The sequence below is a fragment of the Anabaena sp. TISTR 8404 genome (assembly GCF_056847745.1).
The window spans coordinates 3,287,037-3,344,707 of sequence record NZ_CP180578.1 but is presented as its reverse complement, the minus strand read 5'-3'; the positions used below and the strand labels follow the sequence as shown (position 1 = coordinate 3,344,707).

Below are 57,671 nucleotides of genomic sequence, written 5' to 3'. Positions count from 1 at the left end.
TCATATTTTTATTCACAGCGCGGTAAACATAAGTGCTTACCCAACCAATCAAGCCAATCACTAAGACAACTTGGCTCCATATCCCAGCTTGTTGACCATCTAAGCCAAAAAGCTGTAATCCCACATAAGCCAAGCCACCAGCAATAAAAATACCTAAACCAATTCCAAGAGCGTCGATGCGTCGCATGAGAGTTATGACCTACCAATCTCGTTAGACTTCAATTTTTCGCGGTTGTGGTCGCAGATTCACAAACGGCGACAGAACCAATAAACCGGGAAAGAAGAAGAAAACCAAAAAGTACATAAAAGTACGCTCAATAGAGGTGGCTACATACCACCGCTGCTTGAGGTAAAACAGTACAGCCACAGGGAAGACTAATAAATAAGCTCCAGCCAAAATCAGATACAGCAGGGCTACGATCATAGGTTTTTTCTCTTTGTAGACAAGGCCATTCAGTGCATCTGTTTCTCATCATAGGCTGAACGCGTAGCTTCAGGAAAGTCAAACAATTTTAGATTTGAGATTTTGGATTTTGGATTGACTCTACAGCAACAATGGGGGTTTGGGCATTTGAGATTTTGGATTTTTAGATAAGTTGCCAAAAATTCCGCACTTTTACCTGGACAAAATTCAGGAAGGTGCTACAATAGCAAAGCCAGTGTCTAAAAAGTGTACTTGTAAAGTCCAGTTTAAGATGCTTGTCTAAGGTTACAGATAGCAAAAATTCATGCGATCGCCTAACCTAAACAAAATTTCTTAAACCTAGTTGCGCAAAATGCACATTGATGGTGGAATAGATGAGGAGGTGTTTGTTGCCTCCACAAAATAAGTGACTCCTAAGTAAATTTGGGGGTGTGGCGGAATGGCAGACGCTACGGACTTAGCGAACTGAGCCTTGAAGAAGAAATTCTTCAAGTGTAAGCTCTCAAACTCAGGGAAACCTAAATCTGTTTACAGACAAGGCAATCCTGAGCCAAGCCAAAATTAGTACTGAGTTAAAAGTGCTGAGTGCTGAGCAAATTTAAAGCTTGTACTCTCAAATTTTAACCAACAGTTTTTGGAAGGTGCAGAGACTCGACGGGAGCTACCCTAACGTCAAGGCGAGGGTAAAGGGAGAGTCCAATTCTCAAAACCTGAATCAGGTAGTAGTGAAAACTGCAAGAGAATGAAAATCCGTTGACCTTAAACGGTCGTGAGGGTTCAAGTCCCTCCACCCCCACTAAAAAACAAATTCAATAAAGCCTGCTTAGAAATACTAAGCAGGCTTAACTGTTTTAAACATTAACACAGTGTTGCTTATCCGTACTTTTTCTGAATAATTGAGTTCGGAAAATTTAATCTTGACAAAGACTTCAGTAAATTCATCAAAACTCATTCAAAAAATTACTGTATCTTTGAAAAATTGATTGATGCTGGTGACTGTCAAAGTTAATCTAATAAATAACAGATTTATCCACTTTATTATTGGTCTTGAGCAATTCCATGACCACTTATAGTTTATTTCCTGATTTAGAAGAACCAAATTTTGTTAAACCCCATCTTCAGCCATTAAATTTACAACTTGGGCAAGAAAAGATATATAACTTCTTCATGGAAATTGTTAATCAAAAGCCTCCAGAAGAAGTCTTGCGAGAATTTAAACGATTATTTTTTGATTTTTTAGAATCAGGCAGTTTAAATACTGTACCTGTAATTCGGAAAATGCTGTTAGCTAATAACGAGCAGGAATTTCATCATACTATCAAGCGCTGTTGCTACATTATAGTAAATAACTGGGCATCTAAAAGAAAATATGAATATATTCAAGAATTAATTAACTTATTAGCTAATTATGATGTCCGCTGTAAAAAAAACACTTATACTAGCTTGCATATTTATAAAGGTTGGCTTGAAAATTTTGTAAATAGTGACGACTATCAAGAATTAAAATTATTTGCCAATAAACACGATAGTAAAAGCAAAGTTCACTGGGCTAATCGCTATGCAGCTTATTTATTCGCTGCGCAATCTTTTGATATTAATAATCCTAAAGAGCAACAAGAAGCAGCCAGCCAACTTGCTCAACAGAGGAAGGACAAATTTAAGTTTGAATTAGCAATGTATATTGCACGTTCTCAGTCCTCTGCTTCAAGTAACACACGCTATGTAAATCCTAGTAATTTGGGTGATAACGTTTTGCGTTTAATCAAAATGATTATCCTTAAAAAAGGGTTATTTAGTTATGAAAATCTAGCCAATATATTTATCAAACAAACTCAGAATCAAAGTTTTAAGGAATTTAAAACAAGCATCCGTAAATACTTATTTTTTTCTGTTAAAAATATAGGCTTAGTCAAAATTTTAAATCAGCAGCTAACAGAAAAATTATCTAATTGGAAGCCTGACTATGATGATGAAATATTAGATAAAAAATTATTCCTCAGAAGTTGTAATCGTCTAATTGATTGTCTAACCACAGAAAATGGTCGAGAACCTTCGGCATTATTTGTTTTACTACTTTCTCAAGGTCATCTATTAACTTTAGTAATTTTATTGTTGAAAATTATTTTAATTTGTCAAAATTCTCGTAGTCATTTAGAAATTAGAATTGCTCATTTAATTCGCTACTACGAAAAGTTACCAAAAGATGAATGCAAACGGGTAATTAATTTCCTGGAAATTTTTAATATAACCTTTGCTATTTATGCAGAAAATATTGAATATAACTTGATTAAAGTGCAAGAAAATGAGCAGAATTATCCCAGAAAATCAAATATTGATTCTTACCATATTTTCTCACAATTAAGGGAAAACATTTATGAATAAGTATCAAGTTAACTAGTGAAGGTCGTTATTCGTCATTGCTACTGCGATAAATAAGTCGGTAAGTAGGTCGGCGTAAATAATTATTATTGGAATAAGGCAGGAACCAGGGGGAGAAAGAATTTGAGCTTTCTTTACTTTTCTTCACATAGTTCGGTTTTATTCCACCGATTTACTTATCCATAACAGTTGGGCATATTTAGTTCGTCAGTTTAGTGAGAAAACATAGCGATCGCAGGTAAAAGCTGATATGATTCACTTTTAATGAGGATAGAGCATCCTAAGTAGATTAATACTAAAGGAAAGACTTTGCGACCATAGCGCGTCAGCAGAGGAGCTATGAGAGGATTACGGGTTAAATTGTAAGATAAAAAGCACCATAACCCCACGGTCAGATAACAGACACAGAGAATCACTCCTAAACTTGGCAGATTACTACTAGCAAACAGTGGTACATAAATCCCGATGTTATTGCCTCCATTCGCAATGGTAACTGCGGAAACGCGATAAGTTTGAGGGTCGCGCAGAGTTGCCCATAGAGATTTCTTGTGGTGCTTGGTTGTAGTTGAAGAGGCAAAATCAACTGATACAGCTTGTACTGTTTCTTCTTGTTGTTCCCGTGTTAATAAATGATTAATCCCAATAGCTATTGGTAAAAAACCTAGCAAGCCAACCCAAGCTGCGGGTAAAATTAAACCACCTAAAAAACCAGGAAGACTGGCAAGTATTAATACGGTAAACCCGACAAATTCCCCAAGAATAATATTTTGCGGACGAAAATGACGATTAACTTTGCCAAAGAAGGCGGTCAAATATAAATTGTCGTCAAAAGTAGTTGCAAAAGCAGCAGAGATGCCAATAATTAATGTACTAGTTAACCAATTCATGATTGTTGCGTAAGGTAAGATAAGTCTCCAAAATCTGGAGGATTTATTAGCAATTTGCATCAATAAAATTGATGTGTTGTTTCAGCTAGGTACCTTAGCCTTGTATGTCATAAATATTATGGTTAACAACTAAATAGAAGCAAATATTCTTTTTTCTTAAATTGATAAATAAAGTTTATTAATTTGCACTATGAACTTGTTGCTGGAGAGGAACCTGAATGATGAACTCATAAATGATATTCTTCCTTCTGATCTAAAACCGTGTTTGATACTCAATTACTGCACGACTGTCGTCTTCTAAGTTAGTAGAAGCACGCACCCGCAGTTCATCGTTGATGCGGTAATTAATCCCCCATTGAAAAGGATCATTGGCAGTTAAAATTTTAATGCTGGAAATCGAAAACTTTGTAGAAATATCAATCCCAGCTTCTGCCGCTAATTCTAATGTGGAACTGCTTCTTCCCGCTTCGGGATTATCAGAAATCACAGTCGGAAAGATGCGGAATTCACTTAAGCCAAAAGCATTAGCAATTTGATTAAATGTTGTTTGAAAGTTATTAAATACGGCTGAACCGGCAATATTAATTAAACCTAATGTGCTATCAGCACGTCCTTGAGTATCGACAAATCCCCCGCCTAACAAAGCGACAATTTCTGTCTGACTACGTGACGGACTGCTGGTGAGTTCCAGATTTTCGTTGAGTTTACTAGCAGGCCCTTGAACTCTAGCTTCGACTCGCACACTTTCTAAAGAACCTAATCCTCCCGTAGAACTTGTTCTGGTGAACTCAGAAGTTTGGACTGCATCAAGTACCTTGGCAAATAACTGCACATCTAAGATGGGATCGCGCGGTTGGTCAGCCCGAAATGTGGCTGTATTTTTATAGCCACGCACTAAATTAAACTGAGTGGTAAATAAATTCACACCACCCTTTTGTAGACGGATTGTGCCATCGGGGATAGGTGCATTCAAAGCACCGTTCACTGTCAGCTTACCTGTGGCTTGGAAGCTGAGAATAGGCTGACGGGTAATTTGGATATTGTTACCTAAGGTTAATTCAAGGTTATTTAATCTTGCTGTGTTATTTCTCGCCTCAGTTTTATCTTGCTTGTTGGCTTTGACAGGATTGCTAGTGGTAGATGGACTGGTGTTAGTAGATTCTGCTAATAAAACTTGACCATCAGATAAACGAATTTGACCACCAATGAGAGGATTTAAAGCTGAACCAGTAATTTGTAAATTGCCAGTAGCACCACCTTTATACAATCCTTTGAGATTCAAATTTAGCTGATCAAGGTCTACGGTTAAGGGAGTACTTGCAACTACGCCATTATTAAATACAGGAATTTCGCCCGCTGCCATGACTTGACCCCGGCTAAATCTGCCTTGCAGACTTTCGACTAATATGCGGTCAAAGTTAAAATTTATCTTGCCCGTTACCCGTCTAATCTTACCTGGTAAAGCTGAAGCAGCAAAAGTGGCATCTTTAACAGTGGCAATTCCTGTTAACTCTGGCCGCTGTCTGGTTCCACGTACTGTGAGGTCAATTTCGCCTTCACCTTTTTCAAAAGCGACCTGATCTGTCAGCAGATTTAACAGTGCTAGACCTTCATTTCTGACTTTGACATCCAAGCTAATTTCATTGCTGGCTGGTGCGGTAGTAGCAAAGGGTAACTGATAGGGTATGCTGCCATTAATGTTAACTGGTTCTGGCCCAGCAACAGAGACGATACTACCAAAGTTCAAACGACCATTGGTATAACTGAAGCTGGCTGTAGCTGACTCGACAGGCTTTTGATTGAGGGTTCCGTCGGTAATTTCTAATTCGCCTTGGGCTTGAGGGTTGGCAATACCGCCTGCTAAAGCTGCGGTGGCGTTGAGATTACCTGTGATGTCAACTGGGAGTTTGACAAAGTTATTGATTAAGGCGATGGGAAAATTAGTAACTCGCAACTGACCTGATTGGTCTTTACCGCCGATGTTACCTGTAAAGGCCAGCAAACTATTGTCTAACTCGATGCGTAACGGTCGCAACTGCAACACGCCATTTTCAAAGCTACCTTGGGCAATGATTTGTTTTGCATTATAGTAGCGATCGCTTTCTGTTTCTTTACCCCAGGTAAAGTTCTGTCCGTTCAAGCTAAATTGCACTGATAAACCATTAGCTGTGGCAGTATCTAAAGCTACTTCTCCGTTGAAGTTTCCTTGTAAATCTGCTAGTTCTGGTAACAGTGTCGAGTCCCGTCGTTGTTGCTGTTGCTGTGCTATTTCTGCCTCAATTTCGTAAAACCGCCGCAGTTGATCAAATAAAGGTTGATTGGGTAAGCCACGTGCATAGGTAGTCAAATCGGCTGCTGTGCCGTAAGCTGGCTCTGATGTACCACGTTGGAAGTCTTGGATGTCAAATATCTGCGCTGCGGCTAAGACATCTTGGATATTACCTTGACTCACGTTCAGTTTGCCTTGGAGTTGTGGCCCTCTCGGAGTTTGACCAAAACTACCAGCAAAGGCGTAAATACTATTACCTTTGACAAATTCGCTACTGGTGAGAGTGGCTTTACCATTAGCGTAGCTAAATTGCGCCGTTAACCGATCGCCTTGTATCCTTCCGATTTTAGGCTGGGCGATCGCTAAATTACCATTCGCGGCAAATGTTTGTTGATTTACTTGCAAGTCGCCAGTAATTAACCCAGCTACCTTACCAGTTCCTAAACGTAGCGCTGGTGGTACAGATACATTCAAGATTTGTAAGGGAAAGTTCTGTACATTGAGTGCAACATTACTGCCTTGAAATTGACCTGTAGCTAAGGCATTTTGCCACTGTACTAAAAAGGATTGGGGACGATTATTAGCATCTAAATTGAAGGCGATGCGGTCTCTACTTCCAATCAAATCTAAGTTCAAGCCGCGTCCTTGGGCTGATTCAATATTACCTGTTAACAATGGCTCAAAAGCAATGTCTTGCACTACCAAGTTTCGCAAGGCAATTTGGCCTGTGACGTTTGGTAATGGTAATTTACCTGTTACTTTACCGTTAAAATCTACCTTGCCTTTCACAGCGACTTGATTGGGCAAATTAATCGGTAACTGTTGCAAATTATAGTCCTGAGCTTGGACATTCAGATTTAAAGCGGTAATTTCTGGTATGCCTGCTTTTTTGGCGTTGGCTACGATGTCACCACTAACATTTAAACCAGGGGCAGTGAGTTGGTTAATTGCTAGTTTCTCACCATTCCAAGCGATCGCAGCTGTTAATGGTCGTTCTAATCCAGGTAAACCTTGAGATAACTGCACGTTACCAGAGGCATTCACGTTAGCCAACGTAGCCGAACCCAACGCCCCAGCTACTTGTAACCTACCACCCAATTGCCCCCGTAACTGCTGATTTAACTTAGTTAATTGCACACCAGCCGCATCGACTACAGCTTGATAGCGACCATCAGCTACGCGAATATTCGAGGCGGTGATTGTCCCCCCTGCCAAATTCAAACGCCCTTGACCACTAGCTTGGATAGTTTGTGGTTGGAAAGATGCAACGGAACCAGCAACGTTTAATTGTCCTGTTAATGCACCTTGGAATTGTGGCGGTACGGCTGCCAACTTTTGTAACGGCACATTATTAGCTTGGACTTGCGCTTGATAACGACCATCAGCCACACGAATATTCGAGGCGGTGATTGTCCCACCTGCCACATTCAGCTTTGCTTGACCATTGGCTTGGATGGTTTGTGGTTGAAAGGATGTTACCGAACCAGCAACATTTAATTGACCAGTTAAATCTCCTTGGAACTGTGGTGGTACTTTTGTCAAGCGTTGCACTGGCACATTGTTAGCTTGCAGTTGCGCTTGATAACGACCGTTATTAACTTTGATGTTTGAGGCGATAATTGTGCCACCACTCACAGTCAACTTGGCTTGACCATTGGCTTGGATAAATTGTGGTTGAAAGGATTCCGCAGAACCCGCCACATTAAACTGACCAACTAATCTGCCGCGAAGTTGTTGTGTATTGGGTGTGAGTTCTTGCACATCTAGATTATTGGCTATTAACTGTGCTTGATACAAGCCGTTTGCCAGTTGAATGTTTGTGGCTGTGACTGTACCGCCAGCGACGCTGAGGTTAGCTTTACCAGTACCACGAAGAGTTTTCAGACTGAGGTTATCTCTATTGCCAGCGATTTGAAATGTCCCTGCTAACCGCCCTTGTAAAGCTGGGGGAGCTTTTTTGAGGATACGTCCTAACCGCACATTATTGGCAACTAATTGAGCCGCAAAGTTTTGGTCTTGGAGTTGAACACTAGCAATGGCGATCGCACCACCAGCAATTTGCACTGCTGCGCCTTGAGTGCGAATCGAGGAAATTTGAAATGGCCCGCTAGTCCCAGCTAGAAGCAACCGACCGTTAAATTCTGCACCATCCAAGGAAATATTTTGCAGTTGATTTTTGTTAACAAACGGTTCTAACTGTACGCCATCACCTGTAACATCTGCTTGCCAACGTTCATTAGCATATCTGCCCACCGCCCGCACGACACCACCACCAACTCTCAGGGCAACATTTTGGAAATAGAGAGTGCGATCGCTGGTGATGATGGTTTCACCTCTACCAGGGTAAGTGGCTTGGGGTACTTGCCACTGTACGAAAGTTCTGACGTTGTTAGGATTACCAGTGACTTGGGCTGTAGCGGCGACTTTACCAATTTGGAAAGTCGGGCTGGAGTTGTAGATTTTAGCGATCGCATCTCCAGCAAAATTCTTGGCAACAAAATTTAAATTCAGCAGTGGGGTTTTTCCGAGAGCGATTTTGCCACCCCCTATAATTTCTCCACCAACAGTGGTTTCACCTTGAATGTCTCTCAAGGTTAACAAGGCTGCATTCGGAGAAAATTCAAACTTACTAGTAATACTTTTAAAATTCAGTTTATCAATCCGGGCAGTGTTAATTGTGGCTACTGCACCAGAAAGAATCGGGTTAGTTGCCTTCCCAGTGATTTGTAAGTCTGCTTTTAATTGCCCAGCTACAGGTACAGGTAGTTTTAGTTTGAGTGTTGTTTGGGCATTAGCGACACTTACTGTTTTTACACGTCCTGTTAACTTATAACCTGCTTGACTATCAATAGTTCCGTTAGCAACTAAGGGAATTTTGCCGTAGTTGGTAGTCAAACTGTCAAGACGTATTTCTGTGCCTTTGAAGTAAATATCACCTTCGGTACTGCTTAAAAGTTGAGGTACGCGGGGAATTTGCAGCGTCACTTTTTGTAAATCTGCGCTGCCATATAATAACGGAGTTTGCTCTGGCGCTAGTTTAATTTGCAAGTCGCCATTCACTCTACCTGCTTGTAAGTTCAGCGGTAACTTCACCAGATTAGTAACAGTAGAGGCGAGTAAATCTTGTCCACTCAACTGAATGTCAGCTATTAAAGTTTTCGGGCGCACATCTCCTTGAATTGCTACATTCCCACCAGTTTCTGCCTGCCCCTTCACATCAAACTTAATTAGTTGATTATTCTCCAACAGTTGGGCAGAACCGTTAAGTTGAGCAAATGTTACAGGTGTGACGAGTACCCCAGCTTTCTTCTGACCTAATAGTACAAGTTTGCCATTACGTAGCCGCAGATTATCTAAATCAGTTTTGATTAATCCGCTTTTACCTGGTGGCGCGATGGTAGTAGTAATCCAACGTCCTTGTTCGTCTTGGGCAATGTAAACATCGGCGTTAACTAAGGTAACATCAAGCTTTAGTTGACGATGAAAAACTAATTGCCAAGGATTAAAACCAACTTCTACAGCCGCCACCACTGCTTTATCTGGATCTGTAGGTGTTGCGGGAATTTCCGAAGCCCCAAACTGCACTCCTGTCAGGGAAAAACTGGTCACTTTCCCCAGTTTCACTGGACGGTTAATAGTATTAGTGAGGCTTTGTTCTGCTAACGGCGCTAACTCTTTTTGGACAAAACTTTGTAACCGCCAAATGCCTAAGATTATTCCCACTAACAAGATGCCTAACAAAGGAATGCCAGCACGACTTAAAATCAGCAACCACATACGCACACGGGTGCGGGATTTAGATTGACGTTCTTGATTGCGAGAGTTAGTCATGTGGTTTCACTCTATACTTGCTGAACGTAGTGGGAACATTAAGTAGAACTAACGATATGTTTTTTCACTATGCCAATTCCAGGAGCCAAATCAATTTTACTCCTGGAAATTTGCATGACCTTGGTCAACTCATTTTTTTCAGGGAGTTGGGGGTATATTCAATTAAATTTCGTAGAATCGGGAAATTGTGGATTAATCAACAAGTTCATAGTGTCAGGGGATATACATAGGAAGAAGTTGCAAAATGCAAACAACTCAAAATGCTCATCCCCACAGTCTATGATTCTAGCTCAAGCTCCTAGTAAATTTTAGGTAACTCAAAATACATTTAATTAAGTAACTTTACGATGGCAAATTTAATTTTTTTAGAGATAAACGGAAAAATATCAAATAATGCCTGATACTATTTATACTATATTTTTAGCGTTTCATAAAGATGAAGTAAAGACTTGCCAGGTAATGTTCTGATGGCCAGCCGCTATGCTACCCCAGCCAGCGACAGGCCGCACAAAGTGCATATACAGTAATATCGTGTCCGGTAAAAGACTTATCATAAAGACCGCAGGGGGCAGGGTGCAGGGTGCAGGGGGAGAAAGGGTTTTGTCTTTCTGCACAGATATGCTGAATCATAACTGATTTGCCGGACATGATATAACGCCTTCGGTAAAGGAAAAGACTGACGCTATTAATGTCACTAACGCTAACAGCAACGCGTCTACACTCACCTGCAATCTTGTATCTTCATAAAATACCTTCTGATTCCGCGAATTTTCGCAAGCGTGGCAAACATTGACGTTGATAAAAGCTACTCAAGGTAGGAATAGGTAAGCCAAATTCCTCGGATAGTTCTTTCCAGCTAACTTCTGGTGGTAAGCGTCTGAGAATCAATACCTGACAATTCACATCTGGACGACCTTTAATGTGAGTACTGCATAATTCTCCGTCTGCATCTGTTGTTGCCCATGTTTCCAAGTTTTCGAGAATTGGCGGTGCTTGTGGCGTAGCCTGTAAGTTGTCAGTTAGATCAATGGTGTCTCTATTTCCACTCGACCCGTACTGGCGTACCTGTAGCGGCAATGTTAAGGCTTGTTCCCGATGATGGTTGAGGTAAAAGTCTTGGAGTCTGCGTTTAAGATAAGCATTCAACCAAGTGATCACAGTACCATAAGCGGGATCATAGGTCTGACCAGTTAAACCATCACAAACATTACGACAGAAATACAACCAAGTTTGTTGCAGTGCATCTTGATAGTAGGGAGTATTTTCTCGCCAAAGTCTGCCTGAAGTTAAACGGATGATTTTGGTAAGTAGCTTTTGACGTTGCGGGCTTCCAGGAGGATAGCTGCAAGCTTGAGTAACTAAGTTGCGTAACTCTTCATCGAGTTGCATCATGGCAATTTTGACAAAAAAATAGCAAGAATATTCTAAGTATTGCTGACAACGACACTCCAGATATTAACCATATGTTATGGTTAGACAATTTTCTTGGCTAGAATATTCAGGATTTATTTGGCACCCTAAATCAAGGTTAGGGTTGTTAAGATCGTAATCTGATTTGATTACTGAAAATCCTTGTGTAGGGAACAGGGAACGCTGAACAGATAACAGGAATGTTAAATGTGTACTGTGTTTTTTTCAAAAATCAAATATGATTCCCATAGTCAATAATCAATAGTTTGTCGCTGGGCTGCTTAAAAAGGCAATCATTTCGTCAGACCAAGCTAACCATCCTCTCTCGTAGTGAATTCCGCGTCGTCAGGTGACATAGTTAAAGTGTGGGGATTTGGCATAAAACCTACATCATCGAACCAAGACACCACGAAGTTATCTACAACCCGTACACCTCATACCCTTACACCCTCACACCCAATCTCAACAACTAACCTTGGCACGTAAGCCTTGGGGTGCAAAAAGTCATCAATTCCAGTGAAATCTCCTGAAAAGGTTCTGAAAGCACAAACTTTTATCTGCTTTTGCACAATTATGGCGACAGATGGAATCTAGGAGCCTAAATCTATGACTACTTTTCGCTCAGAAGATGTGCAGCAGATTCTTCAGCGAGCAATGGCTGAGAAACAACAAGAAAATTTTTCAGAACAGCAGTTACAAGAAATGGCAGCAGAACTTGGTATTTCATTTGTAACTCTGCAAAATGCTCAACAAGCATGGCAACAGGAAAAAGAAATCATAAAAAGGCGGCAAGCATCTAAATCTTACCGCCTACAAAAAATCAAGCCACATTTAATTAGCTATCTTGTGGTAAATATCTTTTTAATTGTGTTGAATTTGGTCACTAGCCCTGGGTACTTTTGGGCAATTTACCCTCTCTTGGGTTGGGGATTGGGTCTTGCTCTACACATCTTGAGTATTTACCTGCAAAAAGATTTGAAATAAGCTTTACATCCCCAGCCAGGATAATAAATTTTCCCACCAAGAAGAAGTCAGATTACCCACACTCAACTTCATTTTGCGGCGAATATCTTGGATATTCCAGTTAGTTAGCTTGGCCAAAGTTTGGGCTTCTTGTTCAAACCGCTTGGCTAAAGACCGCTTATATTCTCTACCAGCTTGACATTTAAGTTCGCCTGTAAACGGATGCTGCAAAATGTATCGTCCTTGAAAAGACTCGCGGTTGGAGGTAGCTTGAAACATGGGGTCTTCTGGGAATTTGTCGCGGGTGTAGCGAATATGCAATCGGGTGATGAATACGCTACTACTAGGAAACGGACGACGGAAATTCGGTGGCGCTGGCACGTAATCAGAGGAATTATTATCTAGCCAAAATACACCTGCTTGCTTGAGTTCTTCTTGGTTGAGGGGTTCTGCTGAACAAGGATCACAATTACTCATATCCCAGGCATATTCCAAGAAAGCTACTTTTCTGTCTTCTTTGAGGTATGCAGTCTGGAACATGGATTTGTAGAAATCACTAAATTCATTTTTGACAAACACAGGAATGTTGGCATCGGAGGGAACTTTGACTGTGCGGTAGTTAGTGAGTTCTACTTGTCCTTGGGGTGAGAGGACATACACAATTAAATCTTGGGCAGCGTTGGCATTAATCATACCCAAACGAATGGGCAGCATGAATTTGGGTGATTGGTAGGAAATTTGTAGCGGACGGAGAAACTGATAGCCAGATTGCTCAAATTTATCGAGGTTGACTTTCGCAACAAAGAATTTCATTCCAGAGCGAATATATGGTTTTAATAGCTGTTTCGCACCTCTGGGAATTTTGTAGCCATTGCGATTTAGCCAAGTTTCGAGTCCGCCTGATTCTTTGGCACTCAAAATCACAATGTTATATTCACCAACGTTGAATCGTGCTTCGACTGTCACACCCAAGTTAGCATCGCCGCCTCTGGTTGCACCTGCGGCAGGTCTAGCTAATGGTGCTGGCGCTGATTCATATACCCGATCATTGAAATCACAGGGATCAGAGTCGAAATACTCTACCAAGCGCGGCGCACTGAAAGCATCTAAACGTTCAATGATTTTGGGTTGGGCAATGCGTACTTGCTCTTTTTTTAAGACGGTTGGCACAGGTACAACCATTGCAAAATCTTTGACTTCGCCTTGGAAGTCATTAGCCATTGTTAAAACTGTGCGATCGCCATCCCGCGCCAGCACTACTTGAGATGCTTGGTTGTATAATTTGCTATCAGCTTTGGCTACATAAAATCCACAAAATGCCCAAGCTGTTGGTGCAAAGCACAGCACACCTATGAATATTACAAATAATGAAAATATCAGTCGAAATCGTTTCATTTTATACCTCTTTTTAAAGTGCTGAGTGCTGAGTGCTGAGTGCTGAGTTTCGAGTTATGTCTTCTTCCTCTACTTCCTTGTGCCAAGAAAATCTGGGGGATGACCAAAGCCAATCAATCACAATGGTTAAGGGTGCGAGGGCGAACAGTGACCAGAAAACTGCTGTGGAAACATAGAAATAATTTCGCAGGATAAAAGTTAAGCTGGCGATGCAGATAGCCCAAACTACACGCCCGATTTTGGCGTTGGGAATTGAGCGGGGATCAGTGACCATAAATAAGGCAAACAGCAGTAAAGATCCACTCATCAACCGATGCCAATACACATCCCAAGTCCAGCCCAGCCAAAGGTTGCGTATGGCTTCTAACAAGGAGTAGGAACCTAAAAAAGCGGCTGTAGTGTCCCAACGACCAATGCGTTGCAAAATCATACCGCCAGTCCCGGCAAATAACAGCCCATACCACCACTCTTCCCCCCACTGTCCTGGTGATACCCACGCATCGGATGTCAGAGTTAAGACTGTGATGATGCCAAAGTTGGCAGGGTTGAAGAAATGCTTATCACCAACTTTGAAGAAAAATTTACTAGCGATCGCACTGACTGCGGCTAATGCCATCGTTAGCCAATGATCAGTCCGCAATAGCAAACTGAGTCCAAGAGAGGTAATCAACGCACTACGCAGATTTATTGGTTTTTGCTCTTGACCATTGACCATTGACGATTGACCATTGACCATTGACAAAATCCACTGCGTTGATAAACAAGATGCGATCGCCACAACAACCATCTCAGGGCGCAGCGTCCAGTCCCTTGTGCCAATTCCCAAAGCCAGAAATGAACCGAGAAATAAAATTTGATAGTCCCGTATATCTTTTAGCAACATTACCCTTATATTCAGGGTTTACCCGTAGATTTTTCACCAATCTAGTCGAGTAAAAGCTGAAATACCATTGCTGTTACAGATTTTGTTACAAAAAAGATGTTAGAGAAATAATTATTATGTTAGGTCTGGAGAGAATTACATTTAACCCTAGCATTATGGGTGGACAAGCTTGTATTCGTGGAATGCGAATTCCGGTTTCTTTAGTTGTAAATTTGGTAGCTAATGGGAAACCTGTAGAGGAAATTTTAGAAGAATATCCTGATCTAGAAACAGAAGATATACGTCAATCTCTACTTTACGCAGCGTGGTTGACTCAAGAACGAGTTTTTCCCTTTCAAAGTGCTTAACAAGTAATAATGAAGTTTTTAGCAGATATGGGAATTTCGCTAAGTACTGTATCTTGGTTGCGTGGTGGTGGTTATGATGCTGTACATTTGCGTGGTCAGAAAGATTTAGAGGCGGGAGCAATTATTTCTGTGAGTAATGAAATTTTCCGAGTAAAGCGATTGCCGATATGAGTAAAATGACGCTGGTGTTAGGTGTGCGATCGCTATTTATTATCTATCCTCACAGGCGATCGCCTCTCGGTTTACAATTTGAATGAAAAAGATCACTTTTAGAACAGCATCATTTCACTTCAGAACAATAACATTCTCGTTTGGAACACGAAACTCCGAGTTCTGAACATTAACTGTCTTGTTTAAAACACGAAACTTCGAGTTCTGAACACAAACATTCTCGTTTAGAATACAAAACTTTGAGTTCAGAACTCGAAACTTGCCGATAAAAGCACAAAACTTCAGGTTTAAAACACGAAATTTGGAGTTCTGAACACGAAACTCCGAGTTCTGAACATGAAACTTGGGCATATAAGCAACTACCAAGCCAGTTAGGAAATGATTGATTACTCAAAACCTGGAAACAAACGGGGTTTATACTCAGCACTTGACTAAAAAATAAACACCACGCGCAAATCCCACTGTTTATCTTGACGAATAATCTGAATTTCTCGAATAAATTCTCGCAGATAAAACCGTCGTTCTGCTTCTGATAAGTCTAACCAAAATTGGGGAATGGAAACGGCTTGCGCGACAGAACGCAGGTTAACTGGCGGAAGTGTGGCTAACTTTGCTTGCAGTGCTGAGATTTCTGTGCGGAGTTTGTATTCTCTTAATTTTGCTGTTTCTGCATCTAAAATGCCAGTTTCAATTAATGTTGGTAACTGAGTGAGGATTTCTTGTTGACGAGCGATCGCATTTCCTAAACTATTCTTGACTGTATCCAACTCTGGAGAGTTCATGCCTGCTACTGCTAATGGTAAGTCACGGCAAACTTTGGCGATCGTACATTCTAAAATTTCTTGGTAAGGAATAGCTCGACACTTAGGGCTGCGAGGACAACTAATCGGACGTAAATAAAGGTACTCTTTATCTTGGTGGCGGCGGGTAACACGGGTAACTGTCATGTGTGACTGACATTCGCCGCAGACAACTAACCCAGCTAAAGAACGCGGCGCACTGGCGGTTCGAGATGGTAAGCGGCTGTTACGGCGTAAAAGTCGGTCAATTTGGGCGGCTTCTTCTTTGGAAATAATCGGAGTATGGGTGTCAGAGATAATTTCACCGTTGAGATAAGCTGTATCGCCCCGATAGACAGGATTTGTTAACCAGCGTCGTCCAGTGGTAACGGAAATTTTCTTACCGTATTTTTTTGCTAAGTAACGCACTGCGCCCCGCAAGGAGCCGTAGAGTAAAAAGTGATCAAAAAAGTCTTTGACCACAGGAGACGTGCTGCGGTCAATAATGTATTTTCCTTGACCACGACGATAACCGTAGGGTGCTTTACCTGGTGGGGGTGCTGCGTCGAGACGATTGCGGGCGTGTCCTTGGCGAATGCGCCGACTACGTTGTTGATATTGGATTTCTTTGAGTAATTTGATTAATTCAGCGCGAAATAGCGATCGCTCTGATGTGTACGATTGTTCTGTAGCAATGACAGCTACTCCCAGCGCTTCTAATTCATTTAAGCGATCGCTTACTTCCTCTACAGTATCTCCTAATTCTTCTAAGCGACGAACAAGCAAACATTCTACTGGTTCATTTTGGCAGTCTGTGAGTAATTGTTGTAATTGCAAGCGTGTGGTGTATCCATCAGCAACACCCTTGACCAAATCTTCATAAACTCGTTCTACTTCCCATTGCCAATTAATGTTTTGCGGCATTGGTTCTAGGAGAAGGTCACAATAAATATAGCTAATAATTTTCATTAGTCAATCAATAGTTGAATGGTAAAAACATCAGCCACAAAGCAGTTAAATTAAGCTGTCTGTAATTGTTTGGTTTTGTAAATTTGCATTTTTATTCCACGGTAGCAATGCTTGATGGACTAGTGAACATAAATTATCATGAGGTAAAAAATAATTATTGGTAAAGATTTAGCAAAGAATGGCGATAATATTTTTATACAAATCATCATTTAATCAATATAAAACTCTGTCATTAGAAAGATATTTTAAAGTTTGGGTATGGTGAGTATAACTATCTTTTTTACTGCGTATATAATTATAGGAGAACGGCTTTAAATAGAATTGCATTGTTATCTTTATCAAAGGAAATTAGCTGGCATCTACCGAATAAAATGCTTTGGTCTTTGGGTTTACCTATTTAATAAGTTATAACAAGTCGGTTCAAAAAAGCTTGTCATTAACAACAAGTAAGAGGTCATACTGCATATCATATCTTAGTATTTTTTTAAGAAAGTAGATTAAAATGCTATTCCTTTCTTGATTGCTCCTGATTGAAGTAGTTGTCAAGAATTGCCATAACAGAAGATATAAACAAGAGGCTGGAGGCTAGTATGTTTTTATCAGTATCTATTAACTAACAAAAACTAACTTAACTCAATACATTAGCCAAAATGAGCTAATAAAATATGAAATTTTTGAGTTTTTTATTAGCTGAACCATAGCATTTTTAACTAATTTTACAAAAAAATAGTGTCGCCAATAATTAGGTAAAACCTAGAATTTTTAGCGACAAAACATTAATTATATGAAGTAAATTTATGTATTTTAGAATCAAACGCAGACAATTTGGTCAGTTAATTCTTGCTAGTGCAACTACAACTATGCTTTTGAATCTTGTCAAAAATAAAACTTTGGCACAAGATGCGCGATCGCTAGTAGGAGTAAGGCTTCCTGGCAGAAAAAATAAGCAGAAGGATCAAACCTCTACAGATTTAGAAAATATTACCCCAGCAGTTACGTTAGTATCTTTAGATTTAACAACTGGTAGTGAAAAATCAACCACTGAAATTCCTCCAATTATTGTTGATAATCAAGATACAAAAAGTGAGGCTTCCAAAAAAGCTTTTTATACTGAAACAACCCGGCTGACTGGTCTTACGACCTTATCAGATAACACACTTGTGATGGTAACAGTGACCACAAACCAAAAAGGCAATTATAGTAAACTTATATTTACCAGCAATCAATCATTCAAAAAACCTAAATCGAAAAAGATATCAGGATTTAGAAAGAGTAATAATACAATTGAAGGAGTATTAGGAACAAAAGATAATAAAATCATAGGTATTGCTAGTTCCAATCATGGTCTTCCTCCTTTCTATTTAATACTTATTGATCCAAAAAATGGCAAAGTTACTTCTGGTGACGAGCTAAATTTACCAGAACTGCCAAGCAATATACGCTTCAGCAATCTTGCTCTTAGCCCCGATGGCAAATTCTATGCTACGATTCTTACCTCGGAAGGTAGAGCAACTTTAGTTCAATTAGACCCCAGTAAAAAGTCTTTGATTACAGGCAAGTTATTAATTTCACCCATAGCAGAATTAACATATAACAGAAAGTATTTAGCAAGTGACTTACTTAGTTTAACCTTCTCTCCCTCTAGTCAACTGATTGCACTTGCTAATCTCAACTATGAACCAAATAATTCTGTGTTAGCTGTTGATATAAAAACTGGAAAAATGACACTTTTATCAAAAGTAGCTGTAGATAAAATTGCCTTTCATGGTATGTAGAAATAATTACAACTTGAGATACTGGATGGTGATTAGGTCTTCAGATAATTCCTGATGATTGAAGAACCAATACTCAATTTGCAATTACTGCTGACTTATTTCAATGACATTTTCGTCTGGATCTTGAGTAAAGATAGCAGGACGACCAGAAGCACTTGCTTGAATAGGATAATTATGAGCCAGCAATTCTTGTTTAGCTTGTTCTAAATCAGCTACTGCAAACGCAATGTGTGGGTTGCGTCCCCATTTTTCGTTGGGGTGATCAGTTGGTACAGTTGATGCAACTATCAAATGAACTTGGTAGTCACCAACTTGATACCATGCACCAGGATATTTGAGGGAGCGGTCAATTTTTGACAATCCCAACACTTGACTGTAAAAGTGTTCGGAGCGTTCTAAGTTGGTTACGAGAATGGCTGTATGAAGGCTCTGGGTAATCTGCATTTTCAGTAAAGTTCGCTTTTACTTAGATTTTGACGTATTTGCAGCACAACTAGGCGATCGCTTGCTTACTTGCCCCCTGATCCTGAGATGAGATCGTTTGTCCATAAGGGTTTTATTGCTTTACACATTAAAATATCAGGGTTTCATGACATTTAGTCTTGCGGCTAAGCCTAATTGTCATGGTTCTATAACAATATGATCCCGTCAGAGCTATTAAATTCGTGAAAGCCTGAAAAAAGTGCCTTTAGACCCCTTGATCAATAGGCATGATTACTGGTTAATATTTACTTAACAAAACGACTCCTCCGATCCCGAAAAATGCTTACTCAAGCATTCAAGGAAACTAAAAGGGAGTGACCCTCATTTTAAAAGCGAATTAAAAAACTTTAAAAACTGGGCAAAACCAGGAGTCAGGAATAAAAAATTCGTCTGGGGGAATGACACTTTATTTATATAGAGCATTCTGTAACCCGGAGAAATAATTTACCTTTCAAACTACTGGAGGCCAAATTAATGGCAAAAGAACGCCCACCGCTAGAGGAGATGACATTGCGGCAACTACGTAAAGTTGCCAGCGAATATAGCGTCTCCCGCTATAGCCGAATGCGTAAATCACAACTGCTGGCAGCAATTCAAGAAGTGCAGCGCAGCAAAGCTTCGCTTAGCCCATCTCGTTCACTGGAGGCACAGGAAACCGTGGAAGCAGCAAAATTTGAACTGGGTCAAGAAGACCGCACTGGTGGCTCTCTGGCTGATGTTGATGAAGGACTCGCAGATCTACCGGGTGGATATGGTGAAAGTCGGATTGTACTTTTACCGCGCGATCCTCAGTGGGCTTACACTTATTGGGATATTCCCAATGAGCATAAAGAAGAACTGCGTCGGCAAGGTGGACAGCAGTTGGCACTGCGAATTTATGATGTCACCGACATCAACCTTGATTATCAAAGCCCCCATAGCATTCAAGAATATCCTGTTGATGAACTAGCCAGGGAATGGTATTTACCAATTCCTGTAAGCGATCGCGATTATGTCATCGATATCGGTTATCGTTCTCCTGACGGGCGTTGGTTAGTACTGGCTCGTTCTGCCCAAGTACACATTCCTCCCGTGTACCCATCTGACTGGATTGAGGATGTCTTCCTCACCGTCAACTTTGAAGAAGACCTGCGTGGTAAGACTCTGTACGAACTCGTACCACCTGCCAAGAAACTGGCAACAGCAGGTGCAAATGGCAACCCCATTTACGAACAAATCTTTGGTTTAGCAGAATCTGCTGAAGCACAACGGGTTGCAGGTTCTCTGTTTGGTTCCATGCAGCACGTACCTGGTTCCGTGCGTCCCGAACAAGCTATCAGTTCCTACGTCTTCCCATCTGGTGTAGGAATGTGGGCAGTTCCCACTGTGTCTGGTTTAACCATGTCTGGTGTAGGAATGTCTGGTGTAGGCTTCTCAGCTTCCGCCGCGCCCATTCGTCCACGCCAGTTCTGGTTAATTGCCGATGCTGAATTAATTGTTTACGGTGCAACTGAACCCGATGCTACCGTGACAATTGGTGGTCGTGAAATTAAACTGAATCCCGATGGTACATTCCGCTTCCAGATGTCCTTCCAAGATGGTTTAATTGACTACCCAATTTTGGCAGTTGCTGCTGATGGTGAGCAAACACGCTCAATTCACATGAAGTTCACTCGTGAAACACCATCTCGCAATACCAACACCAAAGAAGAAGCCGTTCCCGAATGGATATTCTAAGGGTATTTTAAATAACCTCTGTTTGGAAATTTGAATTATTACCCGCTATAGTCGTTCTGTAGCGGGTTTTATCATCTTAGTATGTTGATTAAAAAAATATTTCTCTTATCTATATTTATCATTACGATAAATTTGTTAACAGGCTGTAAACAAGAGCCTGCAAATTCATCAACAAATTTAGCAAAAAATTGTTCTGGTGAAAATCCTCAATTTAGTATTGAATTTTTTAAAACCAATAATCAAGGTCAGAAATCTGCAAAAGGTATTAATCATGTAATTATCTTTAATCCTAAATCACCAAAATTAGATTTTAAAGTGAATGTGGGTTTATCTCACAAGCTTTATGCTAAAAACAAACAAGGAAAATTTATTAGAAATTATGTACCGAAACAATTTAATGAAATTATTACTGAGGAAAATTCTAAATTAAATGGACAACGACCTCTAGCAGCAATTAACGCTGACTATATAGGTACTGATGATCAACCACAAGGCTTAAATATTTCTCGCGGAGTTGAGTATTCGGGAGCATTTAAAAATCGGCGTTCTTCCTTTGGAATTTCTGGAGGTAGACCCCAAGAGAGAATAGCTACAATTCAGGCTGGTAGAAGAAGTAACAATATTCTGAATTACAATTTAGTTGGTGGTAATGGCAGATTTTACCGTCAAGGAAAATTTAAAGATATTTGTCAAGATTTAGGAGAATTTGCCTGTAAGCAAGCCACTAATCGCTCTATGGTGGCGACAACTAGTAAAGGTTATGTAATTTTGTTAGTTAATGATATAAAAGCTAATTCAGTTATTGAACCTTCTCAAATTAATCAAGAGCTACTACCAGATATGTTTGATGATGTGTTATCCGGAATTGCCCGCAATAACTGTTTAGGTAAAATTCAAGAAGGGATGTTATTTGATGGAGGTAGGTCTCCTGGATTATATTACAACGATAAAATTTATTTAGAAAATGGCGGCGCAATTGGTTCAGTTTTTTTGATTTACAAAATATCTAATTAAATTTTGACTGAGTTAATAAATGCGATCGCCTAATAAACAAGCGATCGCAGTTTTTTCTCACTACCTTTTAAACAGTAATTTTGGTGCCGTCAAATTTAGTAAAGGTGAAGCCTTGGAATTCTTCGTTATAGCCTAATCTTTCATCTCTGAGAATACTGATGGCTACCTCTTCACCTAAAGCCAAACCTGCTGCACCATCAGTACGCCAGTGAATACCGCCATGACCGCGACCAATGGCATAATTAGTTGCCAACTTGTTCAACTCACCACCGACTGTTAATGGCTCACGATTGTAGGGAATTAACTGTGTTGGGTCGTTGGGGTCGGGTACTACAGGGTTAGGAATGACATAATTTTCATCAAAGAAAGCCTTTAATAACGTCACATTAACACCTGCGATCGCCGCAGCACCACCAGTGTATGAAGAATGGAAAGGTGCGGCTTCTGGGTAAGCTTGCGGTAGCAAATAAGTACCAAAGATACTGTAAGTTCGCGCTAAAGCTTGGGAATTCAATATCTCAGGATGAATGGGATATTGAGTTTGGTTGACAATGTTGTTGTAGACTAGCCCACCGTAGGCTTCTGGGCGCAAAATGCGGTGTACATAATACTTCTGCCAATATGAAGCGCGAATTGCCCGTGATGTTCCCAAGTTTAACAAGGCTTGCAAATGCCCAACGGCAAATGTGGCATTAGAACCCACTTGAGTCCGAGAATTAACATAGGGATTACCCGGATTTAATGGTGCGCCAATTCCACCATCAATCAGCGGGTCACTTAAACTAACAGGGGAACTGAGTAGTAAAGAAGCCCCGTAATATAAAGCGCCACCAATATGGGCAAACTCACCCAAATCACGCACAGTAGATATATAACGGCGTTTGGGATCATAATTAATTGCTCTGCCAGAATTACCACCATTCTGAACAGTCAGCCATTCGTTAAAGTCGGTGAGAAAGTCATTACCAGGGAGAGCAGTCCGAATTACTGCCAAAACATACTGCGTTCCCCAAGGAATATTCCGCAATAAAAATTGGGAAATGTAAGGGCCGTTGAATACCCCTGGAGGAGTAACATGTTTTGCTGTTCTACCAGAACGGTCAGAGGGGTCAACATAGCTGACACTCCCGCGAAACAAAGTTTGCGGGGTGACACGATTATTTATTTTTGGCCCGTAAAATGCGGAAAGTCTGTTCAAGTCTTCAACAGCTGTCAAAACTTTCGGATCATCTGTATTATCTTGAAACTTAGAGAAAGGCACATCACGCAATAAAGCTTGCCAGTACAATTCAACTGCTTCATCTGCGCGTGCTGCACTAGCTAAAGCTGGTGGTGGTGGCACTGCTATCTGAGCAGCGTTAATACCTTCAAGGCTAATTGCCAGCGGCCCCTGAGGGTTAACTAGCTTTCTTGTACCACCCAAAATAATCTTTTCATACTGATTTGGGTCTTGTCTGGTCAGTGCGGTAATCAACGAGTTATAAGCGTCTAGGTTGACTTCACCTCGTTGGTTATGAGGCAATCCTCTGGAGTCACTGCCAATTTTGTTGGCATACCGCTGCTCATCACCATTAGTTGGATGGGGTGGAATAGGAAAACTCCGTTCTAGTCTGGCAGCTTCTACCCTGACTCGGTAAGCTCTATCAACAAACCTGTTATAGTCGAACCGTCCAACAATATCTCGTTCTCTGGCTTGAACAACACCTTCTTTTCTGAAAGCAGAAAATGTGGAACCCATCACACCTGCAACTACACCAGTAGCAGTTAACACGGTGGTGCGATTGAGAAATGAACGTCTGCTGAAGCGTTTAATAAGTGAACGGCGAGTTGAAGACTGTTGGCTTGCGCTTTGAGCTTGATTTGCTGACTCAGATTCAAATTGCATCAGATTTGCTCCTCAATTAAAAAAGTCAAGATGATGCAGGGCTACAAGTAATTTCCTGTAGACGTTGCATAGCTATGGCGCATCATCGACAACACGATGCGTTAAAGAAGTTCTTTTGGAGATGTAAAGAGTTTCCTACTTTCTGACGTTGAACTAGACAAAATCTATGCGTCAGTATTGAGGCTTACTCTGGTAACCGCTTAAAATACTAAAAACCGATAGATTTACCGTAGTTATTAGTTAAATTAGAATTTCTCACAAATCAGCTATAAACGCAATAGATAATCAAAAAAGTCTTCGTGCTATTGCCTGAACAAAGACTAAAAGGTGGATTATATAAAGTTTTGGGAAGATTTATCTTTTTTACAGAGGAAGTAAGACGTAAAAAGTACTACCTAAACCTACGGTACTTTCCACCCAAATACGTCCTTCGTGTTGTTCTACAATGTTGCGACAAATAGCTAAACCTAAACCCGTTCCGCCTTGTCTACGAGAGTCAGAAGCATCCACTTGATGAAAACGCTCAAAAATAGTTTCTAGTTTGTCAGCAGGAATACCTCTACCTTGGTCTTGAATTTTAAATAAAACAGCGCTGTCTTGATTATCTTTTGGAAGGATTTCTTCTACTGTCATTAATACAGTAGACCCTTTAGGTGAAAATTTAATGGCATTGCTCAGTAAATTGGTTAATACCTGGATAATTCTGTCTTTATCAACTGTTACTTCAATAGCGTGAGGTAAAACTGATAAATTAATTTCGGCTTTATTTGCCATTAGTTGCATCAAATCTAGAGCTTCGTTTAACAATTGCGCAGCATTAATTTTTTGTTTATGTAAAGTAATTTTTCCCGATTGTAATCTTTCTAAATCTAAAATGTCGTTTACAAGTCTGACGAGACGTTCAGAACTTTCTGAGACAATTTTAATAATCCGTTTACCCTGTTCAGAATCAAGTTTAACTAAACCAGTGTTCAATAAATTTAAACCTCCTTGAATTGAAGTCATAGGGGTTCTTAGTTCGTGACTGACAACAGAGATAAACTCATTCTTGATTTTGTCTAAGGCGTGACGTTGAGTAATATCCTCACCAATACTCATCGTCCCTGCGATTCTACCTTCTGAATCTCTTAGTACAGTATTGTTCCAGGCAATTAATCTTTCTTCTCCTGATTTACTGAGGATAGAATTTTGATAGTGAGAATGTAATTCTTGCTCTAGAATTTCGGCAAAGGAATATTTTACATCCTGTCGTTCATGTTGCGGAATACAAATTTCAAACCAATTCCTACCTAAGATTTCTGCTTGAGAATAGCCAGATAATTCTGAGAAGAAAGGATTAATATATTCAACTCGACCTGAAGTATCAAGTGCTACGACTAACAACTTGACATTTTCTAATAAACTGCGCCAGCGTCGTTCGGCTTCGCGGAGTTGAGCGTCGATTTTTTGCTGGTATTTAATATTATCTTCTAAAATTAGAATTAATCTATGCAGATGCTGATTGACATTAGTTAATTCAGTAGTGCGCTCTGCAACTTTGATTTCTAATTCTGCTTTTGATTGTTGTAAAATTGTTTCTGCTTGCTTGCGATCGCTAATGTCCATAACAGTACCAATCATGCGTACTGCTGTACCTGCTTGATCATAAATACATTTTCCTTTCGCTGCAATCCAGTGAATACTTTTATCATCCCAAATCACTCTGTATTCGACATAATATTCAGTTTTATGATCTTTGGCATCAAATACTTTTTGGTGAACTTTTTCTCTATCGTCTGGGTGAACGCAGGCGAGAAAAGCTTCGTAGTTACCTGCAAACGTACCCGGAACCATACCAAATAATTGTTCTTGGCGGCTTGACCATTTGAGATTATCAGTCAGAATATTCCAATCCCAACTTCCCATTTGTGCAGCTTCTAAAGCTAACCTTAAATGCTCTTCACTTTCCCGCAAAGCAATTTCAATCTGCTTTTCTTTAGTGATGTCTTTAAAAAAAATTGATACACCTTCCAAAGAAGGATAAATCCGATTTTCAAACCAGCGCTGGCTTGATGGGTAATATTCTTCTAATTGCAGAAAACGTTGCTCGGTAAAAGCTTGATAACAAGCTTCAGAAAAATTTTTTCTAATATATTCAGGATATCCTTGCCAAATATTTTTACCAATTAAATCTTTTGCAGCCCTACCAACAATTTCTGCGGCTTTTTGGTTAACGTAGGTATAACACCAATTACTATCAACAGCAATAAAAGCATCACTAATACTTTCTAATATACTAGATAAGCGATTTTTATTTGCTTCAGCTTCTGCACAAGCAGCTTGTTCACGCATTACAAGCTGTGCTATTTTTTCTTCTATTTGCTTGCGCTCTGTAATATTCGTTAATGTTACTACACTACCAATAATTTGCTGTTCTGAGTCTAATAGGGGAGCAGCACCCAACAGTAAATTAAACTCCCTACCATCTTGGCGCTTTAATAATACTTCTACTCCTTGAAAACATTGACCTTGCATGACGCTAAATAACGAAAATATTTCTGGTTTTTGCTGGCAATTTGCTGATTTTTTAACAAACAAACACTCTTCTATTTGTTGATAACCACTACAATGATTACATTGCAGAGGAAAAGACACATCAAATGGTTGAAATAAAGGATTCTTTCCACACAGTTGCTGTGCTGAATTATTAGCGCGAATAATTTGCCCACTCGCATCACAAACAATTATTGCTTCGGCTGCTTGTTCTAGAATAGAATTTGCTAGTCTTTCCGCAGCAACTATTTCTGCATTACGTTTTTGCTCTGTTAAATCTGTTATTACTATACAAGTAACTTCTACGTTGTCTATTTGTAATGGTTTCAAAGACAAATAAACGGGAATTTGAGTTTCATCCTCAGCAATTAAATTGAACTCTACCCGACGAACTTCATGTCTAGCTTGCTGAAATAATCCTCTAAATATCTGCTTTTCTTTTGGTGCTATGTATTCTTCAAAATTAGAACCAATAACTTTTTCTAAGGAATTTTTTAGCATTACTGCTACATGATGATTACAGTAAAGAATTGTGCCATGCTCATCTAGTGTCACAGCACCTTCATGCATTTCTTGTAAAAAAACACGATAAGGATAATCAGCATTTTCTAAAGTAAAAACTCGTTCACCTTGAAGGCTAGAAACAACTAAAGCATCAACTTCACCCATTTTAATAGCTCTGAAAGTCTCCTGTAGAACTTTTATCTCATTACGCAGAGCTATGTTTTCTAGTTCAAGTTCTTGAAGCTGGTTCACTACAATTACCCTCGTAACCTATTATTAGATAAAGTGATTGCTTAAGCAAGATCTAAAGCAATAATCACTTTATCAACATTTGTCAAATCGCCAACTAACTTTTGTAAAGGCGGTGGGAGTTCTTTGATTAGGGTAGGTACAGCAAATACATGGTCTTTTTCCAAGCTTTCCGGCTGTTGGTAGATATCTATAATTTCAATTTCATAACGTCCTGGTAGATATTGTTCACAAATCTTTTTTAAGATTTTAATAGCACGCATAGAACGGATCGTATTACCAGCCACATACAAACGTAAAACGTATTTTGGCAAATCTAATTTTGCCAGAGCTGTTTCAAACTCTTCTGTAGATTCTATACTGAACTCATCAGAGTTATCATTGATTTGGTATGAACTATTCATAACTATCCTTGGATTAGTTTTATAATACATGACGTAAATCTAGCCCTACTAAAACCTTTTCTGTATTAGATAAATCTCCAATAATTTGCTTTACAGGTTCTGGTAGTTTTCTCACTAAAGTTGGGATAGCTAATATTTGGTCTCCCTTAGCTAATTGGGGATTTTGCATCAGGTCAATGACTTCAATACGATATCGACCTTCTAGATGTTCTTCACAAATTTTCTTTAAATTAGCAAACGCTTTTAAAGATTTAGGGGTTTGTCCAGCTACATACAGCCGCAACTCCCAAATATCTATTTCTGGTTCACTACATTTGTCTCGGTAATTAATGGAATCCATGATGAAGCCTCGACTGCGTATTTATTAGTCTGCTTGACGCAAATATGCTCTTTTTCTTTCTTCGTATTGCAAAATTTCCTCTTGATTTTCTGCAATAAAAATTAGTCTTTCAATTTCTTTTTGTTCAATTTCAAATTGTGCTTGAATAGCTTTGATTTGTGCTTCCATTAGTAGCCGTTTGCGTTCAATTTCGTGCTGTTTTTGTTCAATTTGTTGTTGTCGAGCTAAAATAGCAGCTTTATCTTTGGCTTCTTGCACAGATCGGGCTGTACCTGTGAGTACGCCTTCTGCGCCTAAATACACATCTAATAACTGTAATCCTTCAGAAGTAAGAATAAATTCGCGTACTTGATTAGAGTGTGACGTACCACGAGATTTCAGCACATGAATTAAGCGGTTGCGTTCGCCATTACTTTCTATAGTTCGTAGCAATATCCATGTATCTGCCAATGAAGAAATGCCAACTTCCGTATATTCTACAAAAGCACTATTACCTTCGGTTAAATTTGCAAATATTGTTGTAATATTTTTGGTTTTTAAATAATCAATCAGGCGCATCATAAAGGATTTAACTTGAATATCATTACTTCCATAAATTAAATTAGATATAGGGTCGAGAATGACTGCATCTGGTTGAAATTCATTAACTGTAGTCAGCATATTAACTAAATGCATTTCTAAGCCGTAAAAGGTTGGGCGTAATGCTTGAAATTTTAGTAAATTCTTGTTAATAGCAGTTTCTAAATTTATGCCGATGGAACGCATATTGCGAATAATTTGTTGGGGAGATTCTTCAAAGGCAAAATAAAGGCATTTTTCTCCTCTTTGACAAGTAGCATCAGCAAAATGAGCGCAAAATGAACTTTTACCAGTTCCCGCCGTACCGGAAATTAAGATGCTGCTACCGCGAAAGAAACCTTGCCCTCCCAACATTGTATCGAGGCGTTTGATGCCACTCGATATCCATTCGGTTGTAACTGGATAATCTAAGCCGACTGAGGTAACAGGCAGAACAGAAATGCCTTCTTCTTTAATTAAAAATGGATATTCATTTGAGCCATGCTTAGAACCACGATATTTAATAATTTGTAAACGTCGTGTAGAAAGTTCATTACTGACACGCTGATCTAGCCGAATTACACAATCTGAAACATATTCTTCTAAACCGTGACGTGTGAGGCTGTTATCGCCACTTTCACTGGTAATAATTGCAGTGACACCTTTAGATTTTAGCCATTGAAATAGTCGCCGCAATTCCGATCGCACGATCGCAGCATTACTTAACCCACCAAATAATACTTCTAGGGTATCTATGACAACTCTTTTAGCTGCGATCGCATCAATTTCGTAGCCTAATCGAATAAACAGCGCTTCTAAATCATATTCCCCTGTTTCTTCTATTTGGCTGCGATCGATATAAACATGGTCGATGGCTAGTTTTTTTTCTGTGATCAGTTCTTCCAAATCCCAGCCTAAGGAAGCAACGTTTTGTGTTAACTCTTCACGGGTTTCTTCAAATGCCATGAATACACCTGGCTCATGATACTGAGTCGCACCCCTGACTAAAAATTCCATTGCCATTAAGGTTTTGCCACAACCTGCTCTACCACAAAGAAGTACTGGTCTTCCTTGCGGAAACCCCCCATAAGTAATTTCATCTAGCCCTTGAATTCCTGTCGGGCATTTAGCCAGCATAGTTTTTTTTAGTTCAGTATTAATTTTGGCTTTGTTCATAACCCACCTCAATTGGGAGAGAGGCTGAAAAAATGGTTTTACCTTACTTTGATCTTTTTTTGTAAAAGAGGAAAAGCTTATATTTATGTAAACAAAAAGCAGGTAGAGAAAACTTTTCTCTACCACCTTCAGCTTTCTGGCACTAGGCTATGACATTTTTGTGAAGATTTTGTGAGGGAGTACACTTTGTACTAAAGTACAAGGCTGATCTAGCAATACTATTTTGATTGCTCAACTACTCATGGAAAGAGGGAATTGGGAGTCTGGAATAAATTTGTTGATAACTCCTAAACGAATTGCTATGGCTAATGTTTTCTAAATATGGTTGAAAAAACATTTACACCTAAGAGGTTGTTTGAAAAGTATTATTGTTAACATCAAAATCTGAAAAACCTAACCCCCCAAGCCCCCCTTCCCTACAAGGGAAGGGGGGTTTTAAAGCCTCTCTCCTTGCAGGGGAGCCAGTGCGTTGCGGGGGTTCCCCCCGTTGTAGCAACTGGCGTGAGAGGTTTGGAGAGGGGTTTTTAGTATCTTTCATGACTTTCCAAACATCTTCTAACTCATACTTGGCTATGCTCTGTCGTCCAGTTGAGAATTTTACAAATGTTATCAACTAAATCCAGCGGCATAAATGGCTTGACAATTACTCCTGCTACGCCCAAGTTGAGAAATTCTTCTTGTTCGCTAATTTGAGCTTTTGCTGTTAGTAAAACTGTGGGAATATGACTAGTTGCAACATTTTCTTGCAGTTTTTTAAATGTTGTTGGGCCATCCATTTCTGGCATCATTACATCTAGCATAATAGCGTCAGGTTGCTCAGATTCAGCCATTTTTATGCCTTCGCTACCAGAAGAGGCTGTAATTACATCCCACTCTGCTGCTGACTCTAGGGAGATTTGAACAATCTCCCGCACGCTATCTTCGTCATCAATTACTAAAATTCGTTTTGTCATTTTTGCTTATCCTGATGATTTAGTAAATTTCTGCAACAAAGTAATTGCTACTCTTTGGAAGAACAAGAGCTATTTTAGAAAGAGAGCAATTATTTACTAATCACAAATTTTCTACTCATGATTGTGCCGCCAAATCTCTTGTTTACTTTGTTGCATCTGAAATCAGTGTTAAAACTTAGATGAGATAGTATCAATAATAGGTTAGCTGCTGCTTGTGAATAACTTGTGAAGAAATAAAAATTCAAAAAATGTAACCTCAAGCCAAGAGCCTTGAATGACTATATATGCTGTTAGCTTGAGTAATTAAACATCAATTAATAAAAATTAAAAATTTAAATTAAACACAAATAATTTATTGTGAAAATTCTAATAGTAGAAGATGATACAAATATCATTGAAATACTGAGAGTAGCACTTTTAGAACAACATTATTTAGTTGAGGTAGCTACTGACGGGAAAAGAGGTTTAGAACTGGCTTTAGCAACTGCTTATGATTTAATTGTACTGGATGTAATACTGCCGGAAATGGATGGTATAAGTGTTTGCCAACAGCTACGTAATCAAGGTTGTTCTACACTAATTCTGTTACTAACAGCAGCAGATAACAGTACTAAAAAAATAGCTGGGTTAGATGCTGGAGCCGATGATTATGTGATTAAGCCATTTAACTTAGAGGAATTGTTGGCAAGAATCCGGGCTTTGTTGCGTCGAGGTATGGTTAGCACTACACCAATAATTGAATTTGGATCTTTGCGTCTTAATCCTAGTTGCTGTCAAATCACTTATCAAGGAAAAATTCTGCCTCTGACTGCTAAGGAATATGCTCTACTAGAACTGTTATTACGCAATAGCCAGCGCATATTCAGTCAAAGTTCTCTGTTAGACTATTTATGGTCTTTTGATGAGATTCCTTCGGAAAATACTGTGAGAGCGCATATTAAAAGTTTGCGTTCTAAACTCAAGAAAGCAGGAGCAAAGGCTGATTTAATTGAAACAGTCTACGGATTTGGGTATCGGCTGAATACCAAAGAGTTAGAGAAAGGAAATAACAAGAAGACAATTATTGGCACAGAAAAGCCAAAACACAGCAGAAAAGCAGATCAAGAAAATAACGATCGCCTATTACCAAGTGCTGATTCTACAATTGAACAACGAATAACTTCCCAACTAGCTGGAGTGTGGGAGCGTTATCAAGGCAAATATAGCGATCGCATTGCAATCATCAAGCAAGCTGTTCAATCTTTACAAGCAAACACCTTAACAGAAGACTTACGCCAACAAGCACAACAACAAGCTCATACTTTAGCAGGCTCCTTGGGTAGTTTTGGCTTTGATAATGCGACGCGCTTGTGTCACAACATAGAAACAATCTTGAAATCAAAAGCAAAACTCGGACAAGCCCAAGCAGAACAGATACAAAAACTGCTGCTAGAGTTACAAACAATATTAGAACAAAATCCGAGATTAATTCCCCAACAGTCAGCGGTACAACTTACAAATTTCAACCAAAAATATCGACTGTTAATCGTTGATGATGATGTGCAATTAGCTGAACAAGTAGCAGCAGAAGCAAATATTTCGGGAATTGAAACTGTAGTTGCTGAGAGTATCGCAACAGCAAGGTTAGCGATCGCTCGTTCTCGACCAGATGTAGTATTACTAGATTTATGCTTTCCCCAATCTACAGAAAATGGTTTTGAACTACTAGCAGAATTGTCAGCGTTGCATCCTCCCATACCAGTATTAGTATTTACATCTCAAGATAGTTTTGCCGAGCGGGTGAAAGTAGCCAGAATGGGAGGTAGAGGCTTTTTACAAAAGCCTGTTTTTCCATCAGAGATTATGGAAGCGATCGCCACAGTTTTGCAACAATCTACTACATCATCAGCCAAACTGTTGATTGTAGATGATGACCCGCAAATACTCGATATTCTACGTAAAGTATTAGAGCCTTGGGGATTCACACTGAATTTGCTGGATGATCCACAACAATTCTGGGAGACCTTAGAACAATTTATTCCAGATATGTTGATTTTAGATTTGGAAATGCCAAACTTCAATGGCATAGATTTGTGTCAAGTTGTCAGAAACGATCCTCGTTGGAGCAATTTGCCTGTGTTATTTTTATCAGCACACAGAGACACTCAAATAGTGCAAATGGTATTTGCGGCTGGTGCTGATGATTACGTTAGTAAACCAATTGTAGAACCAGAATTATTGGCGCGTGTACTTTGTCGTCTAGAACGTAGCCAAATTCTCCGCAAGTTTGCCGAAATTGACGCTTTAACAGGAATTACCAATCGGCGTAAATCAGTCCAAGAACTCACCCGACTGCTACATCTTGCAGAACGTCAAAACAAACCATTTTATTTTGCAGTTTTGGACTTAGACCGTTTTAAAAACATCAATGACCAATATGGACACGACGCTGGTGATCAAGTTTTGAGCCAGTTAGGAAAACTCTTAAAGCAGTCATTCCGTCAAGAAGATGTGGTAGCTCGTTGGGGTGGTGAAGAATTTGTCATTGGACTTTATGGGATCACCCAAACACAAGTAGTCAAGCGACTTAATAGCTTACTAGACACTCTACGCCGCTTAGAATTTACAACTAACAATCAAGAAACTTTTACTGTTACCATCAGTGCTGGAGTGGCTGAGTATCCTCAAGATGGTAATGATGTCCAAGCACTTTACCGTGCTGCTGATGCTGCTTTGTACCAAGCTAAAGCCGCAGGACGAGATCAGGTATTTTTAAGTAGTTATGACTGATGAGTATCTGACTTTTCACGTCATGTGGAAAAGTTAACGCCAGACCTAACCCCCCAGCCCCCTTCCCTTGAAGGGAAGGGGGAGCAATTAAAGCCTCTCTCCTTGTAGGGGAGAGGTTTGGAGAGGGGTTTTCCAGATCCCGTGAAAAGTCAGATGAGTATTGATTATTTATGCTTAACCGTTAGCAGTCATCAGTAGACTTCTTGCAGAAGTCGGGAACAGGGAACGGGGAACGGAAATCTGAAGGCGGAAGCTTAAAATCAAAAGATTTATAACGAAAGTCAGCGCTAGTGCTGTATTACCGACAACATAATTAATAGATATAAGCCAATTTTTCTCCAAAAGCTGAAGGAGAGCCTGATGGTTACAACGGCAAAACCAAAGCAACAGGTCAAAATCGGCCCAACCAAACTGCTGATTAATAATGAGTGGGTAGATAGTGTCAGCGGTCGCCGATTTGCAACAATTAATCCAACTACAGGTGAAATTATCTGCGAAGTAGCAGAAGCAGATGCACCAGATGTAGATAAAGCAGTGCAAGCAGCGCGTCACGCCTTTAATCGTGGGGAATGGCGCAATATGTCTGCAACTCGTCGCGGCGAGTTGCTTTATAAGTTAGCAGATTTAATTGAGCAGAATATTGACGAGTTAGCGCGGCTGGAAACCTTAGATAATGGCAAACCATTACAAAATTCTTTAGGAGATTTAGGTTTAGTTATCGCCTGTTACCGCTACTATGCAGGCTGGGCTGATAAAGTTCAAGGAAAAACTATCCCGATTAACGGGCCGTACTTTTGTTATACACGTCATGAACCTGTGGGAGTAGTTGGTCAAATTATTCCCTGGAATTTCCCATTATTAATGCAGGCGTGGAAGTTAGCACCAGCTTTGGCTACTGGTAATACTGTGGTGATGAAAACGGCTGAACAAACACCGTTATCAGCATTGCGGGTAGGAGAGTTAATTATTGAAGCTGGTTTTCCGCCGGGAGTGGTGAATCTACTTTCAGGATACGGCCCAACTGCTGGGGCGGCGATCGCCAATCACATGGATATTGATAAAGTTGCTTTCACTGGTTCCACGGAAGTTGGACACCTAATTATGGAAGCGGCGGCTAAAAGTAACCTCAAACGTGTGACTTTAGAACTTGGTGGTAAGAGTCCCAACATTGTGTTTGCTGACGCAGATATGGACGCGGCGATCGCAGGCTCTCACGATGCGATATTCTTTAACCAAGGTCAATGTTGCTGTGCTGGTTCCCGGCTGTTTGTTGAAGAAAAATGCTACGACGAATTCGTTGCTAAGAGTGTCGAACAAGCTAAACAGCGAATTGTCGGCGATCCTTTCGATTCCGAGACAGATCAAGGGCCGCAGGTAGACCAAGAACAGTTTAACAAAGTCATGGGTTACATCGAATCTGGGATGCGGGAAGGCGCTCAGATGCTTTGTGGTGGAAAACGAGTAGGTGATCGCGGTTACTTTATCGCCCCCACAGTTTTTGCTGATGTCCGTGATGACATGAAAATTGCCCAAGAAGAAATCTTTGGCCCGGTGATGAGTATCATCAAGTTCAAAGACATCAACGAAGTTATTGAGCGGGCAAATAACACCATGTACGGACTCGCCGCCGCCGTATGGACTCAGGATATCACCAAAGCCCATGCGATCGCTAACAATCTCCGGGCAGGTACAGTCTGGGTAAATTGCTACGACGTATTCGATGCTGCTGCACCCTTTGGTGGTTTCAAGCAATCAGGTATTGGCCGCGAATTAGGCGAATATGGCTTGCAACAATACACCGAAGTTAAGACTGTTACCATCAAATTGTAAACTGGTATGTATCAAGGCTCTTGGGCAAGTTGGGCTTTTGCCTGTTGCCAGAGCATTTCTAACTCATCCAAACTGTAATCAGAAAGGGGGCGGTCAACAACTGCCTCCATTTTTTGTAAACGTTGCACAAATCGCTGATTTGTGCCTTGCAGAGCAGCGCTAGGGTCAAGATTATACCACCGAGCTAACTGAAGCACCGCAAATAATAAATCACCTAACTCTGCTTGTTGGCGTTCTGGCGTTTCTTCGGCCAAAGCTTGCTGAAATTCTGCTAACTCTTCGTGAAACTTTGCCCACACGCCATCAATGTTTTCCCATTCAAAACCTACCGCCGCCGCTTTTTGGGAAATCTTCATCGCCGCCATCAATGGGGGAAGGGTGCGTCCGTAGCGGCTGAGTTTGGCACTGAGTTGTTGATTTTCGGGAGTTGCTTCGCCTTTTTCCGCCGCTTTGATTTGTTCCCAATTTTGCCGCACTTCATCAACATTCTGTACCGACACATCACCAAATACATGGGGATGGCGGCGAATTAATTTTTGCGAAATGCCTTGGGCGACTTCTTTGAGGGTAAATTGTTGGTATTCACTGGCGATTTGGGCTTGTAAGACAACTTGTAAAAGTAAATCACCTAATTCTTCAGAAATAGCTGCTTGATCACCACTTTTAATTGCGTCTACTACTTCATAAGCTTCCTCGATAACGTATGGTGTCAGCGTTTCCGGGGTTTGCTCTAAATCCCAAGGACAACCCCCATCAGGCGATCGCAATTTTGCCACTACATCAATTAATTCTTGTAACGCTGCTAAGGTTTCAGCATGATTGTGATTGATTTCCATAATTCGCCCACCTCAATACTTCTTTACCTTAAGCAAAGCACGATAAGTATTCAACTTTTCCAGGAGTATTAGTGTTAGGCGTAAACTGTAACGCACCGTCCATTTACTTGACCATCAAAGTTACAACCTTGACCATCAAAGTTACAACTTTGATAAGCAAAGTTATAACATTAAGACTTGAAGTTAAAACTTTTTTTATACAAGTACCAACATTAAGGCTTAAAGTTACAACACTAAGGCTTAAGGTTACAACACTAAGGCTTAAGACTACAACACTAAGGCTTAAGACTAAAACACTAAGGCTTAAGATTACAACATTAAGGCTTAAGATTACAATTTTGAGGACTAAAATTCCGTGCGATCGCTTTGAAAATTTGTCATTGCGAGGAGGAACGACAAAACAATCGCAAAAAGTACGGGACTATACCAATTCGCAATTCGCAATTCACAATGACGCTCGCGGACTCGCTAACGCTGCGCTAACGCAATTAAGAACGCTTGATTTTACAAGGGTTTCCGAATTTGATACAGATGTAAACCCTGAAGGCCTTGCTGAATCTAAGTTTTTTAATTGCTCATTCTTTTTTTCAAATTGATATTACTTTTCCATTGCTACAGCACTCACCCCATCTCTAACCAAATGACCATCTTCCATGTAAATAATTCGGTCAGCAATATCTAAAATGCGGTTATCATGAGTCACTAGCAAAATTGTACAGCCTTGCTCTTTGGCGAGTGATTGCATTAATTCCACCACATCGCGCCCAGATTGTTTATCAAGGGCGGCTGTTGGTTCATCTGCCAAAACTATTTTAGGCTGACTGACTAATGCACGGGCGATCGCTACTCGTTGTTTTTGTCCACCAGAAAGACTATCTGGGTAGTAATTCAGTCGATGTTCTAGCCCGACTGCGGCTAACATGGTTTGAGAACGTGCCAGCATTTCTTGAGGTGAAATTTTTGGATGCACTTCCAAACCCATACGCACATTTTGGATGGCTGTTAAACTACCGTGTAAGTTGTGGGCTTGGAAAATATAACCGTTGCTGCGTCGTGCTTGGGTGAGTTGTTTTGCATTTGCATCACAAAGTTCTCTACCTAATACTTTTAAACTGCCAGACTGGGCAGAACGCAAGCCACCTACTAAGGTTAATAATGTAGTTTTCCCGGAACCAGATGGCCCGGTCATAATGATAATTTCACCTGCATTAATGGTGAGATTGATATTAAATAAAACTTGTTTGCGGAGTTGTCCTTTACCAAAGTAATAGTCAAGATTTTGGATGGATATGACGGGTTCGGAAGAATAATTAGTTTCCATAAATAAGTTTTTCTCACGCAAAGGCGCAAAGAATTATGAGTAGTCTTTTTAAAACATATCGGCGGGGTCGGCAGATTGAAGTTTGCGAGTGGCGATCACACCAGAAATCATGCACATAATGATAGTTATGATTAGGACTGTTACTGCTCTGGCGGTTGTCATATAAATGGGCAAATCTGTGGCGTTGCGAGTTAAGCGATAAAGTCCTAAAGGTACTGCAAATCCAGGGATAAATCCTAGTAATGCTAAGATAATTGCTTCTTCAAAAATTACACCTAATAAATATAAATTGCGATAACCCATTGCTTTGAAGGTGGCGTATTCTTTAATATGGGCATTTACATCAGTGGAGAGGACTTGATAAACAATAATCACACCGACAATAAATCCCATGCCTACGCCTAAACCAAAAATAAAACCAATGGGGCTTTCGCTTTTCCAATAATCTTCTTCAAATTGGACAAATTCCCCGCGGGTTAGTACTTTGACATCTTGTTTTGGCAAATAGAGTTTTAATATTTCAGCAATTTGTTTGGGGTCATACCCTGGTTCTGTATAAATCAAACCTAAATTGATACTCCCCGCTAGTTGTCGAGGAAAGATGCGTAAATAGTTATCATCGCTGGAAATTAATGTTCCATCTGCGGCAAAGGATGCACCTAATTTAAATAAGCCATCAAGAGTGATGGTACGTTTATCTACTTCTGTGGTGACGGTATTACCTGCTTCAATTTGACTAAAAACTTCGTTGTATTGACCTCTGGTAGCGCGGTCAAAAATAAATGTATCCGGCAACTTTAGCTTATCTAACTGGGCGTTAACTTCTGGTAAATCTATAGCAGGTTCTTCAGGATTAAACCCAATTGCTTGCAGTGAAGTCGGACGATGTGTTTGGGGATTTTTCCAGGTAACTAAACCGATATACATGGCTGAGGTTGATCTTACACCAGGGACATCAGCCGCCTGAAGCAGTCGCCGCCGGGAAAAGGTAGATAAGTTTAAAGTGTTACGGCTTTGGGTACTCATCAAAACTATGTCTGCACGTAACACGCGATTCAGGCGAGTGTTGCTGTCATACAGTGCATTCTGAAAGCCCAGTTGCATAAAAATTAAAACATCAGCAAAGGCAATACCTGATATGGCAACTAACAGGCGGCTTTTATGGTGACTTAGTTGTAGCCATCCTAACGGTGTGCGGCGTTGAATTTCTTGAATTAATCCCATCACAGCGAAATCACCGCCTTGACTTGTAAATTAGTAAATTTGGCGGCTTTGAGGCTGGAGGCTTCCGCCAACCGCACATGAACTTCGACAACTCTAGAATCAATATTTTCACTGGGGTCAGCGTTGATAATATCTTGGCGCTGCACTTTCCAGCCAATCCAATCAACTCTGCCATATAATTCTCCTGGCAGAGATTTGCTTGATATCCGCACTTGTTGTTGGGGGCGCACTTTACGGACATCACTTTGATAAACTTCTACAACTGCATACATCTGGTTGGTTTGCCCAATTTCCACAATGCCGTTTTCCGACACCATTTCCCCAGAACGAGTATGAATGTCTAAGACTACACCATCTTGGGGCGATCGCACATAAGCTTGTTCTAAATTTGCCTTTGCTTGTTTAGCTGCTGCTATTGCCTTGTCTACTTCAGCTTTTGCTGTTTGCACATCAATCGGACGTACTTCTGCTATCCGGTCTAAAGTTGCTACAGCAGACTGAAGTTGTTTGTTACCAGTGGCATTAATTCGAGCTAAAACTGTATTTGCTTCGTTAATTTGCTTGCTTCCAGTGTTATTAATGCGGTTGAGATTCGCTCTGGCTTCACGCAACTGCTGGGTAGTAGTATCTAAACTCAGACGCTTGCTATCAAATAAAGACTGAGAAATTGCACCTTCAGCATAAAGCTGCTGATAACGACGAAATTCAGCTTGAGCATTTTTTAATTCTGCTTCTAGCCGCAAAATTGTTGCTTTTTGGGCAGTTAGTTCACCTTGCAATTGCGCTTCTAACCTGGCTACTGTTTCTCTTTGCTCTCGTTCATCACCTAATATTTGTGCTTGAATACGAGCAATTTCAGCTTTTTGTGCTTCAATTTCACCTTCTTTAGCACCAGCTTGCACTTTTGCTAAATTTAGCTGTGCTACCTTTACCGCTTCTTGTGCTTCTTGAAAAGCTGCCTGGAGGCGAGTTCGGCTATCTAAAATTGCGATCGCTTGACCGGCTTTAACTTTAAAACCTTCCCTAACTAGAAGTGTCTCTACTCGGTTCCCTTCAATCGATGCAGGTGCTGACAATTTAATTACTTGTCCTTTTGGTTCTAGTCTGCCCAAAGCTGTCACCGTTTTGATTGGTGGTACAGTTACAGTTTTTGTTGCATTAGAAGCCTGTGATTTTACCTGCCAAAATCTTGTTATGCCGGCGATCGCAAATCCTATCGCTAATACCAGCAGAATCCGTTGGCGAACGCTAGGTTTAGAAGATTCCAAACCTCTCTCTCCTACTTCAGGCACTTTCAGCCCCCTTTTATTTAGTACGTTAATTAAACTAATTAGTTTAACTGTACTGTAAATAAACTATACGGTACATTACAATCATGTCAAGAGTTATCGGTAGAATTAAAGTTTCGGATAAGTTGATATTTAAAAGGGAACAGCGACAGGTTAAGAAAAAAAACAGACAACAAACCTTGTATCTAAAAGAGTTACTTCACTGTTGCCCGTTGCCTGTTCCCTGTTCCCTCTCCTAAAGAAAGTTAATTTAAAGCATGAGAAAAAAGAGGAGAGACACAGAAAAAACCAATCAAGACCGTTTACCCTCAGCAGAAAAAGTTGATGCTATTTTTGCTGGGGCAATGCAAGAGTTTTTAGCACACGGCTACGTAGCAGCAACAATGGATAAAGTCACAGCCGCAGCAGGTGTATCGAAAACGACGGTTTACAATTACTTTCAAGATAAAGAAGGATTATTCACTGCTTTAGTTGAGCGACTAGCCAAGGAAAATTTTCGGGAAGCCTTTAGTCCGCAAGACGCACAATTTCTCCAAGGAGAACCTCATGTTGTGCTGCGGCGTATCGGAATTAATATTGTTGAGCAGATTAAACATCAGCCAGAGTTGTTGAGTTTAGTGCGGCTGATTATTGGTGAGTCTGGACGTTTCCCTTTACTAGCCCAAGTTTTTATCAGCAACGTCGATAAACCGCTTTTAGAACTTCTTGTGCAATATTTTGCTGCTCATCCAGAATTGCAATTACCTGACCCAGAAGTCACAGCGCGGATTTTTCTTGGTACATTAATTCATTTCACAATTGTCCAGGAGATGCTGCATTGTCAAGGGATTTTACCAATGGAGCGCGATCGCTTAATTGATAACTTAATTAATTTAATTACCAACAACCAAATTCCCAAAACTGAAATTACAGATAAATATTCTGGTACAAAACAGAAAACACCCAGGCGCAAACGTAATTCCTCCGGCAAATTTCAGATGGACTACCGCTCAGAACCCAAACAATTAAGGTCTATCAGACTCACAGATACAGCTTGGGAAAACCTCGCAGAATTAGCAGCAAAAAATAACCTCACCCGCAGCGAAATGATTGAAATCTTCGCCCGTCAAGCCTCTAAGGAGGCAGAAGACAGAAGGCAGGAGGCAGGAGAAAATTAATTTTTGTATATACATGGTAAGTTATAATTAATGTATATATATGGAGTAATTCTCATCTCCCCTACACCCCTGCACCCTTGCCTCCCTACTCCCTATTCCCCATTCCCCTGCATTTGGGTAAATTTGCTAGAGTTAACACACTAGGATTTTTCAGTTAAATCCCTGAAATTCGGCCAGCAGACGAGGCTACCCATGCTTACAAGTACCCTACTTCTCTCGAACCAACTACCGACCTTACAATACTCTTCCACAACAGAACGATTCGATGAAACGTGGGAAGCCCCCCTGGCTACCCTTTTGGGACTAGGACGCGCCGCCGGTGCTGACTTCATCGAATTTTTCTTAGAACGTCGCAACTACATCAGCTGTCTAGCAGAAGATGATGCTATCACCAGCATTTCACCAAGTTTGGCGACAGGTGCAGGCGTGAGAGTATTTCGTGGCAAAGCTGACTGCTATGTCAGCACAAATGACCTTTCCTTCTCTGGGTTAAAAGCAGCTTTAGAAAAAGGACTTTCTATTTTAGGGTTACAACTACCCGCGCCTTATTCCTTCATCCCCGAAATCAACCTCGAATTATTGCGAGACTACGCCACAAAAAGAGGTAAAGATGGCTGGTTAGGGCTGTGTAGTTCTATCCGTGAAATGGGCGAAGTTCTTTTGGATGGTACTGCTGCTTTGAAGCAAAAAGCCAACCATATGCAATCTCGCCGTGCAACTTATTTCCGAGATTGGCAAGAAGTGTTAGTTGCTTCCAGTGATGGAACTTTTGCCCGTGACATTCGCCTCACCCAATCGGTAGGATTTAACTTGTTGTGTGCCGATGGTGCGAATCGTGCTTCCATTGGTGAACGCGCAGGAAATACCAGCGATGCCAACTTCCTAAGAACTTGGGACTATACCCAAGCCGCCGAACAAATAGCCGAATCTGCTGGCAAGATGCTGTATGCAGATTACGTTGAATCTGGTACTTACCCCATCATTATGGCCAATCACTTTGGCGGGGTAATTTTCCATGAAGCCTGCGGACACTTACTAGAAACTACGCAAATTGAGCGCAATACCACACCCTTTGCCGATAAAAAAGGCGAAAAAATTGCCCATGAAAGTTTAACAGCTTGGGATGAAGGGCGTTCTGATCATGCCTTCGGGACAATCGACATGGATGACGAAGGTATGCCAGCACAAAGAACATTACTCATAGAAAAAGGTGTTCTCAAAAACTTTTTAGCAGATAGAGCAGGTTCTTGGCGTACCGGACACCCCAGAACAGGCAGTGGCCGCCGACAAAACTATACCTTTGCTGCTGCCAGCCGGATGCGTAACACATATATTGCAACTGGCGAATACACCAACGAAGATTTATTTGCCTCCGTTGATAAAGGTATTTACTGTAAGAAAATGGGCGGCGGTAGTGTTGGCGCTACAGGCCAATTTAACTTTAGTGTTGATGAAGCTTACTTAATTGAAAATGGCAAAATTACTAAGCCATTAAAAGGAGCAATACTAATTGGTGAAGCTAAGGAAATTATGAATAAAATTTCCATGTGTTCCCAAGATTTAGAATTAGCCCCAGGATTCTGCGGTTCCGTTAGTGGCAGCATCTACACCACAGTTGGACAACCACACATCAAAGTTGATTCCATCACCGTCGGCGGACGCTAATTATTCATATATAAAACCACAGATGTACATAGATGAATAGTGCTGAGTTATAAGACAAGCAAAGAATACTTTTTGCCTTACTTAGTACTCAGCAATAACTAAAGCAAAACATCCGCGTCCATCTGCGGTTAATTTAAAATCAAAAAATCCAAAATTGACTATGCCCAATATCAACGACATTGCAACTTACGCCAAGGAAAATGCTGATAAACTTGGCATCAAAAAATTCGATATTTATGGCTCAATCATAGACGAAACCAGTGTACAAGTAGATCAAGGTGAGCCAAAACAAGTTAAAGCCTCAAATCGCTCTGGTGTTACTGTGCGTGTTTGGAATGAGCAAAACACAATTGGCATTACCAGCACCACAGATGTAGACCCTAAAGGATTAGAATTAGCACTAAAAACTGCCTACGACGCTAGTTTCTTTGGTGTCAAAGAAAACGTTCCTGATTTTAGTCCAGAAGCGACAGTTCCTATTTCTCATCCACCAGATGAAAAAGCACCTCAAGCCCCAGTTTCTGAACTGATAGAAAAATTACTAGTAGCAGAAAAAGAATTACTGTCGGCACATCCAGCAATTAAAGGCGTACCTTACAACGGCTTAGCACAACGAGATATTGACAGATTTTATCTCAATAGTAAGGGTGCAATCAGAACCGAATCTCACTCCATCGCCTCAGTTTATCTTTACAGCAAAACTGAAGAAGAAGATAAAAAACCCCGCAGTGGTAATGCTTTTAGAATCAGCCACAGTGTTGATGATCTTGACATTAATGGTTGCATCAAAGAAGCCGCAGATAAAACTATCAGTCACTTGAACTACGAAAAAGTTAAGTCTGGTAAATATGTAGTTGTGTTTTCTCCAGATGCTTTTTTGAGTTTGTTGGGTGCTTTTTCTAATTTGTTTAACGCGCAAAACATTTTAGATAAGCAAAGTTTGTCTACTCCTGATGATTTAGGCAAAGAAATTGCTTCTCCATTACTTTCAGTTTACGATGATGCGTTGCATCCAGCTAATATTGGTGCAGAAACCTTTGATGGCGAAGGAACACCAACGCGTCAAGTAAAATTGATTGAAAATGGTGTGCTAACAGGCTTTTTACATAGTGCTGGTACTGCTAAAAGAATGAATGCGCAACCAACAGGTAATGCCAGTATTGGTGCTAAAGTTAGCGTTGGCCCCAATTTTTATCATGTATTCGCAGCAGCAACCCCTGAGCAAGAGTTGAGTTTGGAAACTGCGGAAAATGTAATTTTGATTGATGATTTACAAGCTTTACATGCTGGGGTGAAAGCTTTACAAGGTTCATTTTCTTTACCTTTTGACGGTTGGTTAATTAACAAAGGTGTGAAGACAAGTATTGAGTCAGCAACTGTTGCTGGCGATTTCTTACAAGTCCTAAAGTCCATTGTTTCCGTCGAAAAAGAAGTCGAATTAACCCCAGGCGGTGTTGCTCCCAGAGTTTGGGTTGAAGGACTTTCCATTACTGGGGAATAATGTAGAAAAAAGTAGGTTGGGTGGAGGCGTATGAGAGATGTTGACAGCAACATGGTCAATCTATAATTGCGCCGTAACCCAACACCAAATCATGAAATTTCAAATTTTGTACAGTGACAAATTAAATGACGTTGAAACAAATTGGTGTCATCAAGTTAAGCCTGACTCACTTTAAGCTTGCAACAATTTGTGTTGATATAGCTGGTAAGTTCTCTGTGTGAGTTCTTACGCTTAACGTCACACCCTCGATGACATTAATTTGGCAATACAATAAATAAAAAGTCACTGTACATCATGGTTCATCAAGCGATCGCAACTAAATCTCGCAACAGGCGACAATTTGGTTGGATAAACTTTCCTGAACGCACAACCCCGACGGGAATTAGTTTTTGCTTGGCTTTCAATGGCTGTTTTAAAGCGTCAAAAAATAACCAATCATCCTCTACTAACTCCAGAATTGTGATATCTGCAATGGAACCAACTTTTAAAGTGCCAATTTCTGCTTCGGCTTTTAAAACGCGGGCTGGGTTGATGGTGACAGTGGCGATCGCATCTGCTAAATCTAATCCTAAAGCTATCAGTTTAGAAATCCCACCACACAAACTGTAATTCAGCGTTGAGTCATCGTGAAGCTGCTTAAAATTACCGTGAGCGTCACTACTAATAGTGTGGGGAAAAACACCTTGCGCCATCATCCGCTGCGCAATCTCAAAGCTGAATTTGAGTCCATGTCCTAGATCTAATAGTATGCCTCGCTCGATAGCTGCAAACAACCACTCTGGTACTTGAGTGCGTGTTCCCATCAACCCATCCGGTTGACAACTGTAGCAGTGACCGAGAATATCTCCGGCTTTCATGTATGACAGCCCATTTTCTACTACTGTCTCTGGTTTGGGTCGATTAGCTTCGTCTACAGGAAACAATTCTCCGGTGTGAACATATAACGGTAAATTAGTGCGATCGCCAACTTCTTGTGCTAATTTCAGTACGCCCATACCCCAGCGCGATATTGAACCAGAATCAGCGTGGACTTTAAAGCCACGTACAATCTCTGGATTTGCTTTTGCTACTTGTACCAATGTTTCAATATCAATTTTTTCGGGATTTTCTAACCCTGAAACTGTGTTACCTATAGTTTGCGCTATTGCATGATTAACTAATAAAAAGCTACGTACATCTGTTTGTGATTTTTTTACAATATCTGATTTAAAACCGGAAAATGTAAACGGACTACTACTACCTTGGTCAACAATTGTCGTCACCCCAGCATTCACACCAACATCATCCGCAGGCACACCAAAAGTTGTTTTCCACTCGTAGACATGAACGTGTAAATCGATAAAGCCAGGACAAATTAAATAATTATGAGCTGCAAATATTTGCTTAGCGTCGTAAGGCTGTAACTGCTCAGCAACGGCGACAATTTTACCATCACGAACAGCAACATCAAAACGGCTATTCAGTGATTGACTAGGGTCAATTACCCAGCCATTTTTTAATACTAAATCGTAGGAATTAAGGTTAGTTTTCATAAAACCTCACGGGGTTGAAATAACCCCGCATCTTCAAAAAGAAAAATTAATCATCAGGCAGCACTGCTATTTCATGCAACACATGCAACAACTGATGAATTTCTTCGACGGTGTTGTAGTGTGCTAATCCAATTCGTAGTAAGCCGCCAGTAGTTTCTACACCTAACCTCTCTATTAAACCTAGCGCATAAAAATGACCATGCCATGTAAAAATACCGCGATCGCCTAATGCTTTAGCGATACTTTCAGGTGTTTTATTAGCTAGTCGCACGCCTACTGTTGGTGTCCGCCAAGCAAAGCGAGTTGGATCGGTGATGCCATAGCAGCTTAACCCAGGAATTTCTAACAGTCCAGAAATTAATTTGTGACTAAGTTCGCGTTCGTATTGTTGGATGGCGGACATGGCTGCAACTAAAGCCGCACGCCGACTGTGATAAGCAGAGGTGATGCTTGGTTGTTCTGATGATTTGAGAAACCGAGGACAACTGAATGTTTGTAATCCTTCCTTATCAGCTTCAATCAAGGCTGCAACGAGTTCGTTATCAATTGAGGGTGAAACATGACAACCTAATTTAGTTAAATAGTTAATCGCCGCTACTACCCCGGCTAAACCTTCATGATTGAGAGTTCCTGTTTCCCAGCGTGAGGGAACTTCATCTGGTGCAGGTTTAACTTTATAAGGTTGCAAACGTTCTAGATGTTCTCGTTTACCATACAAAATTCCAACATGGGGGCCAAAGAATTTGTAAGCAGAACAAGCAAGAAAATCACAACCCAAAGCGTGTACATTGATAGGTGCGTGGGGTACATAATGGACAGCATCAACAAATACCCAAGCACCAACTGCATGAGCCAAACGTGCGATCGCAGCAATATCACTAATTGTACCCACAGCGTTGGAAGCATAGCCAACGGCAACTAACCTTGTCTTTGGGTTAATCAGCCTTTCCAGTTCGCTCATATCTAAGGTGCAATCATCAACATTAATATCTACAACGCGGATAGTTGCACCTTGTTCTTCTAACGCATACCAAGAAGAAACATTCGCGTAGTGATCTAGTCGTGTGACAATAATTTCATCACCTGGTTGCAATTCTCGACCGATCGCCCGACTCAAAGCAAAAGTAAGGGTGGTCATATTCGCACCAAATACCACCTCATCACTATTACATCCCAAAAAATCTGCGATCGCCGCACGAGCAGAGGTAATAGTAGCGTCGGTACGCGCACTTGTCACAAAAGCCCCATGAGCATTGGCGTTTGACCTTACCAGATAGTCATTCATCGCATCTAATACCGCCCCCGGTACTTGAGTACCACCCGGCCCGTCGAAGAAAATTGCAGGTTGACCGTTGATTTTTTGCGTTAGTGCTGGAAACTGGCTACGTATCCATTTCAGGTCTAGCGGTTCCATAGCAGACTCCTAAGTTGATAGTTTTTTATTTATATATTTAGCGCCGCAGCCAAAGATTAAATTTGGTATTTTCTTCCAGAGTCAGGGCAAATAATTCTACATAAATCTCAATCAAATTCACCTGTCATTTTTAAAAATACCCTTTATAATATCTCTGCCAACTTTGATAAAGCTAGAACATCTCAGCAGGAAAAATATACTTTGCTGTCAGGTTCAAGATAACTATTAATTCAGTGAAAAAAGTTTTTTCTTAAATCTAGTTAATAATATTTAATTCTTGGATATAGATTTTCATGCACCAGACAAAGCCTATATTTTTCAGAATGCAAATATTCTTGGCATTTAAATTTGATATAGGACTCATATAGGACTCATATTTGATTATTGAAAAAATCAATACACATCTAGCTTCCCTTTTATCCGTTCCCTGTTCCCCGTTCCCTATTCCCTCCCTATACAAGGATTTTCATTAATCAAATCGGATTACTATAGCAAAATTGCCTATTAATACAGTTCGCTACAATTACTATAGTTCTTGTTGAAAACTCTTGAAGTAGTCTAATACTTGATATGGTTATGCGTTTTCCCATAATTGCAGCTACCTTCATTGCTGCCAACGTTAGTATCGGTACTCTTTTGGGCGTTGCAACTCCGGCTTCAGCGCAAGAAATAATAACTTGTTCTAGTCAGAATAATCAGAGGAATACTTGTTCTGTACCCAGTAGAGGTAGAGTCAGATTTGTGAGGCAATTGTCTGATGCAAGTTGCAGAGGAAATTGGGGCTACAGAGGAAATCGTATCTGGGTAAGAAATGGTTGTCGCGCTGAGTTTGCAGTTGGTGATAACAGAAACGATAGGTATGACAGAGGCGACAGATATGACAGAAACGATAGGTATGACAGAAGCGACAGATATGACAGAAGAGACAGGGATTACCGAAACGATAGGTACTACAGATAGAAAACTGAGGATTTCATCAACGTAGTTAAAGTTTTTTGACTTATGGCGATCGCACAAGAAAGTATATTGATATTCCCTCAAGCTTAATTTAGGCGATCGCCACCTATTTTGTAAAAGCTGACATCTTGTACCTGACTTTTCAAACATTCATTACAATAGCTACCACCTATAATTAAATTGATAATCATTATCACTTAATATCTCCAAGTTTTTACGGATTTTTACCTGTAATTAAACCTTATTTATTCAATCGTTAACCTAGAGACTTGTACATTTAGATGCGGGAATGTACAGGTATTCAGGTATCTAAGAATGGTGCTTTCAGCGAGGGAGCAGCTAACTGATAGCTTATTATTGGAGAGAAACTCCAGTAGGTATATCAGGTCAGATTCGATGCAATCAAGCCAGGTAAAGCAAAAATTTCAGGCTTTGTGGACTGCCTTAGTTTTACTCAGTGTCTTTTTTTGTGTGGAATTGAGTGCAGGAATTTGGAGCCACAGTTTATCTTTATTAGCAGATGCTGAACACATTCTTTCGGATGTAGCAGCATTGGGTCTAGCATTAGTCGCCTCCTGGCTATCCCAATCCATATCAAAACACAATGTATTGGGGCGCTACCGATTAGATATTTTGGCAGCCTTGATTAACGGTATCAGTCTAGCTTGTATAGCTGGCTGGATCGTCAAAGAAGCTCTGGTGAGACTGCAATCTCCCGATGTGGAAATCCTTGGTATACCAATGTTGGCAACAGCCTTGATTGGCTTGGGAATTAACAGCTTTAACGCTTTATATCTACATGGATGCAGTCATCAAGACCTGAATATCAGAGGTGCTTTTCTCCATTTAGTAGCGGATGTAGCTAGTTCTGTGGGTGCAGTGTTAGCTGCGATCGCAGTTATCTGGTTGAATTGGACATGGGCGGATGGAGTCATCAGTTTATTAGTAGCAGCACTTATTGCTTTTTTTGCTGCTTATTTAGTAATTCAAAGTGTGAAATGCTTGCGCGGTCAAATTACCGATATTACTAATGCTGCTTGTATGTGTAATTTACCAGCAGAAGAATGTGACGATCGCGATCGTGCAGAAAAAATATTGTTTCCATCCTTAGAGGAGCTAATTCGATGATTTCTTTACTAAAACAGTATTGGCGCTTATTAGCTTGTTTTTTGTCTGGTCTAGTTCTGACAGTCTCGCTGTCCTTCAAAATTCCAGGCCAACAAACAGCTATTGCTGCTCAACCAATTTATCCCCAGGTTGCAACCCAGGCTCAAGCAAACCTACCTCCAGATTTTTACTATAGCCACGAAGAACCGAATTTTTATCAATAGCTATAGTAAAGTGCTGAGTGCTGAGTGTAAACCCAGCACCTACAAGGCTTTGAGCAATCAACACCTTCCTTACCTAAGTGATTAACAGCTATAAAAGCTAACACTTGCTGAATAAATTTATAAGGCGCACTGCAATGACTTCATTTTTGAAAAAGTACAGGCGAGTGCTGAGCTTTGCTATGGCTTGCCTTTTCTCTAGTACTTTCCTGACGTTTGGTAATCCTGCTCCGGCTCTCGCTGCTGGTGGTAATGGAATCAACGTCATCATCATGATCGGCGATGGAATGGGTTGGAACATGGCACGAGCCGCAGCTGTAGCCAAAGGCGCTCCTTTCTACACAAGTGGTAAAGGCTCTGGTTTGAGCTTTCAAAATTTGACCGGCTATGGGTTAGTGACAACTTACGGTACAACCATTCAAGGAAGTACACCAGCCAATCCAACTAATCAGGTACATCTCACAGGTAACTCGGCTCTGGATGGCTCTAATTCATTTACAGGTGCAAGTTCTGTTCGTCCTGGTTTCTCATTTTCAGCTACTCCATTTAACCCTGGCGATCGCGCTGATGGTAACAGCATAGCCAACGGTAATTTAGCAGGTTATGACATCAACCAAGGAGGCCCTGCGCCTTGGATTCCTCTCACCCCTGCCAATCCTGGTAGCTACAACAGAGAGTACATCAAGTACAGTTATCCTGACTCTGCTAACACCGCCACTACTCTCTATACAGGTGTAAAGAGCTATAACAATGCCTTGGGTGTAGACGTTTACGAGCGGAAGTTAACAACCATCTTAGAAATTGCTCAACAACAGGGCAAAGCTACAGGTCTTGTTACTTCTGTACCTGTGAGTCACGCTACTCCTGCGGCTGCGGCTTCTTTCGTCAACCGTCGGAGTAAGTACGACAGCGTTTACAACCCTGCTCTCAGCAACCAAGACAGCATTTTGCAACAAACATTGCTGAACTTTAAACCCAATGTTTTGTTAGGTGGTGGACATCCCTTAGACTTTGAAAATAGAACTAATGTAGGGCCAGTCTACAATTACACCTACATCACCAAAGATACTTACGAGCATCTGAGAGATAATCCTACTCCTACAAGCAATAGATACGGCTACACCTTTTTAGAACGTAGCCCAAATGCTACTCAAGTCCTGCTAAACACAGCAGCTACCATCGACCCCAATCAAGGCGGCAGATTGTTTGGTCTATATGGTGCGCGTGGACAAAATGGTAACTTACCCACCAGTTCTTCTAAAGGTGATTACAGCACTACAGGTCTAGATAACTTCTCACTTTATAGCTCCGTCATTAGAGGTGCAGTTACTCCAGCGGCTTGTCCATCAGGTCAGTATATTCCTGGTTCCCCAAACGAATGTGTCCCTGTGATTGATGGGAATGGAAACCCAGTTCCTAGCCCTGCTCCTGATACCGTCCGTCCTCTGTCTCCTGGTGAAACTGATGCTAGTTTCATCGCTAGAGAAATTAATGAAAACCCAACTTTGGCTGATCTAACAAAAGCTGCACTCACAGTTCTCGGTAAAGACCAAGATGGCTTTTGGTTGATGGTTGAAGGGGGCGATATTGACTGGGCTGCTCACGACGACAACATGGATAACCTCATCGGTACTGTGAATGACTTCGACAAAGCAGTCCAAGAAGTTATTACCTGGATTAACAATAATGGTGGTTGGAGCAAGAACTTACTCCTTGTGACTGCTGACCACGACCATTATTTAACTCTCAATAATGACTTTGTTTCCAGACTGACTCCCAACCCAGACCCAAATCAAACCAGAGGCTTGAAGTATAACGCTAAAGAGATTACATACAACAAGCAAAATCCTCGTGATGCTGGTCACTTTTGGGGTTCTGACCCAAGATACAAATACCTTTGGGGTACTCACACTCGTCGGCTTGTACCTGTGTACTACCAAGGTGCTTACTCTTCAACTCTGACACGATTGTTAGGTCAAAATGTCCAGTTTACAGATAGTTCTGGGACTTACACTGCACCTGGTGTTCGCGGAGTGGTAGACCAAAGCCATATCTTTCAAGCAATGAAAGCTGCTTTGACAGGCTCGGCATCTTAAGAATAGAGGCTAGAGGCTAGAAAAAAAGAACGTTTGATTAGTGACTTGAGCAAAAATACTACTTTCTAGCCTCTTGTGCCTTTTTCATGTGTCTTTGTAAAGCTTTTTGTCGCAGAGATGTCTATGACTTCATCTCTGCTGTATGAAATCTACTTCCTTTATTTCCACCATTCTTCAACCAAGAGAAAAATAATGTTGAAAAAATTAGCAGCTGCGACATTAGGAACTGTGTTAATTTTTGTGGCTGGGGAGACATTGCCTGCTCAAGCAGCATTCATTAGCTATGGCTTCTCAAACACAGATAGAACGCTGATTGGTAATCTTTCATTTGACCAAGCAGCGGCGGCGGATGACCAATATGTAACAGTTGCTGAAGGCTTAAAAATTTATGCTACCTACGGTGGTCAGACATACACCGAAGCTGATGATTCTTTTGCTGCGGTTTTGACAAATTTCTTGGGCGAAATTACCCCAGGACAGGGTTTAGGATTGCAATATGTAGTAGATGCTTTTACCGTCAACGCTGAAGATTTTATAGATGCCAACAGCGTTCAAAAAGTTACTTACACGGCTGCTCCAGTACCAGAACCAGGTTCTATTCTGGGTTTATCTGTATTTGGATTAGGTGTTTTAGCACGTAAGAAGAAACAATCAGCCAATTTATCAAGGTAGATTTTTCTCAGGCGATCGCTACTTTCTCAAATCTTAAATGGGGTGAGTGCCAGATTTATCAAACACTCACCCTAAAATTTAACTAGTTATAAATTTCACTTATAGCCTACTTAAGTAATTTTTTTATGCAAAATACTTTACAAACCGCAACAGTCTTGATTAAGATATGTAACAACAGGTGAAAACACCTGAAACATACATAACCAAAGCAATCATAAAGACATGACCGCAACCTTAGAACAGCGCAAAAGCGCCAACATATGGGAGCAGTTCTGTAACTGGATCACCAGCACCAACAACCGCCTATACATCGGCTGGTTCGGCGTACTAATGATCCCTACCCTGCTCGCAGCAACCACCTGCTTCGTAATCGCCTTCATCGCAGCACCCCCCGTAGACATCGATGGTATCCGTGAGCCTGTTGCAGGTTCCTTACTCTACGGAAACAACATCATCTCCGGTGCAGTAGTACCATCCTCCAACGCTATCGGTTTGCACTTCTACCCAATTTGGGAAGCAGCATCCTTAGACGAATGGTTGTACAACGGCGGCCCTTACCAGTTGGTAATCTTCCACTTCCTGATTGGCGTATTCTGCTACTTAGGACGTGAGTGGGAACTATCCTACCGCTTGGGTATGCGTCCTTGGATCTGCCTAGCATTCTCTGCACCAGTAGCAGCAGCAACCGCAGTATTCTTGATTTACCCCATCGGACAAGGTTCCTTCAGTGATGGTATGCCCTTGGGTATCTCTGGAACATTCAACTTCATGATCGTGTTCCAAGCAGAACACAACATCCTGATGCACCCCTTCCACATGTTAGGAGTAGCAGGTGTATTCGGTGGTAGCTTGTTCAGTGCAATGCACGGAAGCTTGGTAACTTCTTCCTTAGTTCGTGAAACAACCGAAAACGAATCCCAAAACTACGGTTACAAATTCGGTCAAGAAGAAGAAACCTACAACATCGTAGCAGCACACGGTTACTTCGGTCGCTTAATCTTCCAATACGCGTCCTTCAACAACAGCCGTTCCTTGCACTTCTTCCTAGCTGCATGGCCTGTAATCGGCATCTGGTTCACAGCGTTGGGCGTAAGCACAATGGCGTTCAACCTCAACGGTTTCAACTTCAACCAATCTGTGATTGACTCTCAAGGTCGCGTGATCAACACCTGGGCTGATATCATCAACCGCGCTAACTTGGGTATGGAAGTCATGCACGAGCGCAATGCTCACAACTTCCCCTTAGACTTGGCTGCTGGTGATGTTGCTCCTGTTGCACTTCAAGCTCCTGCTATCAACGGCTAATCTGCTGAGATTGAAGCAATAACTCATCTGTGAATAAAAGGCGCTCTCCTAACGGGGAGTGCCTTTTTAGTTTGGGGTGAAAACGCAGAGGATGATGAGATAAACGCAGAGTGACGCGGAGTTTTTATCAGTCAATGGGAACAGGAACTTTAGGGAATTTGATACACTAGCTAAAATTTGAAATTATTCTAGCTGGTAGCTCTGGGCTGATAAATAAATATGAGTGATGCTTTATTCTGTATAGAACATTTACGAGTTGCCTATCCTCAACATGGTGAGGAAGAACTTAGGTGGGCGGTTGATGATGTATCTTTTACACTACAACCTGGGGAAAAAATGGGGCTAGTGGGCGAGTCTGGTTGTGGTAAATCTACTTTGGGACGAGCAGCGATGCGCTTGTTACCTCCATCTAGCCGGATTGAGGGACGAGTGACTTTTCAGGGACAGTCAGTATTTGATTTAACACCACAGCAGTTGCGGAAATTTCGGGGGGAGGCGGTAGCACTAATTTTCCAAGATCCGATGACACGCCTCGATCCGCTGATGACGATTGGCAAACACTGTATTGAAACCCTTCAGGCACACTCACCAGAATTATCAGCGCAGCAAGCGAAAGAAAAAGCACTGGCGACTTTGGAAAAGGTAAAAATCCCGGCGAGTAGATGGAATCAGTATCCTCATGAGTTCAGCGGTGGGATGCGACAAAGGGTAGCGATCGCGCTTGCTCTCCTTTTGAATCCTAAGTTAATTGTGGCTGATGAACCTACCACTAGTTTAGATGTGACTGTCTCGGCCCAGATTTTACAAGAATTAACGCGTCTGTGTGCTGAAGAAAATATGGCGCTGCTACTGATTTCTCACGATTTGGCAATGGTGGCAGAATATTGCGATCGCATCGGCGTAATGTACAACGGCAAGATGGTAGAAATGGGGCCGACTGCATCAGTATTTGGCAATCCTCAACATGAATATACGCGATCGCTTCTACAAGCAGCTTTGCATATTCAAGCTGTAGATGGAAGTAGTGAAAACCATTCGCAATCCCCAACACTTGATAGTCAATCGCCACTTTTACGAGTTACAGAACTCAAGCAATACTACACCATAGAACCTAACTTGATTGAACGACTGTTTAAAGCTGAAAGTCAGACAATCAAAGCCGTAGATGGAATTAACCTGGAACTATTTCCGGGAGAAATTTTAGGCTTAGTTGGTGAATCGGGCTGTGGTAAAAGCACACTATCACGGACTATCTTACAATTAATCCGTCCTACGGCTGGTAAGGTGGAATTTTTGGGCAAGGATTTAACCAAGCTATCACGCCAAGAAATTCGCTCTTCCCGCCGACAGATGCAAATGGTGTTTCAAGACCCCCATGCTTGCCTAAATCCAGCGATGACTGTGGGGCAGAGTATAGGTGATCCTTTGTTAATTCACAATCTTGCTGATGCTGCTAAGGCCAAAGAAGAAGTCTTGTGGATGTTGCAAAAAGTTGGATTAACACCGCCAGAAGTTTATTATCAACGTTACCCATCAGATTTGTCTGGAGGACAGCAACAACGAGTTGCGATCGCGCGTGCTTTAATTACTCGTCCTAAACTGTTGATTTGTGATGAACCTGTGAGTATGTTAGATGCCAGCGTGCAATCACAAGTATTAGATTTGATGTTGCAATTAAAAGCAGAATTTGAGTTAACGTATCTATTTATTACTCATGATTTATGGTTAGCAAGATTTTTGTGCGATCGCATTGCTGTGATGCATGGCGGTAAAATTGTCGAACTTGGCCCAACAAAACAAATTTTTGCTAATCCGCAACATCCTTATACTCAAACACTACTAGCTGCTGCTCCCCTTTTAGCTCGTACTTAAGGTTAGAGGTAAGCTAATCAATCATTCTCTATTTCTGCTGACAAATTTTCTAGTTCTGCCTCCAACTGCTCAATAGTTGGCAACTTTGTTTGTAACTCGTTGGGCAGTGATTTAGTAAGTTGAGTTTGCCATATTTCAGCTTCAGCCATTTTCTATAGTTTTTTGTATATATCATTCACTCTCGAAATTATTTTTAACTTTATATAAAGTTGCACAGTTATGAGAAATTGATATTTTCAATCAATGTTTACTAAGGTAATACTGTTTTGACCGATGGTGGTTGAACTGATGGTACATTTAACGATACAAGCAGTATTGCTGCCAAACGATTAGCAATTAAAATACCTAAATTTTGACTTTTTTTACAATCAAAAGTTTCTCTTTTTCTACTGGTTATACATAAAACTCCCAAACTATTTTTATTAGTATCAATAATTGGTATACACATCATGCTTCGATATTGGATTGTCCTTTGCCCTGGAAATATCTCATAATCCTTATCATCTGGTTCAATTTTATTATTTTTATCTACTTGAAAATGAACAATTTTTGTTACCTGCTCTTTGTATACTTTTCCTGCTATTCCAATTTTTTCACTAGAAGTTTTATTACCTATATAAAATTTCGTAAAATCTTGTGCTTCGGCAAAGCAATATTTCCAGGTTATTAGATAATTCTTATTCTTCGGCTCAGGACAGAATATGCTTATACCACAATTGTTAAATTGTGGAAAATCACATATATTATGTAATAAATTTTGGATTAAAATATCAAAATCCTTACTTGGTTTTTTCCCTTTTGCTAGTTCAGAAATGCAATCTAATAATTCTTTATCTATTTCAAGAAGTTGATAAGCTTCTTGATCATTATTTATTTTTTGCTTTAAAAGAAAAGAACAAAAGAGTAACGCAATACAAACACCTAATAAAATTAAAAGAATTATTGTCCATACCTGAACTATCACTGATTTAGCTAAGAAAGGATAGATCAACGGAGGAAAAGATGACAGCAAGTTTGTAATTAATCCAGACAATATAGCTAATATGATTACTCCCAAGGGATTTTCTATCAGAAACTTTCTAAAATTCATAATTAATCTTTTTTAGATTGCAAAGTTTGTATCGCAATAACAATATCTTCAAGAAATCTATCAGATTTTTCAATTATTCTAGATGCACTATAGTAGAGCATAGTATTAAAGCCTCCAGTATCTCCTGAAAGCCGAAAATCTGTGCGGAGTGCAATCACAGGAATACCTTTACTAATGGCATAACCACATTCCCAGGCGGTTCCGCTATCTGCATCGGCTCCATCTAAAATGGCTATGACAAGTGAAGATGTTTGTAATCCTGATAAGCAAACCTTATAAATATCTTTTCCTTTAAGTCTTTCACACTCTTTTTGTGGTAAGAAGATATGATAACCTTTTTCTTTTAGATATTGATATACTTTAAAGTTAAAATCCTGTTCGCCTTGGCTAAATAAAGGAGCAGCTAAGTAAATTGTCAACATATTTTTTATATGTTAAGCGTTGTATGAACTGAGCTTACATGACAGAGATTATAAACGAAGTAACAATAAGTATAAAGGATACATTTGGCTTACGACATATCAGTACTCTTCATCTTTTCTAATTCGATTCAATATCCGGTGTTGCATAAATGCAGGATGAATTTAAATGTTTAACCAAAATGAAAGATTGATTGTTCGAGCCTTTGCGCCTTTATACGAAACAAAATTTATCCCATTAATCAGCAACAGCCGATATCCTAATTCTATTTAAGTCAAAACCAAGTTATCTCGATGTACTACGGTGTCTGCACCAACATACCCCAAAATTTCGGGAATTTCTCTAGAGTGACGACCGCAGATTTTTTGCAATTCATCGCTGTTGTAGTTGACTAATCCTCTAGCAATTTCGTTACCGTTGGTGTCGCATAATTGCACAGCATCTTGGGTATCAAATTCTCCTTCTACTGTTTTGATACCCGCTGCTAATAATGATTTTCCAGCTTGTGATATTGCAGCGATCGCTCCTGGATCTAAATACAATTTTCCTGTCGGCACAAGTCCGTAAGCTATCCAGCGTTTTCTGGCTGAGGTGGGTTCAGGTTGCGGTTCAAAGTGAGTACCTATCGGTTCCCCTTGTAAAATTTTTTCGAGATTTCGCGGAAATCGCCCTTGAGTAATTACAGTCCGCACTCCCGCAGCGATCGCAATTCTGGCAGCTGATATTTTTGTTACCATCCCACCAGTACCCCATTGTGAGCCTTGACCACCTGTTTGGATTTGCAATTGTGCCAATTCTTTAATGTTACTTACCAAGGCAATGGGTTTAGCATCGGGTACAGAACGGGGATCGGCTGAGTATAATCTGTCTACGTCGGTAAGTAAAAACAGCCAGTCTGCTTCGACTAAACTAGCAACTAATGCCGAAAGTGTGTCATTATCACCAAATTTCAGTTCATCTACCGCAACGGTGTCATTTTCATTCACTACCGGAATTACACCTAGTCCCAGCAGTTCTTTAAAGGTGTTATATACGTTGAGGTAACGGCTACGCTGTACTAAGTCGCTGCGAGTCAACAAAACTTGGGCAATAGGCTG

General features: G+C 40.6%; 45 protein-coding genes (2 of these 45 cut by a window edge). 20 read left to right on the top strand and 25 right to left on the bottom strand.

What is annotated here, in order from left to right:
• Positions 1–187 carry the 5' portion of a DUF3007 family protein gene (locus ACMX3D_RS14445; RefSeq protein ID WP_482752086.1) on the bottom strand. The gene continues 125 nt to the left of window position 1, outside the view, so only the first 187 of its 312 coding nucleotides appear in the window; its start codon is at positions 185–187; its stop codon lies off the left edge, out of view.
• A 24-nt stretch (positions 188–211) separates the two neighbouring features.
• Complete coding sequence (gene ndhL / locus ACMX3D_RS14440; protein ID WP_482752085.1) at positions 212–424, bottom strand: NAD(P)H-quinone oxidoreductase subunit L; 213 nt, start codon at positions 422–424, stop codon at positions 212–214.
• A gap of 1,059 nt (positions 425–1,483) precedes the next feature.
• On the opposite strand from ndhL, the gene ACMX3D_RS14435 reads away from it, so the two are divergent.
• Positions 1,484–2,806 (top strand): hypothetical protein, encoded by a 1,323-nt coding sequence (locus ACMX3D_RS14435; RefSeq protein WP_482752084.1) that lies wholly within the window; start codon positions 1,484–1,486, stop codon positions 2,804–2,806.
• A 209-nt stretch (positions 2,807–3,015) separates the two neighbouring features.
• Here the strand turns inward: ACMX3D_RS14435 and ACMX3D_RS14430 are convergent, their stop codons facing one another.
• From ACMX3D_RS14430 to ACMX3D_RS14420, 3 genes are all read right to left on the bottom strand, one after another.
• Positions 3,016–3,690 carry a cadmium resistance transporter gene (locus ACMX3D_RS14430; RefSeq protein WP_482752083.1) on the bottom strand — a complete coding sequence of 225 codons (675 nt, stop codon included), beginning with the start codon at positions 3,688–3,690 and terminating at the stop codon, positions 3,016–3,018.
• A 253-nt stretch (positions 3,691–3,943) separates the two neighbouring features.
• Positions 3,944–9,790 carry a translocation/assembly module TamB domain-containing protein gene (locus ACMX3D_RS14425; RefSeq protein WP_482752082.1) on the bottom strand — a complete coding sequence of 1,949 codons (5,847 nt, stop codon included), beginning with the start codon at positions 9,788–9,790 and terminating at the stop codon, positions 3,944–3,946.
• Positions 9,791–10,531: 741 nt separating this feature from the next.
• Positions 10,532–11,182, bottom strand: a complete 651-nt coding sequence (locus tag ACMX3D_RS14420) for a sigma-70 family RNA polymerase sigma factor (RefSeq protein ID WP_482752081.1) — start codon at positions 11,180–11,182, stop codon at positions 10,532–10,534.
• 624 nt (positions 11,183–11,806) lie between these two features.
• Here ACMX3D_RS14420 and ACMX3D_RS14415 point away from each other — a divergent pair.
• Positions 11,807–12,184, top strand: coding sequence for a 2TM domain-containing protein (locus ACMX3D_RS14415; RefSeq protein WP_482752080.1), 378 nt, complete (start codon positions 11,807–11,809; stop codon positions 12,182–12,184).
• A gap of 3 nt (positions 12,185–12,187) precedes the next feature.
• On the opposite strand, the gene ACMX3D_RS14410 is transcribed toward ACMX3D_RS14415, so the two are convergent.
• Together ACMX3D_RS14410 and ACMX3D_RS14405 are read right to left on the bottom strand one after the other, a co-directional pair.
• The gene (locus ACMX3D_RS14410; protein ID WP_482752079.1) at positions 12,188–13,558 is read right to left on the bottom strand and encodes a DUF2330 domain-containing protein; all 1,371 of its coding nucleotides are present in this window, start codon (positions 13,556–13,558) and stop codon (positions 12,188–12,190) included.
• 13 nt (positions 13,559–13,571) lie between these two features.
• Positions 13,572–14,441 (bottom strand): RnfABCDGE type electron transport complex subunit D, encoded by an 870-nt coding sequence (locus ACMX3D_RS14405; protein WP_482752078.1) that lies wholly within the window; start codon positions 14,439–14,441, stop codon positions 13,572–13,574.
• 116 nt (positions 14,442–14,557) lie between these two features.
• On the opposite strand from ACMX3D_RS14405, the gene ACMX3D_RS14400 reads away from it, so the two are divergent.
• Positions 14,558–14,788 (top strand): DUF433 domain-containing protein, encoded by a 231-nt coding sequence (locus ACMX3D_RS14400; RefSeq protein ID WP_482752077.1) that lies wholly within the window; start codon positions 14,558–14,560, stop codon positions 14,786–14,788.
• Between the two features lie 9 nt (positions 14,789–14,797).
• Entirely contained in the window at positions 14,798–14,959 is a 162-nt protein-coding gene (locus ACMX3D_RS14395) for a hypothetical protein (protein WP_482752076.1), read from the top strand.
• Between the two features lie 431 nt (positions 14,960–15,390).
• On the opposite strand, the gene ACMX3D_RS14390 is transcribed toward ACMX3D_RS14395, so the two are convergent.
• Positions 15,391–16,707, bottom strand: a complete 1,317-nt coding sequence (locus tag ACMX3D_RS14390) for a recombinase family protein (RefSeq protein WP_482752075.1) — start codon at positions 16,705–16,707, stop codon at positions 15,391–15,393.
• A 797-nt stretch (positions 16,708–17,504) separates the two neighbouring features.
• Between ACMX3D_RS14390 and ACMX3D_RS14385 the strand changes: the two genes are divergently transcribed.
• Positions 17,505–18,482 carry a hypothetical protein gene (locus tag ACMX3D_RS14385; RefSeq protein ID WP_482752074.1) on the top strand — a complete coding sequence of 326 codons (978 nt, stop codon included), beginning with the start codon at positions 17,505–17,507 and terminating at the stop codon, positions 18,480–18,482.
• An 84-nt stretch (positions 18,483–18,566) separates the two neighbouring features.
• On the opposite strand, the gene ACMX3D_RS14380 is transcribed toward ACMX3D_RS14385, so the two are convergent.
• Positions 18,567–18,926: a VOC family protein gene (locus ACMX3D_RS14380; RefSeq protein ID WP_482752073.1), complete on the bottom strand. Its 360-nt coding sequence runs from the start codon at positions 18,924–18,926 to the stop codon at positions 18,567–18,569.
• A 513-nt stretch (positions 18,927–19,439) separates the two neighbouring features.
• Here ACMX3D_RS14380 and ACMX3D_RS14375 point away from each other — a divergent pair.
• Both ACMX3D_RS14375 and ACMX3D_RS14370 read left to right on the top strand, forming a co-directional pair.
• Positions 19,440–20,681, top strand: a complete 1,242-nt coding sequence (locus tag ACMX3D_RS14375) for a DUF4912 domain-containing protein (protein WP_482752072.1) — start codon at positions 19,440–19,442, stop codon at positions 20,679–20,681.
• A gap of 81 nt (positions 20,682–20,762) precedes the next feature.
• Positions 20,763–21,695 (top strand): phosphodiester glycosidase family protein, encoded by a 933-nt coding sequence (locus ACMX3D_RS14370; protein ID WP_482752071.1) that lies wholly within the window; start codon positions 20,763–20,765, stop codon positions 21,693–21,695.
• Between the two features lie 67 nt (positions 21,696–21,762).
• On the opposite strand, the gene ACMX3D_RS14365 is transcribed toward ACMX3D_RS14370, so the two are convergent.
• The 6 genes from ACMX3D_RS14365 to ACMX3D_RS14340 all read right to left on the bottom strand — a co-directional run bounded on the left by ACMX3D_RS14365 (position 21,763) and on the right by ACMX3D_RS14340 (position 30,296).
• Positions 21,763–23,580 carry a vanadium-dependent haloperoxidase gene (locus ACMX3D_RS14365; RefSeq protein ID WP_482752070.1) on the bottom strand — a complete coding sequence of 606 codons (1,818 nt, stop codon included), beginning with the start codon at positions 23,578–23,580 and terminating at the stop codon, positions 21,763–21,765.
• 363 nt (positions 23,581–23,943) lie between these two features.
• Entirely contained in the window at positions 23,944–26,868 is a 2,925-nt protein-coding gene (locus ACMX3D_RS14360; protein WP_482752069.1) for a PAS domain S-box protein, read from the bottom strand.
• A gap of 41 nt (positions 26,869–26,909) precedes the next feature.
• Positions 26,910–27,269, bottom strand: a complete 360-nt coding sequence (locus tag ACMX3D_RS14355) for a circadian clock KaiB family protein (RefSeq protein ID WP_482752068.1) — start codon at positions 27,267–27,269, stop codon at positions 26,910–26,912.
• Between the two features lie 19 nt (positions 27,270–27,288).
• The gene (locus ACMX3D_RS14350) at positions 27,289–27,609 is read right to left on the bottom strand and encodes a circadian clock KaiB family protein (RefSeq protein WP_482752067.1); all 321 of its coding nucleotides are present in this window, start codon (positions 27,607–27,609) and stop codon (positions 27,289–27,291) included.
• A gap of 24 nt (positions 27,610–27,633) precedes the next feature.
• Positions 27,634–29,343 carry a circadian clock protein KaiC gene (gene kaiC, locus ACMX3D_RS14345; RefSeq protein WP_482752066.1) on the bottom strand — a complete coding sequence of 570 codons (1,710 nt, stop codon included), beginning with the start codon at positions 29,341–29,343 and terminating at the stop codon, positions 27,634–27,636.
• A 560-nt stretch (positions 29,344–29,903) separates the two neighbouring features.
• A complete protein-coding gene (locus ACMX3D_RS14340) occupies positions 29,904–30,296 on the bottom strand; it encodes a response regulator (protein ID WP_482752065.1) in 393 nt (130 codons plus the stop codon).
• 357 nt (positions 30,297–30,653) lie between these two features.
• Between ACMX3D_RS14340 and ACMX3D_RS14335 the strand changes: the two genes are divergently transcribed.
• Both ACMX3D_RS14335 and ACMX3D_RS14330 read left to right on the top strand, forming a co-directional pair.
• Positions 30,654–33,065: a response regulator gene (locus ACMX3D_RS14335; protein WP_482752064.1), complete on the top strand. Its 2,412-nt coding sequence runs from the start codon at positions 30,654–30,656 to the stop codon at positions 33,063–33,065.
• Positions 33,066–33,425: 360 nt separating this feature from the next.
• The gene (locus ACMX3D_RS14330; protein ID WP_482752063.1) at positions 33,426–34,895 is read left to right on the top strand and encodes an aldehyde dehydrogenase family protein; all 1,470 of its coding nucleotides are present in this window, start codon (positions 33,426–33,428) and stop codon (positions 34,893–34,895) included.
• 11 nt (positions 34,896–34,906) lie between these two features.
• Here ACMX3D_RS14330 and mazG read toward each other — a convergent pair whose 3' ends face one another.
• Positions 34,907–35,731: a nucleoside triphosphate pyrophosphohydrolase gene (gene mazG, locus ACMX3D_RS14325; protein ID WP_482752062.1), complete on the bottom strand. Its 825-nt coding sequence runs from the start codon at positions 35,729–35,731 to the stop codon at positions 34,907–34,909.
• Between the two features lie 128 nt (positions 35,732–35,859).
• Between mazG and ACMX3D_RS14320 the strand changes: the two genes are divergently transcribed.
• The gene (locus ACMX3D_RS14320; protein WP_482752061.1) at positions 35,860–36,327 is read left to right on the top strand and encodes a hypothetical protein; all 468 of its coding nucleotides are present in this window, start codon (positions 35,860–35,862) and stop codon (positions 36,325–36,327) included.
• Between the two features lie 2 nt (positions 36,328–36,329).
• On the opposite strand, the gene ACMX3D_RS14315 is transcribed toward ACMX3D_RS14320, so the two are convergent.
• From ACMX3D_RS14315 to ACMX3D_RS14305, 3 genes are read right to left on the bottom strand one after another with little or no spacing between them, the layout of a single operon-like run.
• The gene (locus ACMX3D_RS14315; protein WP_482752060.1) at positions 36,330–37,052 is read right to left on the bottom strand and encodes a DevA family ABC transporter ATP-binding protein; all 723 of its coding nucleotides are present in this window, start codon (positions 37,050–37,052) and stop codon (positions 36,330–36,332) included.
• Between the two features lie 48 nt (positions 37,053–37,100).
• A complete protein-coding gene (devC, locus tag ACMX3D_RS14310; protein WP_482752059.1) occupies positions 37,101–38,279 on the bottom strand; it encodes an ABC transporter permease DevC in 1,179 nt (392 codons plus the stop codon).
• A complete protein-coding gene (locus ACMX3D_RS14305; RefSeq protein ID WP_482752058.1) occupies positions 38,276–39,544 on the bottom strand; it encodes an ABC exporter membrane fusion protein in 1,269 nt (422 codons plus the stop codon). The genes devC and ACMX3D_RS14305 overlap by 4 nt, the downstream gene beginning before the upstream one ends.
• Before the next feature lie 278 nt (positions 39,545–39,822).
• Between ACMX3D_RS14305 and ACMX3D_RS14300 the strand changes: the two genes are divergently transcribed.
• The 3 genes from ACMX3D_RS14300 to ACMX3D_RS14290 all read left to right on the top strand — a co-directional run bounded on the left by ACMX3D_RS14300 (position 39,823) and on the right by ACMX3D_RS14290 (position 43,888).
• Positions 39,823–40,722: a TetR/AcrR family transcriptional regulator gene (locus ACMX3D_RS14300; protein ID WP_482752057.1), complete on the top strand. Its 900-nt coding sequence runs from the start codon at positions 39,823–39,825 to the stop codon at positions 40,720–40,722.
• A gap of 192 nt (positions 40,723–40,914) precedes the next feature.
• Complete coding sequence (locus ACMX3D_RS14295; RefSeq protein WP_482752056.1) at positions 40,915–42,387, top strand: TldD/PmbA family protein; 1,473 nt, start codon at positions 40,915–40,917, stop codon at positions 42,385–42,387.
• 160 nt (positions 42,388–42,547) lie between these two features.
• Positions 42,548–43,888 (top strand): TldD/PmbA family protein, encoded by a 1,341-nt coding sequence (locus ACMX3D_RS14290; protein WP_482752055.1) that lies wholly within the window; start codon positions 42,548–42,550, stop codon positions 43,886–43,888.
• 302 nt (positions 43,889–44,190) lie between these two features.
• Here ACMX3D_RS14290 and ACMX3D_RS14285 read toward each other — a convergent pair whose 3' ends face one another.
• Both ACMX3D_RS14285 and ACMX3D_RS14280 read right to left on the bottom strand, forming a co-directional pair.
• A complete protein-coding gene (locus tag ACMX3D_RS14285; RefSeq protein WP_482752054.1) occupies positions 44,191–45,420 on the bottom strand; it encodes an amidohydrolase family protein in 1,230 nt (409 codons plus the stop codon).
• Positions 45,421–45,466: 46 nt separating this feature from the next.
• Entirely contained in the window at positions 45,467–46,834 is a 1,368-nt protein-coding gene (locus ACMX3D_RS14280) for a cysteine desulfurase-like protein (RefSeq protein ID WP_482752053.1), read from the bottom strand.
• Between the two features lie 570 nt (positions 46,835–47,404).
• Between ACMX3D_RS14280 and ACMX3D_RS14275 the strand changes: the two genes are divergently transcribed.
• The 7 genes from ACMX3D_RS14275 to ACMX3D_RS14245 all read left to right on the top strand — a co-directional run bounded on the left by ACMX3D_RS14275 (position 47,405) and on the right by ACMX3D_RS14245 (position 55,064).
• Positions 47,405–47,794, top strand: a complete 390-nt coding sequence (locus tag ACMX3D_RS14275; protein ID WP_482752052.1) for a DUF3011 domain-containing protein — start codon at positions 47,405–47,407, stop codon at positions 47,792–47,794.
• A gap of 393 nt (positions 47,795–48,187) precedes the next feature.
• Complete coding sequence (locus tag ACMX3D_RS14270) at positions 48,188–48,919, top strand: cation diffusion facilitator family transporter (protein ID WP_482752051.1); 732 nt, start codon at positions 48,188–48,190, stop codon at positions 48,917–48,919.
• Positions 48,916–49,122, top strand: a complete 207-nt coding sequence (locus ACMX3D_RS14265) for a hypothetical protein (protein ID WP_482752050.1) — start codon at positions 48,916–48,918, stop codon at positions 49,120–49,122. Before ACMX3D_RS14270 ends, ACMX3D_RS14265 begins: the two co-directional genes overlap by 4 nt.
• Positions 49,123–49,301: 179 nt before the next feature.
• Positions 49,302–51,215 (top strand): alkaline phosphatase, encoded by a 1,914-nt coding sequence (locus tag ACMX3D_RS14260; RefSeq protein ID WP_482752049.1) that lies wholly within the window; start codon positions 49,302–49,304, stop codon positions 51,213–51,215.
• Between the two features lie 192 nt (positions 51,216–51,407).
• A complete protein-coding gene (locus ACMX3D_RS14255; RefSeq protein WP_482752048.1) occupies positions 51,408–51,887 on the top strand; it encodes a PEP-CTERM sorting domain-containing protein in 480 nt (159 codons plus the stop codon).
• A gap of 222 nt (positions 51,888–52,109) precedes the next feature.
• A complete protein-coding gene (gene psbA / locus ACMX3D_RS14250) occupies positions 52,110–53,192 on the top strand; it encodes a photosystem II q(b) protein (RefSeq protein ID WP_482752047.1) in 1,083 nt (360 codons plus the stop codon).
• Positions 53,193–53,411: 219 nt separating this feature from the next.
• Positions 53,412–55,064, top strand: a complete 1,653-nt coding sequence (locus ACMX3D_RS14245) for a dipeptide ABC transporter ATP-binding protein (protein ID WP_482752046.1) — start codon at positions 53,412–53,414, stop codon at positions 55,062–55,064.
• Between the two features lie 17 nt (positions 55,065–55,081).
• Here ACMX3D_RS14245 and ACMX3D_RS14240 read toward each other — a convergent pair whose 3' ends face one another.
• From ACMX3D_RS14240 to proB, 4 genes are all read right to left on the bottom strand, one after another.
• Entirely contained in the window at positions 55,082–55,213 is a 132-nt protein-coding gene (locus ACMX3D_RS14240; RefSeq protein WP_482752045.1) for a hypothetical protein, read from the bottom strand.
• A 101-nt stretch (positions 55,214–55,314) separates the two neighbouring features.
• Positions 55,315–56,154, bottom strand: coding sequence for a GAF domain-containing protein (locus ACMX3D_RS14235; RefSeq protein WP_482752044.1), 840 nt, complete (start codon positions 56,152–56,154; stop codon positions 55,315–55,317).
• 2 nt (positions 56,155–56,156) lie between these two features.
• Complete coding sequence (locus tag ACMX3D_RS14230; RefSeq protein ID WP_482752043.1) at positions 56,157–56,576, bottom strand: nucleoside 2-deoxyribosyltransferase; 420 nt, start codon at positions 56,574–56,576, stop codon at positions 56,157–56,159.
• A 267-nt stretch (positions 56,577–56,843) separates the two neighbouring features.
• Positions 56,844–57,671: the 3' portion of a glutamate 5-kinase gene (gene proB, locus ACMX3D_RS14225; RefSeq protein ID WP_482752042.1), read on the bottom strand. It continues 282 nt past the right edge of the window; 828 of the gene's 1,110 nt are visible here — the last part of the coding sequence; its start codon lies beyond the right edge, outside the window — the gene reads right to left on this strand; the stop codon is at positions 56,844–56,846.

What these genes read in the sequence shown, in the direction of transcription:
- ndhL (WP_482752085.1), bottom strand. Translation starts at nt 424, where the DNA reads ATGATCGTAGCCCTGCTGTATCTGATTTTGGCTGGAGCTTATTTATTA.
- ACMX3D_RS14435 (WP_482752084.1), top strand. Translation starts at nt 1,484, where the DNA reads ATGACCACTTATAGTTTATTTCCTGATTTAGAAGAACCAAATTTTGTT.
- ACMX3D_RS14430 (WP_482752083.1), bottom strand. Translation starts at nt 3,690, where the DNA reads ATGAATTGGTTAACTAGTACATTAATTATTGGCATCTCTGCTGCTTTT.
- ACMX3D_RS14425 (WP_482752082.1), bottom strand. Translation starts at nt 9,790, where the DNA reads ATGACTAACTCTCGCAATCAAGAACGTCAATCTAAATCCCGCACCCGT.
- ACMX3D_RS14420 (WP_482752081.1), bottom strand. Translation starts at nt 11,182, where the DNA reads ATGATGCAACTCGATGAAGAGTTACGCAACTTAGTTACTCAAGCTTGC.
- ACMX3D_RS14415 (WP_482752080.1), top strand. Translation starts at nt 11,807, where the DNA reads ATGACTACTTTTCGCTCAGAAGATGTGCAGCAGATTCTTCAGCGAGCA.
- ACMX3D_RS14410 (WP_482752079.1), bottom strand. Translation starts at nt 13,558, where the DNA reads ATGAAACGATTTCGACTGATATTTTCATTATTTGTAATATTCATAGGT.
- ACMX3D_RS14405 (WP_482752078.1), bottom strand. Translation starts at nt 14,441, where the DNA reads ATGTTGCTAAAAGATATACGGGACTATCAAATTTTATTTCTCGGTTCA.
- ACMX3D_RS14400 (WP_482752077.1), top strand. Translation starts at nt 14,558, where the DNA reads ATGTTAGGTCTGGAGAGAATTACATTTAACCCTAGCATTATGGGTGGA.
- ACMX3D_RS14395 (WP_482752076.1), top strand. Translation starts at nt 14,798, where the DNA reads ATGAAGTTTTTAGCAGATATGGGAATTTCGCTAAGTACTGTATCTTGG.
- ACMX3D_RS14390 (WP_482752075.1), bottom strand. Translation starts at nt 16,707, where the DNA reads ATGAAAATTATTAGCTATATTTATTGTGACCTTCTCCTAGAACCAATG.
- ACMX3D_RS14385 (WP_482752074.1), top strand. Translation starts at nt 17,505, where the DNA reads ATGTATTTTAGAATCAAACGCAGACAATTTGGTCAGTTAATTCTTGCT.
- ACMX3D_RS14380 (WP_482752073.1), bottom strand. Translation starts at nt 18,926, where the DNA reads ATGCAGATTACCCAGAGCCTTCATACAGCCATTCTCGTAACCAACTTA.
- ACMX3D_RS14375 (WP_482752072.1), top strand. Translation starts at nt 19,440, where the DNA reads ATGGCAAAAGAACGCCCACCGCTAGAGGAGATGACATTGCGGCAACTA.
- ACMX3D_RS14370 (WP_482752071.1), top strand. Translation starts at nt 20,763, where the DNA reads ATGTTGATTAAAAAAATATTTCTCTTATCTATATTTATCATTACGATA.
- ACMX3D_RS14365 (WP_482752070.1), bottom strand. Translation starts at nt 23,580, where the DNA reads ATGCAATTTGAATCTGAGTCAGCAAATCAAGCTCAAAGCGCAAGCCAA.
- ACMX3D_RS14355 (WP_482752068.1), bottom strand. Translation starts at nt 27,269, where the DNA reads ATGAATAGTTCATACCAAATCAATGATAACTCTGATGAGTTCAGTATA.
- ACMX3D_RS14350 (WP_482752067.1), bottom strand. Translation starts at nt 27,609, where the DNA reads ATGGATTCCATTAATTACCGAGACAAATGTAGTGAACCAGAAATAGAT.
- kaiC (WP_482752066.1), bottom strand. Translation starts at nt 29,343, where the DNA reads ATGAACAAAGCCAAAATTAATACTGAACTAAAAAAAACTATGCTGGCT.
- ACMX3D_RS14340 (WP_482752065.1), bottom strand. Translation starts at nt 30,296, where the DNA reads ATGACAAAACGAATTTTAGTAATTGATGACGAAGATAGCGTGCGGGAG.
- ACMX3D_RS14330 (WP_482752063.1), top strand. Translation starts at nt 33,426, where the DNA reads ATGGTTACAACGGCAAAACCAAAGCAACAGGTCAAAATCGGCCCAACC.
- mazG (WP_482752062.1), bottom strand. Translation starts at nt 35,731, where the DNA reads ATGGAAATCAATCACAATCATGCTGAAACCTTAGCAGCGTTACAAGAA.
- ACMX3D_RS14315 (WP_482752060.1), bottom strand. Translation starts at nt 37,052, where the DNA reads ATGGAAACTAATTATTCTTCCGAACCCGTCATATCCATCCAAAATCTT.
- ACMX3D_RS14300 (WP_482752057.1), top strand. Translation starts at nt 39,823, where the DNA reads ATGAGAAAAAAGAGGAGAGACACAGAAAAAACCAATCAAGACCGTTTA.
- ACMX3D_RS14295 (WP_482752056.1), top strand. Translation starts at nt 40,915, where the DNA reads ATGCTTACAAGTACCCTACTTCTCTCGAACCAACTACCGACCTTACAA.
- ACMX3D_RS14290 (WP_482752055.1), top strand. Translation starts at nt 42,548, where the DNA reads ATGCCCAATATCAACGACATTGCAACTTACGCCAAGGAAAATGCTGAT.
- ACMX3D_RS14285 (WP_482752054.1), bottom strand. Translation starts at nt 45,420, where the DNA reads ATGAAAACTAACCTTAATTCCTACGATTTAGTATTAAAAAATGGCTGG.
- ACMX3D_RS14280 (WP_482752053.1), bottom strand. Translation starts at nt 46,834, where the DNA reads ATGGAACCGCTAGACCTGAAATGGATACGTAGCCAGTTTCCAGCACTA.
- ACMX3D_RS14275 (WP_482752052.1), top strand. Translation starts at nt 47,405, where the DNA reads ATGGTTATGCGTTTTCCCATAATTGCAGCTACCTTCATTGCTGCCAAC.
- ACMX3D_RS14270 (WP_482752051.1), top strand. Translation starts at nt 48,188, where the DNA reads ATGCAATCAAGCCAGGTAAAGCAAAAATTTCAGGCTTTGTGGACTGCC.
- ACMX3D_RS14265 (WP_482752050.1), top strand. Translation starts at nt 48,916, where the DNA reads ATGATTTCTTTACTAAAACAGTATTGGCGCTTATTAGCTTGTTTTTTG.
- ACMX3D_RS14260 (WP_482752049.1), top strand. Translation starts at nt 49,302, where the DNA reads ATGGCTTGCCTTTTCTCTAGTACTTTCCTGACGTTTGGTAATCCTGCT.
- ACMX3D_RS14255 (WP_482752048.1), top strand. Translation starts at nt 51,408, where the DNA reads ATGTTGAAAAAATTAGCAGCTGCGACATTAGGAACTGTGTTAATTTTT.
- psbA (WP_482752047.1), top strand. Translation starts at nt 52,110, where the DNA reads ATGACCGCAACCTTAGAACAGCGCAAAAGCGCCAACATATGGGAGCAG.
- ACMX3D_RS14245 (WP_482752046.1), top strand. Translation starts at nt 53,412, where the DNA reads ATGAGTGATGCTTTATTCTGTATAGAACATTTACGAGTTGCCTATCCT.
- ACMX3D_RS14240 (WP_482752045.1), bottom strand. Translation starts at nt 55,213, where the DNA reads ATGGCTGAAGCTGAAATATGGCAAACTCAACTTACTAAATCACTGCCC.
- ACMX3D_RS14235 (WP_482752044.1), bottom strand. Translation starts at nt 56,154, where the DNA reads ATGAATTTTAGAAAGTTTCTGATAGAAAATCCCTTGGGAGTAATCATA.
- ACMX3D_RS14230 (WP_482752043.1), bottom strand. Translation starts at nt 56,576, where the DNA reads ATGTTGACAATTTACTTAGCTGCTCCTTTATTTAGCCAAGGCGAACAG.